At 64.4% G+C, this 49892-nt stretch carries 52 protein-coding genes, 1 other RNA gene and 1 pseudogene; 19 read left to right on the top strand and 35 right to left on the bottom strand.

Annotated elements, in window-relative coordinates:
• Both KBB36_RS12335 and arsC read right to left on the bottom strand, forming a co-directional pair.
• A pseudogene (locus KBB36_RS12335) lies at nt 1–186 on the bottom strand (hypothetical protein); the annotation flags it as partial.
• 51 nt (nt 187–237) lie between these two features.
• The gene (arsC, locus tag KBB36_RS12340; RefSeq protein WP_290981016.1) at nt 238–579 is read right to left on the bottom strand and encodes an arsenate reductase (glutaredoxin); all 342 of its coding nucleotides are present in this window, start codon (nt 577–579) and stop codon (nt 238–240) included.
• A gap of 72 nt (nt 580–651) precedes the next feature.
• Between arsC and KBB36_RS12345 the strand changes: the two genes are divergently transcribed.
• The 3 genes from KBB36_RS12345 to KBB36_RS12355 are packed head-to-tail and all read left to right on the top strand — an operon-like array spanning nt 652 to nt 2504.
• The gene (locus KBB36_RS12345) at nt 652–1473 is read left to right on the top strand and encodes a ferritin-like domain-containing protein (protein WP_290981019.1); all 822 of its coding nucleotides are present in this window, start codon (nt 652–654) and stop codon (nt 1471–1473) included.
• 47 nt (nt 1474–1520) lie between these two features.
• Complete coding sequence (locus KBB36_RS12350; RefSeq protein WP_290981023.1) at nt 1521–2015, top strand: PAS domain-containing protein; 495 nt, start codon at nt 1521–1523, stop codon at nt 2013–2015.
• 15 nt (nt 2016–2030) lie between these two features.
• Nucleotides 2031–2504, top strand: coding sequence for a PAS domain-containing protein (locus KBB36_RS12355; protein WP_290981026.1), 474 nt, complete (start codon nt 2031–2033; stop codon nt 2502–2504).
• Between the two features lie 6 nt (nt 2505–2510).
• Here the strand turns inward: KBB36_RS12355 and KBB36_RS12360 are convergent, their stop codons facing one another.
• The 15 genes from KBB36_RS12360 to pdxH all read right to left on the bottom strand — a co-directional run bounded on the left by KBB36_RS12360 (nt 2511) and on the right by pdxH (nt 16568).
• On the bottom strand, nt 2511–3299 hold the full coding sequence (locus KBB36_RS12360; RefSeq protein ID WP_290981029.1) for an alpha/beta fold hydrolase: 789 nt from the start codon (nt 3297–3299) through the stop codon (nt 2511–2513).
• A 24-nt stretch (nt 3300–3323) separates the two neighbouring features.
• Nucleotides 3324–3803 carry an RNA pyrophosphohydrolase gene (locus KBB36_RS12365; protein ID WP_290981032.1) on the bottom strand — a complete coding sequence of 160 codons (480 nt, stop codon included), beginning with the start codon at nt 3801–3803 and terminating at the stop codon, nt 3324–3326.
• Between the two features lie 7 nt (nt 3804–3810).
• Nucleotides 3811–5169, bottom strand: a complete 1359-nt coding sequence (locus tag KBB36_RS12370; RefSeq protein WP_290981035.1) for a divergent polysaccharide deacetylase family protein — start codon at nt 5167–5169, stop codon at nt 3811–3813.
• Nucleotides 5166–6512 carry a S41 family peptidase gene (locus KBB36_RS12375; protein WP_290981038.1) on the bottom strand — a complete coding sequence of 449 codons (1347 nt, stop codon included), beginning with the start codon at nt 6510–6512 and terminating at the stop codon, nt 5166–5168. Before KBB36_RS12375 ends, KBB36_RS12370 begins: the two co-directional genes overlap by 4 nt.
• A gap of 1 nt (nt 6513) precedes the next feature.
• Nucleotides 6514–7779, bottom strand: a complete 1266-nt coding sequence (locus tag KBB36_RS12380; protein WP_290981041.1) for a peptidoglycan DD-metalloendopeptidase family protein — start codon at nt 7777–7779, stop codon at nt 6514–6516.
• Nucleotides 7772–9349 carry a 2,3-bisphosphoglycerate-independent phosphoglycerate mutase gene (gene gpmI, locus KBB36_RS12385; protein WP_290981044.1) on the bottom strand — a complete coding sequence of 526 codons (1578 nt, stop codon included), beginning with the start codon at nt 9347–9349 and terminating at the stop codon, nt 7772–7774. The genes KBB36_RS12380 and gpmI overlap by 8 nt, the downstream gene beginning before the upstream one ends.
• Nucleotides 9350–9363: 14 nt before the next feature.
• A complete protein-coding gene (locus KBB36_RS12390; protein ID WP_290981047.1) occupies nt 9364–9834 on the bottom strand; it encodes a 23S rRNA (pseudouridine(1915)-N(3))-methyltransferase RlmH in 471 nt (156 codons plus the stop codon).
• 1 nt (nt 9835) lies between these two features.
• Nucleotides 9836–10582 (bottom strand): ribosome silencing factor, encoded by a 747-nt coding sequence (gene rsfS / locus KBB36_RS20990; protein WP_366933187.1) that lies wholly within the window; start codon nt 10580–10582, stop codon nt 9836–9838.
• 121 nt (nt 10583–10703) lie between these two features.
• Nucleotides 10704–11240: a hypothetical protein gene (locus tag KBB36_RS12400; RefSeq protein WP_290981049.1), complete on the bottom strand. Its 537-nt coding sequence runs from the start codon at nt 11238–11240 to the stop codon at nt 10704–10706.
• A 77-nt stretch (nt 11241–11317) separates the two neighbouring features.
• Entirely contained in the window at nt 11318–12733 is a 1416-nt protein-coding gene (locus KBB36_RS12405) for a sodium:proton antiporter (RefSeq protein WP_290981052.1), read from the bottom strand.
• 99 nt (nt 12734–12832) lie between these two features.
• Nucleotides 12833–14251, bottom strand: a complete 1419-nt coding sequence (locus KBB36_RS12410) for a sodium:proton antiporter (RefSeq protein WP_290981055.1) — start codon at nt 14249–14251, stop codon at nt 12833–12835.
• Between the two features lie 71 nt (nt 14252–14322).
• Nucleotides 14323–14742: a putative toxin-antitoxin system toxin component, PIN family gene (locus tag KBB36_RS12415; protein ID WP_290981058.1), complete on the bottom strand. Its 420-nt coding sequence runs from the start codon at nt 14740–14742 to the stop codon at nt 14323–14325.
• 3 nt (nt 14743–14745) lie between these two features.
• On the bottom strand, nt 14746–14994 hold the full coding sequence (locus KBB36_RS12420) for a ribbon-helix-helix domain-containing protein (RefSeq protein ID WP_290981061.1): 249 nt from the start codon (nt 14992–14994) through the stop codon (nt 14746–14748).
• An 84-nt stretch (nt 14995–15078) separates the two neighbouring features.
• The gene (locus KBB36_RS12425; protein WP_290981064.1) at nt 15079–15981 is read right to left on the bottom strand and encodes a cation diffusion facilitator family transporter; all 903 of its coding nucleotides are present in this window, start codon (nt 15979–15981) and stop codon (nt 15079–15081) included.
• Nucleotides 15978–16568 carry a pyridoxamine 5'-phosphate oxidase gene (pdxH, locus tag KBB36_RS12430; protein WP_290981165.1) on the bottom strand — a complete coding sequence of 197 codons (591 nt, stop codon included), beginning with the start codon at nt 16566–16568 and terminating at the stop codon, nt 15978–15980. Before pdxH ends, KBB36_RS12425 begins: the two co-directional genes overlap by 4 nt.
• A 161-nt stretch (nt 16569–16729) precedes the next feature.
• Between pdxH and KBB36_RS12435 the strand changes: the two genes are divergently transcribed.
• The 3 genes from KBB36_RS12435 to KBB36_RS12445 all read left to right on the top strand — a co-directional run bounded on the left by KBB36_RS12435 (nt 16730) and on the right by KBB36_RS12445 (nt 18812).
• Entirely contained in the window at nt 16730–17269 is a 540-nt protein-coding gene (locus KBB36_RS12435) for an RT0821/Lpp0805 family surface protein (protein ID WP_290981068.1), read from the top strand.
• 224 nt (nt 17270–17493) lie between these two features.
• The gene (locus KBB36_RS12440) at nt 17494–18315 is read left to right on the top strand and encodes a hypothetical protein (protein ID WP_290981071.1); all 822 of its coding nucleotides are present in this window, start codon (nt 17494–17496) and stop codon (nt 18313–18315) included.
• A 41-nt stretch (nt 18316–18356) separates the two neighbouring features.
• Nucleotides 18357–18812, top strand: a complete 456-nt coding sequence (locus KBB36_RS12445; protein WP_290981074.1) for a DUF3237 domain-containing protein — start codon at nt 18357–18359, stop codon at nt 18810–18812.
• 3 nt (nt 18813–18815) lie between these two features.
• Here KBB36_RS12445 and KBB36_RS12450 read toward each other — a convergent pair whose 3' ends face one another.
• Both KBB36_RS12450 and nudC read right to left on the bottom strand, forming a co-directional pair.
• A complete protein-coding gene (locus tag KBB36_RS12450) occupies nt 18816–19916 on the bottom strand; it encodes a hypothetical protein (protein ID WP_290981077.1) in 1101 nt (366 codons plus the stop codon).
• A gap of 121 nt (nt 19917–20037) precedes the next feature.
• A complete protein-coding gene (nudC, locus tag KBB36_RS12455) occupies nt 20038–20964 on the bottom strand; it encodes an NAD(+) diphosphatase (RefSeq protein ID WP_290981080.1) in 927 nt (308 codons plus the stop codon).
• 118 nt (nt 20965–21082) lie between these two features.
• On the opposite strand from nudC, the gene ffs reads away from it, so the two are divergent.
• The 5 genes from ffs to KBB36_RS12480 all read left to right on the top strand — a co-directional run bounded on the left by ffs (nt 21083) and on the right by KBB36_RS12480 (nt 24960).
• An RNA gene (gene ffs, locus KBB36_RS12460) (signal recognition particle sRNA small type) lies at nt 21083–21181 on the top strand.
• Nucleotides 21182–21218: 37 nt separating this feature from the next.
• Nucleotides 21219–22982 (top strand): DNA polymerase III subunit gamma/tau, encoded by a 1764-nt coding sequence (locus KBB36_RS12465; protein ID WP_290981083.1) that lies wholly within the window; start codon nt 21219–21221, stop codon nt 22980–22982.
• Nucleotides 22983–22991: 9 nt separating this feature from the next.
• Nucleotides 22992–23315, top strand: coding sequence for a YbaB/EbfC family nucleoid-associated protein (locus KBB36_RS12470; RefSeq protein WP_290981086.1), 324 nt, complete (start codon nt 22992–22994; stop codon nt 23313–23315).
• 13 nt (nt 23316–23328) lie between these two features.
• A complete protein-coding gene (gene recR / locus KBB36_RS12475) occupies nt 23329–23925 on the top strand; it encodes a recombination mediator RecR (protein WP_290981089.1) in 597 nt (198 codons plus the stop codon).
• Between the two features lie 270 nt (nt 23926–24195).
• On the top strand, nt 24196–24960 hold the full coding sequence (locus KBB36_RS12480) for a hypothetical protein (RefSeq protein ID WP_290981092.1): 765 nt from the start codon (nt 24196–24198) through the stop codon (nt 24958–24960).
• Between the two features lie 2 nt (nt 24961–24962).
• On the opposite strand, the gene gloB is transcribed toward KBB36_RS12480, so the two are convergent.
• A complete protein-coding gene (gene gloB / locus KBB36_RS12485; RefSeq protein ID WP_290981095.1) occupies nt 24963–25736 on the bottom strand; it encodes a hydroxyacylglutathione hydrolase in 774 nt (257 codons plus the stop codon).
• Nucleotides 25737–25780: 44 nt separating this feature from the next.
• Between gloB and KBB36_RS12490 the strand changes: the two genes are divergently transcribed.
• A complete protein-coding gene (locus KBB36_RS12490) occupies nt 25781–26545 on the top strand; it encodes a methyltransferase domain-containing protein (RefSeq protein WP_290981098.1) in 765 nt (254 codons plus the stop codon).
• Here KBB36_RS12490 and KBB36_RS12495 read toward each other — a convergent pair.
• From KBB36_RS12495 to KBB36_RS12505, 3 genes are read right to left on the bottom strand one after another with little or no spacing between them, the layout of a single operon-like run.
• On the bottom strand, nt 26531–27769 hold the full coding sequence (locus KBB36_RS12495) for a 50S ribosomal protein L11 methyltransferase (protein ID WP_290981101.1): 1239 nt from the start codon (nt 27767–27769) through the stop codon (nt 26531–26533). The two genes, KBB36_RS12490 and KBB36_RS12495, sit on opposite strands and share 15 nt — an antisense overlap.
• Nucleotides 27766–28413, bottom strand: a complete 648-nt coding sequence (metW, locus tag KBB36_RS12500; RefSeq protein ID WP_290981103.1) for a methionine biosynthesis protein MetW — start codon at nt 28411–28413, stop codon at nt 27766–27768. The genes KBB36_RS12495 and metW overlap by 4 nt, the downstream gene beginning before the upstream one ends.
• Nucleotides 28410–29582, bottom strand: a complete 1173-nt coding sequence (locus KBB36_RS12505) for a homoserine O-acetyltransferase (protein WP_290981106.1) — start codon at nt 29580–29582, stop codon at nt 28410–28412. The genes metW and KBB36_RS12505 overlap by 4 nt, the downstream gene beginning before the upstream one ends.
• Before the next feature lie 156 nt (nt 29583–29738).
• Here KBB36_RS12505 and KBB36_RS12510 point away from each other — a divergent pair, with 156 nt between their 5' ends.
• From KBB36_RS12510 to KBB36_RS12520, 3 genes are read left to right on the top strand one after another with little or no spacing between them, the layout of a single operon-like run.
• Entirely contained in the window at nt 29739–30602 is an 864-nt protein-coding gene (locus KBB36_RS12510; RefSeq protein WP_290981108.1) for a chorismate mutase, read from the top strand.
• A 24-nt stretch (nt 30603–30626) separates the two neighbouring features.
• Complete coding sequence (hisC, locus tag KBB36_RS12515) at nt 30627–31712, top strand: histidinol-phosphate transaminase (RefSeq protein ID WP_290981111.1); 1086 nt, start codon at nt 30627–30629, stop codon at nt 31710–31712.
• On the top strand, nt 31709–32641 hold the full coding sequence (locus tag KBB36_RS12520) for a prephenate/arogenate dehydrogenase family protein (RefSeq protein ID WP_290981114.1): 933 nt from the start codon (nt 31709–31711) through the stop codon (nt 32639–32641). The genes hisC and KBB36_RS12520 overlap by 4 nt, the downstream gene beginning before the upstream one ends.
• Here KBB36_RS12520 and KBB36_RS12525 read toward each other — a convergent pair whose 3' ends face one another.
• Nucleotides 32642–33658, bottom strand: a complete 1017-nt coding sequence (locus KBB36_RS12525; RefSeq protein WP_290981117.1) for a DUF2125 domain-containing protein — start codon at nt 33656–33658, stop codon at nt 32642–32644.
• Nucleotides 33659–33798: 140 nt separating this feature from the next.
• Between KBB36_RS12525 and KBB36_RS12530 the strand changes: the two genes are divergently transcribed.
• Genes KBB36_RS12530 through KBB36_RS12540 form a run of 3 tightly spaced genes read left to right on the top strand, consistent with a single transcriptional unit; the run spans nt 33799 to nt 36335 of the window.
• Complete coding sequence (locus tag KBB36_RS12530; RefSeq protein ID WP_290981120.1) at nt 33799–34680, top strand: DMT family transporter; 882 nt, start codon at nt 33799–33801, stop codon at nt 34678–34680.
• Nucleotides 34681–35304 (top strand): gamma-glutamylcyclotransferase, encoded by a 624-nt coding sequence (locus tag KBB36_RS12535; RefSeq protein WP_290981123.1) that lies wholly within the window; start codon nt 34681–34683, stop codon nt 35302–35304.
• A gap of 50 nt (nt 35305–35354) precedes the next feature.
• Nucleotides 35355–36335, top strand: coding sequence for an aldo/keto reductase (locus KBB36_RS12540; RefSeq protein WP_290981126.1), 981 nt, complete (start codon nt 35355–35357; stop codon nt 36333–36335).
• Between the two features lie 4 nt (nt 36336–36339).
• On the opposite strand, the gene KBB36_RS12545 is transcribed toward KBB36_RS12540, so the two are convergent.
• The 11 genes from KBB36_RS12545 to ftsE all read right to left on the bottom strand — a co-directional run bounded on the left by KBB36_RS12545 (nt 36340) and on the right by ftsE (nt 49578).
• Nucleotides 36340–37170 carry a putative DNA-binding domain-containing protein gene (locus KBB36_RS12545; protein ID WP_290981129.1) on the bottom strand — a complete coding sequence of 277 codons (831 nt, stop codon included), beginning with the start codon at nt 37168–37170 and terminating at the stop codon, nt 36340–36342.
• Nucleotides 37164–37982, bottom strand: a complete 819-nt coding sequence (locus KBB36_RS12550) for a DUF692 domain-containing protein (protein WP_290981132.1) — start codon at nt 37980–37982, stop codon at nt 37164–37166. Before KBB36_RS12550 ends, KBB36_RS12545 begins: the two co-directional genes overlap by 7 nt.
• Nucleotides 37983–37986: 4 nt before the next feature.
• Entirely contained in the window at nt 37987–40068 is a 2082-nt protein-coding gene (locus KBB36_RS12555; protein ID WP_290981135.1) for a ferritin-like domain-containing protein, read from the bottom strand.
• 175 nt (nt 40069–40243) lie between these two features.
• Nucleotides 40244–41785, bottom strand: coding sequence for a class I adenylate-forming enzyme family protein (locus KBB36_RS12560; RefSeq protein WP_290981138.1), 1542 nt, complete (start codon nt 41783–41785; stop codon nt 40244–40246).
• Nucleotides 41782–42435, bottom strand: a complete 654-nt coding sequence (locus KBB36_RS12565; protein ID WP_290981141.1) for an HAD-IA family hydrolase — start codon at nt 42433–42435, stop codon at nt 41782–41784. Before KBB36_RS12565 ends, KBB36_RS12560 begins: the two co-directional genes overlap by 4 nt.
• Nucleotides 42436–42483: 48 nt before the next feature.
• Nucleotides 42484–46023 carry an LAGLIDADG family homing endonuclease gene (locus KBB36_RS12570; protein WP_290981144.1) on the bottom strand — a complete coding sequence of 1180 codons (3540 nt, stop codon included), beginning with the start codon at nt 46021–46023 and terminating at the stop codon, nt 42484–42486.
• Nucleotides 46024–46069: 46 nt separating this feature from the next.
• Nucleotides 46070–46807, bottom strand: a complete 738-nt coding sequence (locus KBB36_RS12575) for a 1-acyl-sn-glycerol-3-phosphate acyltransferase (protein ID WP_290981147.1) — start codon at nt 46805–46807, stop codon at nt 46070–46072.
• 2 nt (nt 46808–46809) lie between these two features.
• Nucleotides 46810–47466 carry a YdcF family protein gene (locus KBB36_RS12580; protein ID WP_290981150.1) on the bottom strand — a complete coding sequence of 219 codons (657 nt, stop codon included), beginning with the start codon at nt 47464–47466 and terminating at the stop codon, nt 46810–46812.
• A complete protein-coding gene (locus KBB36_RS12585; RefSeq protein WP_290981153.1) occupies nt 47463–48023 on the bottom strand; it encodes an HAD-IIIA family hydrolase in 561 nt (186 codons plus the stop codon). Before KBB36_RS12585 ends, KBB36_RS12580 begins: the two co-directional genes overlap by 4 nt.
• A 2-nt stretch (nt 48024–48025) precedes the next feature.
• Nucleotides 48026–48919: a cell division protein gene (locus tag KBB36_RS12590; RefSeq protein ID WP_290981156.1), complete on the bottom strand. Its 894-nt coding sequence runs from the start codon at nt 48917–48919 to the stop codon at nt 48026–48028.
• A complete protein-coding gene (gene ftsE / locus KBB36_RS12595; protein ID WP_290981159.1) occupies nt 48916–49578 on the bottom strand; it encodes a cell division ATP-binding protein FtsE in 663 nt (220 codons plus the stop codon). The genes KBB36_RS12590 and ftsE overlap by 4 nt, the downstream gene beginning before the upstream one ends.
• 143 nt (nt 49579–49721) lie before the next feature.
• Here ftsE and KBB36_RS20995 point away from each other — a divergent pair.
• Nucleotides 49722–49892: zinc-ribbon domain-containing protein (locus KBB36_RS20995; protein ID WP_366933188.1), on the top strand; the 171-nt coding region annotated here is incomplete at its 3' end.

Below are 49892 nucleotides of genomic sequence, written 5' to 3' on the forward strand. Positions count from 1 at the left end.
GAACAGGCCGATGGCGCCGCCGCCCAGGCAGAAGGTGCGGAAGGTGAAAACCGGAATTTCGTTCAGCGCCAGCTTCATGATCGGCCAGTTCAGGCCCCAGAACAGCGTCAGCAGCGCCAGCAGGATCAGCGACGAGGTGGATAACGTGGCGCGCAGCGGGGCTGCTTTGGCGGCAGAATTGGTCATGAGGCGTGCGGCATTTCGTTATAATTGTTTGCACACACTCTATCGCCAATCCTACAGGATGGCGAGCACTGCCTCCGGTGGCCGGCCCAGGGCGGCTTTGGCGCCATGCACAAAAAGCGGCCGTTCAAGCGCCGCCGGATGCGCCGCCAGCGCCTGCAGCAGCGCAGCATCATCCAGCGTTGCCGGATCAATGCCGGCTTCGCGGGCTTCCTTGCTGCGCACGATATCGCGCAGCGGCCGGCCCAGTTTTTTCACGATGGTGGCCAGGTCGGCGGCGCTGGGCGGCTGGCGCAGATACTCGATCACCTGCGGGCTGACGCCCTGTTCGGCCAGCAAAGCCAGTGCCTGGCGTGATTTTGAACAACGCGGATTGTGGTAGAATTGCGACGGCATGCCGGTTTCCGGGGAATTATTCAGGTGGCCAGAATGATTGCATTTTCATGACCCCGGTTTAAATAGCAAGCCATGGCGCGGCATTGGACCCTCGACGATATCCCCTGGCAGCTCTTCGATCCCTCAAAAGTGGATGCGGATCTGCTGCGTGCGGTGAAGGCTGCCACCCTGGTGGAGCATAACGCCGAGGATTACGTCACCTATCTGTGCAACGTGTTTGGCGACGATCCGGCCTTTCAGGCGGCGGCGCGGCAATGGGGCATTGAGGAAGAGCAGCATGGCCGCGCCCTGGCGCGTTGGTGCCAGCTGGCCGATCCGAGCTTTGATCCGGCCCAGGCAATGGCGGATTTCCAGGCGCATTACCGCCTGCCGCTGGATGTGACCAATTCCGTGCGCGGCAGCCTGAATGGCGAATTGGTGGCGCGCTGCGTGGTGGAATGCGGCACCTCCAGCTTTTACAGCGCGATCCGCGATGCCACCCAGGAACCGGTGCTGAAACTGGTGGCGGCGAAGATTGCCGGCGATGAATTCCGCCATTTCAAGCTGTTTCTGGATCATCTCCAGCGCTATCAGGCCAGCCAGCCGATGAGCCGGCTGGCGCGGCTGCGCATCGCGCTGGGCCGCATCAACGAAACCTCGGATGACGAACTGGCCATGGCCTATTGGTGCGGCAATGGCCGCCAGGGTGGCTATGACCGCGCCCGCGAAAGTGCCGCCTATGCCTGGCGCGCCAGCCGGCTTTACCGCTTCGGCCATATCCAGCGCGGCCTCGGCATGGCGCTGAAAGCCTGCGGCTTTGATCCGCAGGGCCGGTTCAGCCAGCTTTTTGCCGCTTTGGGCTGGCGCCTGCTGCAATGGCGCACAAGGCGGCTGGCAATTCAACTAGCAGAATAGATAAGATTTCCACTGATCTACTTGCAGGCCTATGCGTATAATGGCCCATGCCGCGCCATTTCACTGTCATCACAGAAGCTGAAGCTGATCCCCGCCTGCGCCGCCTGCTGGCTTTCTGGCGCCAATCGGCCGGCACACGCAGCTATCCCGGCCGCGCCGCGGTTGATCCGCTGCAATTGAAGGAGCTGCTCGGCCGGCTGGTGCTGGTGGATGCGGTGGATCAGGGCCCGCCCTCTGCCGATCCAGGTCGCCCGGTGCGGTTCCGTTACCGCCTGTTCGGCACCGGCTACACATTTTATCATAACCGCGACATGACCGGAAAATGGGTCGATGAAGTGGCCGAGCCGACTTTCCGCGACGATCTGCTGGAGGTTTATGCCCTGGCGGTAACGCAAGGGAAACCCGGCTTCTATGCCTATGATTATATCGTCGACAGCTACCGGCATCGTTTCCAGGCTGCGCTACTGCCGCTGGCCGAGGATGGCAGCAAGGTGGATATGGTGCTGACCTGCGCCGTGCCGCTCGATTCGGAATCGCCTTAGCGCTACTCTGTGGCGATGGAAACGCCAAAGCATATCCAGTCCGTTCCGGCGCTGGAGCTGGAGCCGCAACTGACCAATCTGGTGCAGTATTGGCGCGGCAAGGGGCGCGATGGGCGGCTGCCGGCGCGTGCCGACATTGATCCGCTGGATTTCCGCAATCTGCTCGGCCGCGTGTTATTGGTGGATGTGCTGCGCGAGAGCGGCGCGCTGCGCTATCGCTATCGCCTGTTCGGCACCGAATTCTATTTCTACCATGGCGCCGACCTGACCGGGCGTTATCTGGATGCCATCGCCAATGCCGAATTCCGCGCCGAATTGCTGGCGCAATATGATGCGGCGGTGGCAACGCGGCAGCCGCAATACATGACCTATGATTACATCGTGGAAGCCGAACGGCATCGTTTCCACGCCGTGCTGCTGCCGCTGGCCAATGACGGCGAAACCGTGGATATGGTGCTGGGCTGCGGCGTGCGCGTCGCCGTGTTGTAGCCTGCTCTATTCCGCCGGCGGCAAGTCCGCCAGCCAGTCGGCGCAAGCCTGGAACAAAGCCGCTTCACGCGGTTCGCCGAACAGGAAATGACTCATGCCCGGCATTTCGCGAAACACCGCGCGGCCGGGATATTTGCCGGCAATGGCGCGGCCTGTGGCGGCCGGCGTCACCTGATCGTCGCTGCCGGTCAGCACCAGCAGCGGGCAGCGCACCCGATGGAAACTGACATGGCTGGCGGCATGCCAGTCAAGCCACCACAGCATCGCCTCGAAGATGGCGCGGCCGGATTCCGGCACCAGCCGGGTGCAGGCATCGCGCTGCAAGGCCGGCGGCAGTTTGTCCATGGAATATTGCACCGCCAGCGCCGCATCGGGCGGCAGCGGTTTGCGCCAGATGGCACCGCCCTGTAGCAGCATGTTCACCCCGGTGCCCACTTCATGCAGGCTGCCGGGCAGCACACCCCAGGGCGCTACCGGGGCCAGCAGGATGGCGGCACGACACAGGTCACGGGCGGCCAGTTGCTGCGCCAGCAGGCCGCCCAGCGAATGGCCGATCAGCACCGGCTTCTGTGGCAGGCGGGCGATTTCGGCTTCCAGGGCTTCGCGATATTCCGCCAGGCCGTGCCGCGCCAGATCGGCATCCGGGCTGGCGCCGGCCTGTTCCGGGCCATGCAGCGGCAGGTCGGGGGCATGGGTGCGCCAGCCGAGATGGCTGAGCTGGGCGCGCAGCCGCTCAAACACCCAGCCGCCAACAAAGGCGCCGTGCAGCAGCAGAATGTCGCCGCGCTGGCTCATGCTATGGGGCTCATGCTATGGGGCTCACGTTTTCACATAGCCTTTGAATTCGGCCAGGATGGCTTGGTAGATCGGGCGTTTGAACGGCACGATCAGGTCGGGCAGGTCGGAGAAGCGCGCCCATTTCCAGGCATCGAATTCGGGATGTGCGGTCTGGATGTTGATCACATCCTCGTCGCCGATCAGGCGGCAGAGATACCATTTCTGCTTCTGGCCACGATACTGGCCTTTCCATACCTTGGCGGCCAGGTCGGGCGGCAGGTCGTAGCTCAGCCAGTCGCGGCTTTCGGCAATGATCGCGGTGCGTGCCGGCGGCACGCCGATTTCCTCCTCCAGCTCACGCAACGCGGTCTGGCGCGGGTCTTCGCCCGGATCGATGCCGCCCTGCGGCATCTGCCAGGCTTCGGCGGTCTGATCGATGCGGCGGCCAACAAACACCATGTCGGCTTCATTCAGCAGCGCAATGCCAACGCCGAGGCGATAGGGACGGACAGGCTCGCTCATGGCTATTTCACTCCGGTGTCTGGCGGTTGACGATGGCCGAAACCGGGGCAAGCGCAATACTCTTGCTGCCGATGGTTTTGCTCCAGGCCAGCAGGCGGTCCAGCGTGATCGGATAGGGCTGGGCAAAACCCAGCGCCACGCCGGTGCCACGCGCCAGCCGCTCCAGTTCCTCCAGCCGTGATTCGATCACCGGCCCGGTCGGCTGCTGGTCGATCTGGCGGTTGCCGATGGCATACACACCGCCGGCCTCGCGCACGCTGCGCGCCGCCACCGAACGCGGCGCGGTGCGCGCATCCACAAACAGCAGGCCACGATTTTTCAGGGTCTGCGCCACATAACGCATATGTTCCGGGCTGGAGGTGTATTTCGCGCCCATGAAATTGGTGAAGCCGATATAGCCCGGCACCCGCGCCAGCGACCAATCCAGCCGGCGCATATTCTCGCCTTCGGTCAAGGTGGTGAGCAGGGTATATGGCCCCGGATCGTTGGCCGGATAGTCAAATGGTTCCATCGGCAATTGCAGCAGCACTTCATGGCCGCGACTGCGGGCATATTCCACCTGCTGCGCCAGGTTCGGCGCATGCGGATTGAAAGCAAAGCTGATCGCCGGCGGCAGCAATTCGGCGGCCTTGGTGGTCAGGGTCTGGTTCAGGCCCAGATCGCCCAGCACAATCGCCAGGCGCGGCCGGTCAGCCGGTTCGTCATAGGGCCGCGCATAGGCGCGCCAGGGCTGGCGGCCGTCACTGCCGATTTTCGGCACCTGCCCGGCTGGCGTGGCTTCCACCAGCAACGGGTCGGGTGCCACCAGCAGGCCGCTGGGCAGGTAATTGGCGCTGTCGGCCGCCGGTTTACTTTGGCCCTCGCCGGCTTTCTGCTCCGGCGCCAGTTTGGCCTCTGGCGGCAGGGTCAGGCGCGACACGCCGATCACCACTTCCGAGCCGGGCAGCGATACCAGCGACTGGCTGCTCACCGCCAGCCATACAATCAGGCTGATAAAGCCGCCGAGAAACAGCGTCCAGGCCAGCACCAGCAGGCGGCGATTCACGGTCGGCAGGTCGCCGCGCAGGAAACTCGGCCACAGCACCAGGCCGATCAGGCTGAAAACCCGGCCCAGCTTGTGCTTGAAGCCCTCGCGGCGCGGCGGCGGGGCCATCGGTTCGCCATAACCGCCCAGATCGCCCATATCGGCATCGGGATCCAGGCCGGCACCGGCATCCTGCTGGTGCAGCATGTCGGCAAAATTATCCTCCGCCGGCTGCTGGCGGCGCCGCTTGAACGGTGCCAGCAGGCGCCCGAGCAGGCCGGCCCGGCCCGGCTCGCCCGCCGGCGGCAGGGCGCGGTCTTCCGGGTCGGCCTGAAGCGTCACTTCTTGGCGGTCGATTTCGGCGGCGCGCGCAGCAATTCCAGCGCCGCCTGCAACACCACGTCCTGGGCGCCCTCTTCCGGCTTCATGCTGGTGGCCGGCGCGGTCGGCGTGGCCGGATTGCCGGCATCGCCCGGTTTGCCAGTTTCGGCCGGCTTGGCCGCCGGTGCCTCATCCTCGGTCTCGCGATGGCCGTTCAATTCCCGCCGCGCCTTCAGCGCTGCGGCAATCTGGCGGTCGCGGTCACTCCACACTTCCACATCCGGCGCAATGCCGGTCTTGTCGATGGAGCGGCCCGAAGGCGTGAAATAGCCGGCTGTGGTCAGCTTCATGCCGCCAAATTCGCCCAGCGGGATCATGGTTTGCACCAGGCCCTTGCCGAAGGTGGTGTTGCCCACCAGCACGGCCCGATGATGATCCTGCAAGGCGCCGGCAACAATTTCCGAAGCCGAGGCCGAGCCGCCATTGATCAGCACCGCAATCGGCTTGCCATCGGTAACGTCGCCGCGCTTGGCATTGACGCGCTGGCCCTCATCGGCATTCGGCCTGAGCGAACGGGTCGAGACGATTTCACCCTGATTGAGGAAACTGTCGGAAACCGAAATGGCCTGATCCAGCAGGCCGCCCGGATTGTCGCGCAGATCGATGACATAGCCCTTGAGATTGGGGCCGATTTCCTGCTTCAGCCGTTCAATCGCCGCCACCATGTCCTGGGTGGTATGCTCGTTGAAGGAAGACAGGCGCAGATAGGCCACGTCATCCTCGCGCCGGCTGCGCACCACGCGGGTTTTGATCACGGCGCGGATCACCGATACATCCAGCGGCTTGGCGCTGGCATCCGAGCCGCGCCGCACCGTCAGCACAATCTTGCTGTTGGGCGCGCCGCGCATCTTCTCGATGGCTTCCTGCAAGGTCTTGCCCAGCACCGGATCGCCATCCAGATGGGTGATGATGTCGCCCGGCAGCATGCCGGCGCGCTGCGCCGGGGTGTCGTCAATCGGCGACACCACCTTGACCAAGCCATTCTCCATGGTCACTTCCAGGCCCAGGCCGCCGAATTCGCCACGGGTCTGCACGCGGGCTTCCTGGAAGCTGCGCGGCGGCATGTAGATCGAATACGGGTCGAGCGAGGTGAGCATGCCGTTGATGGCATTCTCCATAAGCTGCTCGTCCTTGGTTTCCTTGTAATAGTCGTTGCGCACGCGCTCAAAAATCTCGCCGAAGAGATTGAGCTGCTTGTAGGTGTCGCTGCTTTGCAGGCCACCCACCTTGTTCGGCGCCGCAAAAAGCGCCACCGAACCCATCAGCGCAAAAGCGCAGACGCCGCCGAGGAGGAAATTGCGCATGTCAGCCGCTCACCTTTCTGTCGCCTGCGGCCAGCCAGGGCAGAGGGTTGACTGGTTCACCCTTGCGCCGCAATTCAAGATATAGAACCGGCTTGTCGTCATGCCCAGAGGCATCCTTGGGAATATCCCTCGGATTATCCCTGGCACCGTCGCCGCCCATGCGGCCTACCGGCTCGCCGGCCAGTACCGACTGGCCCACGGCGCGGTCAATGCGCCCGAAACCAGCCAGCAATGAATGATATCCACCGCCATGCGCGATTATCAATAGCTGTCCATAGCCCCGGAAGGGTCCGGCGAACATCACTTTGCCGTCAGCCGGCGCCACCACCTGGCCGCCGCCGCGGGTTTCGATGCGGATGCCGCGCAGCACCACGCCGCTGCCATCCTGCTCGCCATAACGCCCCACCACGCGGCCGCGCGCCGGCAGGGCGGCGCTGCCTTCCAGCGCGGCGTAATTGTCGTTTGGTCCCGCGCCAGGGTTGGTTCCGGGGCGCCTGCCCCGGTTTTCCGCCTCTTTTGCGGCGCGGGCGCGGGCTTCGGCCTCGCGCTTTTCCTGTTCCAGCAGGCGATCCACCAGGGCGCGCAGGTCCTTGGCCTGTCCTGCCAGGCGGCTGGCGCGCTCACGTTCGGCGCTGCGTTCTTCCTGGGTCTGGGCCACTTCGGCGGCGGTTTCGGCCTGCAACTGCTCCAGCTCGCGCCGCTCGGCATCCAGTTTGGCGATGGCGCCGCCAAGCTGGCGTTGTTCGGCGGCAATGCCGCTGCGCAGCCGGCCAAGCCGCTCCAGCTCGGTTTTCAGGCTGGCGGCGCGGCTTTCAATCTCCGGCACCAGGGCGGCGATAAGCTGGCTCGCCCGCACCATGTCCAGCGCCGAACCCGGCGCCAGCACCATGGCTTCCGGCGGCTGCCGGCTCAGCCGCGCCAGACTGGACAGGGTCTGGGCCAGTTCCTCGCGCCGGCTGTCAAAATCCGCCGCCGCCCGGGCTTCCTCGGCCAGCAGCAGGGCCAGCTGCTCCTCGCTGCGTGAAACCGCGTCTTCCTGGGCTTGCAGCTTGCGCGCCGCCAGCACCAGCCGGCGGCGCAATTCCTGCGCCTTCTGCGCCAGCTTGGCACCCTCGCGGTCCAGTTCGCGCTGGCGTTCGCGGCTTTCCCTCAGCTGCTTCTGCACTTCCTCAAGCTGCTGCTGCGGCCGCGCCGGATCGGGCGCGGCGAGCGCTTGGCCATTCCAGGCCAGCAGGCCCGATAGCAGCAGGATCAGGCGCTTAGGCACGGCGTTGTTGTATCTCCGCAGCAGTGGCTGTGTTGCCGGGCACAGCCAGGCTATGGCCGGTCATCTCGGGCGGCAGCGCCAGGCCAAGGAAATGCAGCAGGGTCGGCGCGATGTCGCACAGCCGGCCATCCTGCAAGGCATAGCCCTCGCGGCCCACCAGCAGCAGCGGCACCAGATTGGTGGTGTGCTGGGTATGCGCCTGGCCCGAGGCCGGATCGCGCATTTCCTCCAGATTGCCATGATCGGCTGTGATCAGCAGCACGCCGCCAGCGGCCAGCACCGCCGCTTCCAGTCGCGTCAGGCAGGCATCGATGGTTTCCGCCGCCTTGATCGCTGCCGGCAGCGAGCCGGTATGGCCCACCATGTCGGGATTGGCGTAATTCACGATGATCTGGTCATAAGCGCCGCCCTGGATCGCCGCCACCAGCTTGTCGGTCAATTCCGCTGCCGACATTTCCGGCTGCAAATCATAGGTCGCCACTTTTGGCGATGGCACCAGGATGCGGTCCTCGCCCGGGAACGGGGTTTCCTCGCCGCCATTCATGAAGAAGGTGACATGGGCGTATTTCTCGGTTTCGGCGATGCGCAACTGCTTGCGCCCGGCCTTGGCAAGCCATTCGCCCAGCGTGTTGGGATAACGCATCGGCGGGAAGGCCGTGGTCAGGTAGTCGTTAAGCTGGGTGGAATATTCCGTCAGCCCCATGGCAGCGGCAAAGGCCGGGCGTTGCGGGCGCGGGAAGGCATCAAAATGCGGCTCCAGCAGGGTTTGCAGGATTTCACGCGCGCGGTCGGCGCGGAAATTCGCCATGATCAGGCCGTCACCATCGCGCATGCCGGCATAATCGCCGATCACGCTGGGCAGGATGAATTCGTCGCTCAAGTCGGCGGCATAGCCCTGCTCAACCGCCGCTTCGGCGCTGGCGGCGCGCGGCCCCTCGGCCAGCGCCAGGGCGCCATAGGCCAGGGCCACACGGTCCCAGCGCTTGTCGCGGTCCATGGCGTAGAAGCGGCCAGACAGGGTGGCAAAATCCACCGCCGCGCCGGCCAGGCTGGCGCGGAAATCACGCAGGTATTCCAAAGCACTGCGCGGCGGCGTGTCGCGCCCGTCGGTGAAGGCATGCAGCCACACTTTCAGGCCGGCGGTTATGCCGATACGCGCCAGCGCGGCGATGTGATCCTGATGCGAATGCACGCCGCCGGGCGAGAGCAGGCCCAGGATATGCAGCGCGCCGCCGCTCGCCTTCAGCTTGGCCAGCAGGTCGGTTATCGCCGGCACATTGCCCAGGCTGCCATCGGCCACCGCATTATCGATGCGGCCCAGATCCGGCACGGCGATGCGGCCGGCGCCGATATTCATATGCCCCACCTCGGAATTGCCCATCTGGCCATCCGGCAGGCCAACATCGCGGCCCGATGTGCCAACCCGGGCAAAAGGCCGGGTCTGCATCAGCCGGCGCCAGGTCGGCAGGGTGGCCTGGGCAATGGCATTGTCGGTCGGGTCGTCGCGCAGCCCCCAGCCATCCAGGATGCAAAGAACAACAGGGCGGGCATTGTTGGCTTGGTCGGTCATGGTGGCGTTATGCTCTAGTCACGGTGATACGGGTGGTTGTTAAGCAGGCTCCAGGCGCGATAAAGCTGTTCCAGCAGCAATACCCTGGCCAGCAAATGCGGCCAAGTCATGGCGCCAAACGCGATTTTCAGCCGCACCCGGTCCAGCAGCGCGCCATCCAGGCCGTCGGCGCCGCCGATCAGGAAGGCAATCTCGGCCTCGCCGCCATCGCGCCAGCGGCCAAGCTGGGCGGCGAAATCGCGGCTTGGCAGGTTTTTGCCATGTTCGTCCAAAGCCACCAGCACGGCGCCTTTGGGGCAGGCCGCCAGCAGCAGCTCGGCCTCGCGTTGTTTGCGCTCGCCCAGGCTGCCGCCGGCTTTTTTGTCTTCCACCTCGCGGATCGTCACCGGCCAGGGCAGACGCTCGCGATAGCCTTCGATCAGCGCCTGGGCGGCATCATGCTTGGCCCGCGCGGCGCGGCCGATACAGGCAATGGTGATCTTCACCTCAGCCCGCGTCTTGCTCCATATCCGGCCCCATCACATTGGCCGGCTCGGGGATATCCACGCCCCACATCTTTTCCAGCCGGTAGAAGCCACGCACTTCGGGGCGGAAGATATGCACCACGATGTCGCCGGCATCCAGCAGCACCCAGTCGCCCACGCCCTTGCCCTCGATGCGGGCCTTATGGCCGGTGGCTTCCAGGATGCGCTGCGCCAGATGTTCGGCAATGGCGCCAACCTGGCGCGACGAGCGGCCGGAAGCCACCACGATGTAATCCGCCACCGAAGATTTGCCGGCCAGCGGGATCGAAACCACTTCCTCGGCCTTGTCATCGTCGAGCGATTTCAGGATCAGCTTGTGCAGCTTTTCCACCGCCGCTGTCGGCTTGTGCGGATCGGCAGCGGCCTTGGCCGGCGCCTTGGCCTTGGCGGCCGCTTTGGGCTTGGCAGCGTCCTTGGATTTAACGGCGGCTTTGGGTTTCACGGCCGCCTTGGGCTTGGCCGGCGCCTTGGGCGCTGTTGTTTTTTTCACCGCCGGGGCTTTTTTCGCCGCCGGGGCTTTTTTGACGGCCGGGGCCTGCTTGGCCGCAGCCGGCTTTTTCACAGCGGTTTTCGCCGCCGCCTTGGGCGCGGCACTGGCTTTTGCCGCTGCCTTGGGCGCGGCGGTGGCTTTCGCGGCCGGCTTGGTCATGTCGGCGGCTTTTGGCTTCTTGGTCGTGGCTATGGCTCGGCCCTCCTGCGGCTGGGTCAATCGTATCCTGCCGGTTCAATACTACCGGCTGAAGCCGTGATCCAGAGCGGGCGCCGATTCGGCATCGCCCCGAATCGGCCAAATCCTAGCGCGAATCGGGGCAATCAACAATGTAGGCTGCTCAGCCGCGTCCAGCAAAATGCTGCTGCAAGGCCGGCAGCATGCGTTCCCAGATGCGATCCATACTCTGCCGTGTCGGCAGCGAATGGGCGGCATTCTCAAGTGACACGCGCCGTTGCATCGCACTATCTGGGTTCTGGATCACGCTATGGTAGACGTTGATCATCACGCTGTTGGGCTTGCCCGCCACCGGCTCGACAAAGCCATGAATTTCGTAGATCGGCTGGCCGTCAATCAAGGTATTTTGAGCTTCGCCACTCAGCGAGAAGCGGGTTTCATCCAGCAGCACGGTCTTGCCCTTGCCCACTTTCTGGCCGTCGCCGCTCAAGATTTTTAGCCAGGTATCATGCGTGGTGCGCACCACGGCGGCGCTGTTACCGCTGGGGATTTCACCACTATAAAGCTTGGCGCCGAGGCGCACCGCTTCAGCCCGGCTTGCCTCGGGTGTGGCCACAGGCCCGCCGCCAGCACAGCCGGCCAGCAGCAGCAGGCAAAGAAAAAAGTTGGCAAGCCGGCGGCGCGAAAGAAAGTGAAGCACTTATTCCCTCCCAAGAGATAGTCATGGGGAAAACATATCTACTTTGAGGGGAATAAAGCAATCTCCAAAGGGTGTAGTCAGAGGAACCACAGCCAGGTGATGAGCAGGAAGGGCAGCAGCAGCAAAGGCACGCTCCAGGCCAGATAGCCGAAAAAGCTCGGCATCCTGATGCCGGCCTGCTCGGCGATGGCCTTGACCATGAAATTCGGCGCATTGCCGATATAGCTGACGGCGCCGAAAAACACCGCGCCAGCCGAGATTGCCAGCAACGTATTGGCCATCGGCCCCATCAGCGCCTGGGCATCGCCACCGGCCATGTTGAAAAACACCAGATAGGTCGGCGCATTGTCGAGGAAGGCCGAAAGGATGCCGGTGAGCCAGAAATACATCGCATTGTTGGGCGTGCCATCGGGATTGGAGGCAAGCTGGATCACCGCCTTGAGCGCCCCGGCCTCGCCGGCACGCAGGATGGCGATCACCGGCACGATGGTGAGGAAAATGCCGGCAAACAGCTTGGCCACTTCGCGGATCGGCTCCCAGTCAAAGCCGTTGGCCTGCCGCGATTCGGCCCGTGTCAGTTTCAGCGACAGGCCGGCCAGGGCCAGCAGGCCGAGATCACGCGCCAGATTGGGCAGCGCAACGCTGACGCCAAACACTGACAGCGATTGTTCCGGCTTCCAGGTGCCAGACATCAGCACCATTGCCACTACGCCGCCGAGCAGCAGCACATTGACGCCGCCCTCGATGCCGATCGGGCTGTCCGGCGTGCGGTCGGGCTTCACCGTACCTTCCTTTTTATAGAGGTAGACATCAAGCGCATAGAACAACGCCAGCAGGATCAGGCTGAGCAGCAGCATCGGCAGCAGCATGGCCTCGGCGGTCCAGAAAAACCGCACGCCAAGCAGGAAACCCAGGAAAAGCGGCGGGTCGCCCAGCGGGGTCAGCGCGCCGCCGACATTGGCCACCAGGATGATGAAAAACACCACCACATGCACATTATGTTTGCGGTCGTCATTGGCGCGCAACAGCGGCCGGATCAGCAGCATGGCGGCGCCGGTGGTGCCCATCCAGCTTGCCAATATGGTGCCGGCGGCCAATAGCGCGGTATTCAGCCCGGGCGAGCCATGCAGGTTGCCGGTGATACGCACGCCGCCGGCAATGGTGAACAAAGCCAGCAGCAGGATGACAAAGGGGATATATTCATGCAAAGCCACTTCCAGCACGGCATGGGCAGCAGTGCCGGCGCCATGCAGCAAGGTGAAGGGCAGCAGGAAGCTAAGCGCCCAGAAGGCGGCGATCTTGCCGTAATGATGATGCCAGAAAGCCGGCGCCAGCAGCGGAAACAGCGCGATGGAAAACAGGATGCCGGCAAAGGGCAGACCCCAGACCAGGCCAAGCTGGCTGCCATCCACACTGGCCGCCTGGGCCGGCAAAGCCAGCAGCAGCGGAACAGGCAGCAAGGCGCCGACGCGCATGGTGGTGGAAATGCTCATCGGAACCCCCGGCATTAAAAAAAGTTACAGAAAATTTATAGACTTTAAATGGCGTCTCCTGTCGCTTTCGTCAACCCTGGCCCGGATACAATCCTGGTTTCAATGCAGGAAGAAGATCAGCGTCAGCAGGGCGAAAATCGGCAGCAGGATGCAGCAGCTCCAGGCCATGTAGCCAAAGAAGCTCGGCATTTTTACATCCATCTCCTCGGCCACCGCCTTGACCATGAAATTCGGCGCATTGCCGATATAACTATTGGCGCCCATGAACACCGCGCCGCAGGAAATCGCTGCCAGCGTGGCACCCAGTGGCCCCATCAGCGTGGCGGCATCGCCGCTCGCCATGTTGAAAAACACCAGATAGGTCGGCGCATTGTCGAGGAAGCTCGACAGCAGGCCGGTGAGCCAGAAATACATCAGGTTGTTCGGGCTGCCATCGGCATTGGAAGCCAGGCCGACCAGGCCGCCCAGCGCGCCATCGCTGCCGGCGCGCAGGATGGCGATGGCCGGCACGATAGTAACAAAGATGCCGGCAAACAGCTTGGCCACTTCCAGGATCGGCCCCCAGGTGAAACCGTTGCCGGAGCGGGTTTCGGCCTCGGTCAGTTTCAGCGACAGGCCGGTGATGAATAGCAGGGCCGCATCGCGCGCCAGATTCTGCAATTCCACCGCAATGCCAAACAGGTTGAAGCTGACCCCCGGCTTCCAGGTGCCAGACATCAGCACTGCCAGCACCACGGCGATCAGCAGCACCAGGTTGACACCACCCTGCATGCCAATCGGGCTGTCCGGCGTCGGGTCGGCCGGTGTGATGCCTTCCTTGCGGTAGTAATAACTGTCGATGGCATAAAACAGGCCCAGCAGGATCACCGTCGCCACCAGGGTGGGCATAAACAAATGCTGCGCGGTCCAGAAAAAACTCACGCCTTTCAGGAAACCCAGGAAAAGCGGCGGATCGCCCAGCGGGGTCAGTGAGCCGCCGATATTGGAAACCAGGAAGATGAAGAACACCACCACATGCACATTATGCTTGCGGTTGTCGTTGGCGCGGATCAGCGGCCGGATCAGCAGCATCGAGGCGCCGGTGGTGCCCATCCAGCTCGCGATCACGGTGCCAACCAGCAGCATGCCGGTATTCAGGCTGGGCGAGCCGTTGAAATTGCCGGTGATGCGCACGCCGCCGGCCACGGTGAACAAGGCCAGCAGCAGGATGATGAAGGGGATATATTCATGCAAAGCCACTTCCAGCAGCGCATGGCCGGCCGCGCCCATGCCGTCGCGCAGGCCGAATGGCAGCAGGAAACACAGCGCCCAGAAGCCGGCAATTTTGCCGTAATGGTGATGCCACAGATTGGGTGTCAGCAGCGGCAGCAGCGCGATCGACAGCAGGATGCCGGCAAAGGGCAGCACCCACAGAAAACCCAGGCTCTTGCCGTCGATGGCAGCGGCGCTGGCCGGCTCGGCCCAGCCCAGCAGCAGGATCATCACGACGGCAACAAGACGATACAGCAAAGACGGCATGCACTTTCCCCCTGGAAAACCGCCGCCACGTTAAATCTTCGGCACAGCAGGCTCAACCTTTCCCGGGCTGCTCATGGCAATCGCCCCTGTGCAGTCAGGAATTCCCGTACAGTGACGATGCGAGTGTTTTGGTAGCGGCCAAGGGCAAGCAGGTCGCGCTTATCACCGGTGACGATAAAATCCGCCTGCCCGACGGCGGCAAGGGCAAGCAGATAATTATCCCAAGGATCCGGACTCAGCGTGACAACGGGCAGATCGTGTAGCAGCCGCGCCACATCGCGCAATTCATTCACCAGCCGGCCTGCCAGAGCGGGCGAGAGGCGCTGACGGATTTTCGGGTAGCGCGTGACGCGCCGCAGCTCCTCAAGTTGTTCCTGTGCCGTCAGCAGTTCGAAGCGGCCTTCGCGCCATAGCAGCAAAAGATGCGCCGGCAGCGAATGTGCCGCCAGCAGCGCACTGACTAGAATATTGCTATCGATAACCAGCCGCAAAGCTTAGTCGGCATTTGGCTGACGTGCCGCCGCCACGGCTTCGCTCAAAAGTGCATCCAGGGCGTCGGCGGGAAGATCGGCAAATTTGTCGCGGGCTGCCGCGACAGTCTGTTCAAAAACCCGCCACCTCACCGCTTCCTCGATGAATTTGGACAGGTCGCCCTTCTTCATGCCGCGCTGGGCCAGGAAACTGCGCACCGCAATATCCGTCTCTTTCGACACGGAAACGCTCCAGCGGGTATTCTCCGACATTTGTCACTCCATAAGCACATAAGCGCTTATCAGCATAAGCACCTATATGCTTATGGCAAGCGTAAAGAAAATGACCGCATCGGCTCAACTGGCGGCAAAGGGCGGCCGTTGTTCGATTACCCCGGCCGGGTCCTGGCGCAGGATGATCTCGGCGCCGGGGAACAGCGCCTGCAATTCGGCGATGATCTCTTCCGATACACGATGCGCGGCGCGCAGGCTCATCTCGGGGTCGAGTTCAAGGTGGAACTGGATAAAGCTCTGGTTGCCGGAAGAGCGTGTGCGCAGGTCATGCAGGGCGCGCGCCTCGGGGTGGCGCAAAACCGCCGCGCGGATCCGGTCGCGCTCCGGTTCGTCCAGTTCACGATCCATCAGGTGGTTCAGCGCCTGGCGCAGGATGTCGGCAGCACCCTTGAAGATCAGCATCGCCACCAAAAGCGCGCCTACCGGATCAACCCAGTCCAGGCCGGGCTGGCTGGCCAGTAGCAGCGCCGCGATTACCGTCAGGTTGGTCAAAAGGTCGCTCAGGTAATGCAGCCGGTCGGCGCTGATCGCCAGCGAGCCGGTGCGGCGCACCACATGGCGCTGAAACAGCACCAGCGCGACGGTCAGCAGGATCGAAAACAGCATCACCGCGATGCCGGCTGTGGAATGCTCGGGCGGCTGCGGCTGGCGCAGGCTTTGCACCGCTTCGGCCACCAGAAACAGCGCCGAACCGCCGATAATCACCGCCTGGCCCAAGCCAGCCAGCGCCTCGGCCTTGCCATGGCCAAAGCGGTGTTCGCTGTCGGCCGGCACCAGGGCGGTGCGCACCGCCAGCAGGTTGAGCAGCGAGGCGAAGGCATCCAGCCCGCTATCCAGCAGGCTGGACAGCAAGGCCACCGAGCCGGATTGCTGCCAGGCCAGGTATTTCGCCGTCACCAGCACAAGCGCCACCGCAAAAGAGGCATAGGTGGCCAGGCGCAGCAGGCGGGCCGGATTGCCGGTCAAGGATAAAGCCGCTCGGTGGCCCAGCCGCTGTCAGCGCCAGTGCGGCGATAGACCAGCCGGTCATGCAGGCGGAACGGCCGGTCGGCCCAGAATTCCACCGCCACCGGGCTGAGCCGGAAGCCGGACCAATGCGGCGGCCGTGGCACCTCGCCGATGGCATATTTGGCGGTGTATTTCGCCACCGCCGCTTCCAGTTCAAAGCGGCCCTGCAAGGGCCGCGATTGTGCCGAAGCCCAGGCGCCGATGCGGCTGTCGCGCGGCCGGCTGGCGAAATAGGCATCGGCCTCGGCATCGCTCACCACACTGACCGGGCCGCGCAGCCGCACCTGGCGGCGCAGGCTTTTCCAGTGAAACAAGGCGGCGGCTTTTGGCTGCGCCAGCAATTCGCGGCCCTTGGCACTGTCAAAATTGGTGTAGAAAACCAGCCCCTCGGCATCAAAGGCTTTCATCAGCACCATGCGCAGATTGGGCAGGCCGGTTTCGTCCACGCTGGCCAGCGCCATGGCATTGGGATCACTCGGCTCGCTGGCCCGGGCTTCCGCGAACCAGGCCTCAAAATGGCGGATCGGATCGGCAAAAGCGTCCATGATGCCCTCGGAAATGGCGAAAAAGCTGGCGAGCATCCTATGTAGCGCATGCCGCAACAATTCCCAACCCCTGCCGCAATCCCGCCGTATTCGGGCGTAAATCTACTGCCATGCCCAGCGGCGATGGCTGCCGGGTCAGAACATCACAGGGGATAACCGCCATGCGCTCGATTGCGACTGGTACCGATCTGACACCCAGCCTGACCGCCCAGCCGGGCAATTCCATCCGCCGCAAGGCCGGCATTGCCGTGGCGCTTGGCCTGGTGGCCGTGCTGGCTGCCGGCTGCGCCGATCAGGGCGCCAAGCAGAATGTCGGCACGCTGCTCGGCGGCGTCGGCGGCGCGGTGGCGGGTTCACAATTCGGCAGCGGCAAGGGCCGCCTGGTCGGCGTTGCCGCCGGCACCATGCTCGGCGCCTTGCTTGGCTCGGAAGTCGGCAAGTCGCTGGATCGCGCCGATCAGCAGCATCTTGGCACAGCCAACCAGCGGGCTTTTGAAACTGCGCGCTCCGGCACTGCCGTCACCTGGCGCAATCCCGATAGCGGCAATTACGGCACCGTGGTGCCGCAGCAGGCCTATCAGAACAATAGCGGCGAATATTGCCGCGAATTCCAGCAGACCATCCATGTCGGCGGCCAGAGCCAGCAGGGTTACGGCACCGCCTGCCGGCAGCCCGACGGCACCTGGAAGGTTGTGCAGTAATACCGGTTTTCTGAGGTTTTCGCGTAACAGTTTTTCCGATTTCTCTTCCCCCAGACTAGGCGTGGTCCGGCGCTCCCGGCCACGCCATTTTTTTGTCTGGCGCAATTCTCGCTGTGCGGTAATCTATCCTTAACGCTCCGGTTGCAGACTGCCCCCGGTTGCAGACTGAGGTGCGCGATGCCAGAAGGTGCCGCGCGGTGTATCCGCCAATGATGGAGGCCAGAATGGTCATCGGCATCGGTAATGGCGTGGTTGCGGCGCAAATCCGGCCACGGGCTTTCGAAAAATCAGACAATCCGGCGCAGACTCCACATCTCGCTGCCAATCAGGCGGCGCTGGAGAAACTGCGCCAGCCGCGCCAGCGCAGCGAAGCCGAAGGCAAGCTGGAAGACGTGTTGCAGGCGATGAAAAGCGCCAGCAAATCCTCCAAGCTGGAAGCGGCGCGGCGCAAGCTTGAACAGATCAAGGCACGGGTGAAAGCCTTGGAAATGGCCGCCGCCAGCGCTGCTGCGCGTGGTGATGCCAAGGCGGCCAAGGCATTGGCGCGTGAAGTGAAACAACTGGCGCGTGACATGGCCGGCGCCTTGCGTGAAGCCGGCCAGGGCGGTGGGGCCGGCGGTCAGGTGGGCCAGGTGGCGCCGATGGTGCAGGCCGATGCCGCCGTGCAGCAGCAGAATGACAAGGCGGTTGCCGCCGCGGTTGGCGGCAGCCTGGGCGAAGGCCGTGCGGTGGATGCCACGGCGCGGGCGGCAGCGGCAATCAAGGGTGCCGATATCGGCAATCCTGAAGCTGCTGCCGATGCAGCGCAAGACAAGGCGCTGAAGCAGCAGCTTGAAGCCATCAAGACCGAGGCGCGTGATGTGCTCAAGCAGCTCAAGAAGCTGCTCACCCAGGCCCGCGCCGCGCTGTTGCATCCCAATGCCGACAAGGACGAGCAGCGCAAGGCTGACAAGGCATTCACCGAGGCCGAACAGGCCCTGGCCGATCTGACGGCCGCCAGCCTGCCGAGCGAGGCCGGCAGCGGCGGGATCGACCTTCAGGCCTGACGGCTCTTGCCGTCGGCATCTGTACTGGCCAGGATAGCGGCATGAAACCCGATGCCGAAGCGCTTTTCACCCTGGCGATTGATCTTGCCGAGCCGCAGAGTATCGGCACCCTGCCGGGTGGCGGCGAACGCCGCTGTGTGCCGATCATCGGCGGCACAGTCAGTGGCCGCTTGAATGGCCGGGTGCTGCCGGGCGGCGCCGATTGGCAATGGCTGCGCCCCGATGGCGTGGCCGATATCGATGCGCGCTACCTGCTGCACAGCGATGCCGGCGAAGGTGTTGAGGTGTGGAGCCGTGGCCTGCGCCATGGCCCGCCCGAAGTGATGGTGCGGCTGGCGGCGGGTGAGCCGGTGGACCCGGCGGATTATTATTTCCGCACGGCTTTGCGCTTTGAGAGTAATGCGCCCGGCCTGCAATGGCTGGTGCGGCTGATCGCCATCGGCCATGGCCAGCGCCTGGCACGCCAGGTGCAGCTCCAGGTTTATGCCGTTGAATGAGACTTAGCGCTGATCCCTGAGCGCGCCGCTGAGCGCCACCACGCGGCCGGTGCTGTCGCGTCGCGCGATGCCGGCCAGGCGCAGCGGGCGCCAGTTGCTCGGGCCATGCTCGCCCTGCTCATTGCCAACACGGAATTCCACCGGCGCAGCGCGGCCGGTCTGGCGCAGGTCGTCGAAGAATTTCCGCACCATGTCGCGGTCTTTCGGATGGGCGCAATCCAGCAATACCGGGATCGCAGCCGGGGCCGCAGTGGGCGCCAGATCAAGCAGGCGGAACATGTTGTCCGACCAGGTGAAATGGTCATCCTCCAGATGCCATTCCCAACTGCCGAAGCCGGCTAGCCGTTCGGCGGCATTATAGCTGCCGCCACGCGCTGCCAGCGCCTGCTCGGCGGCGATATGGGCGGCGCTGGCCTCGGCACGGGCAGTGTCGATCTCAGCCACCAATTCGGCATTACGCAGGCGCAGCGCTATGCCAATGCGCTCGTTGCGGTTGGCACCATGGGCGCGCAGGCAGAAAGCCAGGCCCAGCGCAAAACCCAGCGCCGCCATGGTATATTGCGCCACGCCGCCATCAATCAGCGCACGCAGGAAGAGCGGCAGCGACATTGTGGCAAAAAAGGCGTAATAGGCCGGCAGATGTGGCGCCCGGGTATTCATGTTGGAAAACGCCAGGCCGCTCCACATCAGGCACAGCACGGTTTGCTGGGCATAATCCTTGGTATCGGCATAAAGCCAGAAAAACAGGCCCCAGGTGGCACCGGTGATGGCTGAGCCGATGCTGAAACGCTCGGCCCAATAGGCGCTGCGCTGCTGCGCATTGTCATCCTCGGCAAAGGCAAAGCGCTGGCGGTCGAGCCACCAGGTACCCAGCGTGTAAAGCAGCGAAACGCTGACCACTTCCACCCAGGTGAGCTGGTTGCGGAAGGCCAGGAAGCCGGCGCCCAGCACCAGATAGGGCAGGTAGCGCGTCGGCCAGCTATATTGGTAAAGCCGCTCGATCAGCAGCGGCGCCAGCAGCGGCGAAGGGTTTTCCAGCAGGCTGTCGTCTTCTTCGGCAAGCCGCGCCACCAGGGCGGACGAAGACGTCTTGCTGTCGCTCACGAAAACCAATCCCCCAACACACTCATCCTCACTGACAAGCGGCGTAGTTTAATCCAGACTGGCCATAACGAAAGTAACAAATTGTGACATTGGCGAAAAATAAGCGGGTGGAGACAGCCGCTTAACTCTCCGACAGGTAGCGGCGGGCGATCTGATGCGCCAGGCTGAGTGGCGGCGGCAGGCGCAACGGCGCGCTGGTATCGGTGCTGGCGCGCAGCATGGCGGCCACCTCGTCGCGGTGGAACCAGCGCGCATCCTCCAGTTCGTGGCGATCCACCGTCACCGTATCCGAGGTGGCGGTGGCAACGCAGCCGATCATCAGCGAGGACGGAAACGGCCAGGGCTGCGAGGCGATGTAGCGCACGTCACTGGTGGCCAGGCCGGCTTCCTCGGCCAGTTCACGCCGCACGGCTTCCTCGATGGTTTCGCCCGGTTCCATGAAGCCGGCCAGGGCGGAATAGACCCCGGGCAGGAATTGCGGCTGGCGGCCCAGCAGGATCTGGTCGCCATACACCCCCAGCATGATCACCACCGGGTCGGTGCGTGGGAAATGCTGCGCCCGGCAGGCATCATTGGTGCAGCGCCGGCTGTAGCCGGCATCCTCGGCCTGGCTCGCTGCGCCGCATTGGGCGCAGAAACGATGCCGCTTATGCCAGTCGGTCATGCTGCGCGCCTGGGCCAGGATGGCGGCTTCGGCCAAGCTGAGCTGCGGCGCAATGCTGCGCACGTCGATGAATTTGTTGTTGTCATCGGCCAGTGCGTCGATGCCGGGGATATCATCCACATCCACGGCGAAATGCGCCACGCCGTCTTCCAGGCCCAGCAGCAGGTTGGGGCATTCGGCCAGCGGCGCGGCAAAACGTTGCGGAAACCAGGCCAGATGCGCGCCACCTTCCAGCGCGATCAGCGGTTTCAATTCGCGCAGCAGCAGAAAGCGGCTGGTGCTGGCATTGCGCTGGGCGTCGAGCCAGGCGGCATCGCGGCGCTGGTTGCCGGCGCGGTCAAGCGGCGAGCCGGAAAACGGGATCGTATCATAGGGCTTAAGCATAGGCGCAGCCTTGCATAACGGCCCAAATCCGGCAATTGCCGGAAGCGGATTTCCTGCCTGTTGCGTTCGCCTCGCCCCGCCTGTTGCGTTCGTAATGCCAATGCGGGATAAGGGGCGCGGGAGGTTGGCGGCGGACGGGCGCCTCGCCAACCCGGTCAGGTCCGGAAGGAAGCAGCCGCAACGAGTTCCCGCACGGGTCGTTGTCCAGCCTCCCACCCTGTTTTGTGCAGGGGTATGCTCCGTTCAGGGGAACCATGTCGAGCAATCCGGCACCCTATCGCGTGCTGGCGCGGAAATACCGCCCCAGCAACTTCGCCGAGATGATCGGCCAGGATGCCCTGGTCCGCACCCTTTCCAATGCCATCGCCACCGGGCGCATTGCCCAGGCCTTCATCCTCACCGGCGTGCGCGGCGTGGGCAAAACCACCACCGCCCGCATCATCGCCCGGGCGCTGAACTGCACCGGCCCGGATGGCCAGGGCGGCCCCACGGTGGAGCCTTGCGGCGTCTGCGACAATTGCCGCGCCATCGCCGAGGATCGCCATCCCGACATCCTGGAGATGGACGCCGCCTCGCGCACCGGCATCGGCGATATCCGCGAGATCATCGAGGCGGTGCGCTACGCCCCGGCCATGGCGCGCTACAAGGTCTACATCATCGACGAAGTGCATATGCTGTCCACGGCGGCCTTCAACGGCCTGCTCAAGACGCTGGAAGAGCCGCCGCCGCATGTGAAATTTGTCTTCGCCACCACGGAAATCCGCAAAGTGCCGGTCACCGTGCTGTCGCGCTGCCAGCGCTTTGATCTCAAGCGGGTGGAAATAGCCGTGCTGGCGGCACATTTCAGGGCCATCACGCAGAAGGAAGACGCCCGCATCACCGACGAGGCGCTGACGCTGATCGCGCGCGCCGCCGAAGGCTCGGTGCGCGATGGTCTGTCGCTGCTCGATCAGGCGATTGCGCATGGCGCCGGCGAGGCCGATGCCGCCCTGGTGCGCGACATGCTCGGCCTGGCCGATCGGGGCCAGGTATTCCAGCTGCTGGCGCATCTGCTGCATGGCCGGCTGCCCGAGGCGCTGGAGAATCTCGGTCAGCAATATGCCCTCGGCGCCGATCCGGCGGTGGTGATCCAGGATATGCTGGAACTGAGCCACTGGCTCACCCGGCTCAAGGTGGTGGGCGACGCGGCGGATGACGTGACCCTGCCGGAAGAACAGCGCCGCAGCGGCAAGGAACTGGCCGCCAAGCTGGGCATGCCGGTGCTGGCGCGCACCTGGCAGATGCTGCTCAAGGGCCTGCATGAAGTGCGCGGCGCGCCAACCCCGCTGGCTGCCGCTGAAATGGTGCTGGTACGGCTGGGTTATGCTGCCGATCTGCCCAGCCCGGGCGAATTGGTGAAAGAATGGCGCGACAAGGGCGGTGCCGGCATGGCGCCGGTGACGCGCGCGCCGGCAGGCGGCGGCGGTAATGCTGGCGGCGGCACTGCCCTGGCGGCGCAGATGCAGCCGGCGCCGGCGCTGGAAGGCCCGGTGGCCCTCGCCGATCAGGGCGTCGCGCAGGTGGCGGCGCCGCAGAATTTCGCCGCATTGGCGGCTTTGTTCTCCGAAATGCGTGAAGGCATCCTGGCCGGCGAACTGGAGAATTATGTGCATCCGGTGGCGTTTGAGCCGGGCCGCATCGAATGGCGCCAGCAGCCCGATGCAATGCGCAATCTGGCCGCGCAGGTGGCCGAGAAATTACAGGAATGGACCGGCCAGCGCTGGATGATCGCGCTGTCGAACCAGCCGGGCGAGCCGACCTTGCATGAAAAAACCCTGGCGGCCGCCTCGTCGCGCCATGCCCAGGCGGCGGCGCACCCGCTGGTGCAGGCGGTGCTGGCGGCGTTTCCCGGCGCGGAATTGAAGGTCAGCCGGGCGCAACTGGCGCCGGTTGAGACCATTGCCGAAACGGCTGGCGATGCCGATGGCCCGGCCTATATGAGCGATGACGATATCGATCCGCTCAACGAGCTTGATTGAGGGAGTGTGATGAAAAATCTTGGCCAGATGCTGAAGCAGGCGCAGGAGATGCAGGGCCGCATGGCCGAGATGCAGGCCGAACTGGAGCGCCGCGAAGTGCAGGGCAGCGCCGGCGGCGGCATGGTGTCGCTGACCTTGAACGGCAAGGGCGAATTGCGCGGCGTGAAGATTGATCCCTCACTGCTGGTGCCGGATGAAGCCGAAGTGCTGGAGGATCTGCTCAAAGCCGCCCATGCCGATGCCAAGGCGCGGGTTGAGCGCGAGACCCAGGAGCAGATGCAGAAGCTGACCGCCGGCCTGCCGCTGCCGCCGGGCTTCAAGCTGCCCTTCTGATCCAGATCAGTCGATGGCCGGTGCCGAAATCGAGCGGTTGATCCAGCTATTGGCGCGGCTGCCGGGTCTTGGCCCGCGTTCGGCGCGCCGCGCCGCGCTGCATCTCTTGAACAAACCTGATGCCCTGTTGCAGCCGCTGGCGCTGGCTTTGCGTGACGTGGCCGACAAGGTGCAGACTTGCGCCCGTTGCGGCAATCTGGATAGTCATAACCCTTGCGCCATTTGCAGCGATACGCGGCGCGACGAAACCCTGCTCTGCGTGGTGGAAAGTGTTGCCGATCTGTGGGCGCTGGAACGTTCGGGCGTGTTTCGCGGCCGCTATCATGTGCTGGGCGGCACACTCTCGGCTTTGGATGGGCGCGGCCCGGCTGATCTGAATGTGGATGGCCTGCTGGCCCGGGTTGGTGATGGCAGCCGGGTGCGTGAAGTGATCATCGCCACCAATGCCACGGTGGAAGGTCAGACCACGGCGCATTACCTGACCGACCGGCTGCTGCCGGCCGGCGTTTCGGTCACCCGGCTGGCGCATGGCGTGCCGGTGGGCGGTGAGCTGGATTACCTTGATGACGGCACCCTGGGCGCCGCGCTGAAGGCGCGCCGCCCGTTTTGATCCCCCTTACATAATCGTCATCCCCGGGCTTGACCCGGGGATCTCATTTTTGACCGTTTTATAGCAATTTTCTCAATTGGATAGAGATCCCCGGGTCAAGCCCGGGGATGACGATGACGGGGAGGCTCAAGCGGTCAGAAGTTAAACCAAGCAGCCGCGGATCAAGTCCGCGCATGACGATGGAGAGCGGGCGGGGAGGTGGGCCGGCAATTCCGTTTAAGGCGTGACCTGTCGCGCCGCCCTCGGTAAGCTGGCGGCGGAGGAAACCCGATGCGGCTGCATTTTACCCTGCTGCTGTTCTGTCTGCTGCTGTCCGGCCCGGCGGCGGCGCTGGATTTCCGCGTTACATATATCGACCGCGACGCCACGCCCTATATCACCGGTGAAGGTGTCGAGGTGCCACCTCGGCCCGGCGCGGCGGTGGATTTGGTGCGCCGGGTGGCGACCGAGCTTGGCGCCAATGTGCGCTTCGAGCGGCGGCCAGCCAAGCGGGTGATGGCTGCCCTGCATGCCGGCGAAGCCGATGCCCTGCTGGGCCGTATCTACACGCCGGAAATGGGCCGTGAACTGGCCTTTCCGCTGCGTGCCGATGGCCAGCCTGATCCCGCTGGCGGGCTGGGTGTGCTCAGTTATCGTTTCTACCGCCTGCCCGGTGCCGAGATCACCTGGGATGGCCGCAGGCTCGGCTCAACCGTGCCGCGCCCGGTGATCGGTCTCAATTCCAGCACTACGATAGCAGCCTTGTTGCAGCGGCTCGGTGCCGAACCGGCAGAGGCGTATAGCAGCTCGCAGCTTTTCGGCATGCTGATGGCAAGGCGTTTTCAGGCCGTGGCGGCGCTGGAAGTGATCGGCGACCGCTATGCTGCGCTCAAGCTGGAGCGGCTTGATCCGCCTTTGGCCAGCTTCGATTTTTATCTGCCGGTGACCAAGGCTTTTCAGGCGGCGCAGCCGGATTTTGTCGCCCGGCTGTGGCGCCGCCTGGGCGAAAGCCGCGATGCGGTTTATGACGAATTGCTGCCGCTCTATCTGAATTGAGCTCAGCCGCGGAAGCTGTCCTTGCGCTTGCGTGTTTCGGCAAACACCGCCACATCGTCGGCGCCCTCCAGGCCCAGCGTAGCGCGCAGATTTGGACTCATCGGGCGCAGGAATGGATTGGTGGCGCGCTCCTCGCCCAAAGTTGAAGGCACTGTCGACCGGCCATCGGCGCGCAAGGCCTTGATGGCTTCATGGCGCGCCAGCAGCGCGGCATTGCCGGGCTCCACGGTAACGGCGAAGCGCGCATTGCTTTCAGTATATTCATGCGCGCAATACACCCGCGTGGCATCGGGCAGGGCGGCCAGTTTGCTCAAACTGGCCCACATCTGCGCCGGACTGCCTTCAAACAGCCGGCCGCAACCGAGCGCAAACAGCGTGTCGCCGCAAAACAAAGCCTCGGCCGCACTGAACCAGTAGGCGATATGGCCGGCAGTATGGCCCGGCACGTCAAAGACCAGCGCCTTGCTGTCGCCCAGGCTGAAACTGTCGCCATCACCCAGTTGAGTGGCAATGCCGGGGATGCGCTGGGCCTCGGCACGCGGGCCGATGATGGCGCAGCCGGTGGCTTCGCGCAGCACCAGGTTGCCGCCGACATGATCCGGGTGATGATGCGTATTGAGAATGAAGTTCAGCCCCCAGCCGCGGCGCTCAATTTCCGCCAGCACCGGCTCCGGCACGGCGGGATCCACCACCGCCGTGGCGCCGCTGGCCGTATCACGCAGCAGATAAACGTAATTGTCGTTCAGGACCGGGATTTGCACGATGTCGAGCGTCATGCCGGCATTCTAGCGCGGAATGCCATTCATGCTACAGTCTTTGCATGCTGCGACCCGATGTGATCGACCTGCGTGAATTTTATGCCAGCCGGCTGGGCCAGACCGTGCGCCGCCTGCTGCGCCAGCGCCTGCGCGCCATCTGGCCGGATTTGCAGGGTTTGCGCCTGCTGGGCCTGGGTTATGCCACGCCCTATCTGCGGCTGTTCGAAGCTGAAACCGAGCGCGTGCTGGCGGCGATGCCAGGACCACAAGGGGTTGTGCGCTGGCCGCGCGGCAAGCCTGGCCGGGTCATGCTGGTGGATGAAGAGGATTTGCCGCTGCCCGATGCCAGCATTGATCGTATCCTGCTGGTGCATGCGCTGGAGAATGCCGACAATGTGCGCGCCATGCTGCGCGAGGTGTGGCGTGTGCTGACGCCGCAGGGTCGCCTGCTGGCGGTGGTGCCGAACCGGCGTGGCCTGTGGGCACATATCGATGCCACGCCCTTTGGCCATGGCCATCCCTACACGCCGCCGCAGCTCACCCGGCTGATGCGCGATGCACTATTCTCGCCACTGCAAAGCCGCCAGGCCTTGTGGTATCCGCCCTCGGAACGCGCCTTCATGCTGCGTATGGTGCCGGCCTGGGAAGCCACCGGCGAATGGCTGTGGTCGCGCTTTTCCGGCGTGCTGCTGCTGGAAGCCGAGAAGCAGGTCTTCATGCCGGCGCCGCTGAAGCGGCAGAAAACCCGCACACGGCATTTTGTCTTGCAGCCACAGCCGGCAGCCAGCATGGCTGACCCGACGCGGCTTGACTCAGACCAAGCTTAAATCAAAAAACGTATCGGCGCAGGTCCAGTCGGCGGTAATGCTGTCGCCGGCCTGCACCGGCTGGTCGCGCTTTTGCCACAGGATCGCCTGGCCCCAATGATCCATATGCGGCAAGGCCGCGTCGATATGGGCCGGCGCGGTGGAGACGGCGATTGCGTCATCCAGCCATAGCGTGAACCACAATGCAAAGGCATGCAGTTGGCCTGTCTGCTGGATCGGCAATACAACGCGGCGGCTTTGCGGCGTGGACCAATCCGGTGGCTGGCGGAAATCGATACGCTCCAGCAGCACAGGTGTCGACAAAGCCTGATGCGCCACATGCTCCAGCCGCAGGCTGCCATGGCTGGCGCGGTTGCGGAAACGGTCAAACGGCGACAGGTCGAAGCCGGCGATGCCGCGCAGCGGATTGACCTGGCGCTGCTGCGGCAATTCCAGCGCCTGCACATAGATATCGGCGGCGGCCGGCAGCACGCGGGCGCCGGGCCGCGCCAGCCGCGCCAGCGCATCGCGCAAGGTGGCCAGCACCCCCTCGCCCAGCAGCCCGGCATCCAGCACTTCGGAAACCACCAGATCAGCCTGGCCGCCCATATCGCGCGCCGCATCCAGTTCGGTGGAGCGTTTGGCGATCACCTGGATGCGCCCGGCAAAGCCGTTCAGCGCCACGATCTCGGCGGCGGTTTCGGCGATCACCGGATGCGCCTCGCAGGCCACCACGCGGCCGGCGCCGGCGCGGGCGGCAAACAGGCTGAGCAGGCCCGAGCCGGTGCCGATATCCAGCACCAGGCCGGCATTGCACGCCGCCGCCGTGATGGCCGCCTCATAAGCCTGGTTACGCGCCGTATCGGCCAGCATCGGAAAATGCCAGGCCGGGATCAGCCGGCTCAGATAAGCCGACAAAGCCTCGGCGATATCCTCGCGCCGCGGCGCCAGTTTGGCCGCTGCGCGCAAGGCGGTCATCGCGGTGCGATGATCATTGGCCTCACGGGCGCAATGGCCCAAAGCCAGCAGCGCATCGGCATCCTGCGGCTTGAGCTGCACGGCTTCGCCCAAAGCCGCCACGGCCTCGCGGAAACGATGCTGGCGATGCAGTAGGAAGCCATAATTGCGCAGGATTTCAGCCCGTTCTGCGCCGGGCTGTGCCAGCGCCTGGCGATAAGCAGACTCGGCTTCTGGCAGGCGCCCGGCCTGATGCAAGGCCAGGGCTTGCATGTAAATGCTACTCATTGCGCGCGGCGCCGCAGCAGATACACCGCCTGCGCGCCGAAGATATTGGCCGCCGGGCCGCTCAGGCGCCAGCCAGCGCGGTTGCCATGGCCGTCCACGGCAATGCGCTGCTCCACCACAATGCCGTCGCGGGCGCAGAGTTCGTCAAAGTCACGAATGGTGCAGAGATGGATATTCTGCGTCTCATACCACGGATCATCCAGCGCGGCGGTCATCGGCATGCGGCCATCCAGCAGCAATTGCAGCCGCACGCGCCAATAGGCGAAATTCGGAAATGACACGATGGCGTGTTTGCCGATCCGCAGCAATTCGCGCAAAACCTGCCGCGGATTGCGCGTTGCCTGCAGGGTCAGGCTGAGAATCGCATAGTCAAAGGCAGCATCGGGATAATCCGCCAGATCGGTATCGGCATCACCCTGGATTACCGACAGGCCGCGCGCCACGCAGGCATTGACGCCGGATTGCCGCACTTCGATGCCGCGTGAATCCACCTGTTTTTCGCGCCACAGATATTCCAGCAGCATGCCGTCGCCGCAGCCCACATCCAGCACGCGGCTTTGCGGCGCCACCATTTCGGCGATCAGCAGCAGGTCGCGGCGGATATCGCGGGTGCGTGCTTCGGGTATGGCGGGGCGGGCGGTCATGCGCGATAGCCGTTCAGGCCGCGCACTTCGGCGCAGCCATCGAGGAAACCCTTCAGGGTGCGAAACATTTCCGGCTCATCCAGCAGGAAGGCATCATGGCCCTTGTCGGTCTCGATCTCGACAAAGCTGACATTGGCCGCAGCGGCATTCAGCGCCCGCACAATGGCCTTGTTCTCGCTGGTCGGGAATAGCCAGTCGGAGGTGAAGGAGACTACGCAGAAGCGGGTTTTGCTGCCCTGATACACGGCGGCCAGATTATCGCCAGCCTGGGCGGCAAGGTCGAAATAATCCATCGCCCGGGTGATGTAGAGATAGGAATTGGCATCAAACCGCTCAACGAAGCTGGAACCCTGGTGGCGCAGGTAACTCTCAACCTGGAATTCGGCCTCGAAGCCATAAGTCAGCCGTTCGCGGTTTTGCAGGTTGCGGCCGAATTTGCGGTGCAAAGCGGCTTCCGACAGATAGGTGATATGCGCCGCCATACGCGCCACCGCCAGGCCGTTGCGCGGGATGGTGCCGTGGTTCAGGTAATCGCCGCCATGCCAGTCCGGATCGGCATAGATCGCCTGGCGGCCAACCTCGTGGAAGGCGATATTCTGCGCCGAATGGCGCGCGGCGCAGGCGATCGGAATGGCGGCGAAGCAGCGTTCCGGATAACTCGCCGCCCATTGCAGCACCTGCATGCCGCCCATCGAGCCGCCGATGACGCAGAACAGATCACGGATGCCGAGATGGTCCAGCAGCATGGCCTGGGCATTCACCATGTCGCGGATGGTGATAAGCGGAAAACGCAGGCCCCAGGGCTTGGCTGTGGCCGGGTCGAGATCGGGCGGGCCGGATGATCCCATGCAGCCGCCGATCACATTGGCGCAAACCACAAAGAAACGGTCGGTATCGATCACCTTGCCGGGGCCGACCAGGGTGAGCCACCAGCCCGGCTTGCCGGTGACCGGATGGGTATTGGCAACATGCTGGTCACCGGTCAGCGCATGGCAGATCAGGATGGCGTTGGATTTGTCGGCATTGAGCCGGCCATAGGTGGTGTAAGCCACATTGAACGGGCCGAGCTCGATACCGCAATCCAGCCTGAGCGGCAGGGTTTCGCCCAGCACCACCCGATGTCCCGGCCCGATGGGATCATAGGCTGCCGCTCGCGATGCTTCCGCCATCATGCCAATCCAACCGTTAACCTACTGGAATTAAGGGGCGTCGGATGCTTAGGAACAATGCAATGTACTGTCAATGTTTTCTTTGCATTTGCGGCAGGCAGCGAATAAGACTATGCGGCTTTTGTTCTCCCCCCTTGCAGACGTAAAATCATTTCCATGACCGAGCATATCGCCAGCCTGGCCGACCTGAGGCATGAAATCGATGTCCTGGACGACCAGATCCAGGATTTGTTGCGCCGCCGTGCCGAAGCGGTGGAAAAAGTTGCCATCACCAAGCGCGCTTCGGGCGGCGAGAATGGTTTTTTCCTGCGCTGTGGCCGCGAGGCGCAGATTCTGCGCCGCCTGCTGGCGCGGCATCACGGCCCGCTGCCGGCCGCTGCCCTTCTGCGCATCAACCGCGAACTGATCGGCGCGCTGTATGATTTGCAGGCGCCGGTGCAGGTGGCGGTGCTGGCGCCGAACAAATCCGTGGCGCGCTGGGATTTGGCCCGCGACCATTACGGCTCTGGCGTGCCGATGCTGCTCTGTGCCACCGCCACCTCCGCAATGCGCGAGATTTCCGCCAAGGCGGCCACGGTGGGGGTGATGCCGCTGCCCGAGGATGGCGAAAAGGACCCGTGGTGGCCGGTGCTGGCCAACCGCACCGTTGATACGCCGCGTGTGGTGGCCAAGCTGCCCTTCCTGACCAATCGCAAGGGCCGGCTGGCCGATGTTGGCGCCCTGGTGATTGCCCGCTGCCCGGCGGAGCCTTCCGGCGACGACCATAGCCTGGTGGTGGTGCAGGCGGCCGAGGAGGGCATGAGCCTGGCGCGGCTGGGCAGCCTGCTGGCCAAGGCCGGCCTGAGCGGCCAGGTGCTGGCACAGCACAAGCAGGGCGGCCAGGATATCCGCCTGCTGCTGGACCTGCCGGGTTTCCTGGAGGATAACGATGCCCGCCTTGCCGCCTTGCGCGCCGCCGCGCCGGAGGCGATTGTGGATGTGCTGGTGATCGGCGCCTATGCGGTGCCGGCCGGCGAATAAGCCTGTTTTCCAAGGAGTGAAGCCGTGACTGCGCCCAAGCCCAATGCCGGGATTCTTGATATCAGCCCCTACAAGGGCGGCGAAGCCGCTGTGGCCGGTGTTACCGATGTGCGCAAGCTGTCGTCCAACGAAACCCCGCTTGGCCCCAGCCCGCAGGCGATTGCCGCCTACAAGGCGCAGGCTGATGAGCTGCACCGCTATCCCGATGGTGCAGTGGACCTGCTGCGCCAGGCGATTGCGCGCCATCATGGCCTGCCGGCGGAGAATATCATCTGCTCAAATGGCTCCGACGAACTGATTTCGCTGATCTGCAATGCCTATTGCGGCCCGGGCGACGAGGTGCTGTATTCGCGCCACGGCTTCCTGATGTATCCGATTGCCGCCAAGGCGCGCGGCGCCACCCCGGTCACTGCCGAGGAAACCAATCTCACCACCAATGTGGATGCGCTGCTGGCGAAAGTCAGCCCGCGCACCCGCATCGTGTTCCTGGCCAATCCCAACAACCCGACCGGCACCTATATTTCGGCCGCCGATCTGCGCCGCCTGCGTGAAGGGCTGCCCGATGGTGTGCTGCTGGTGGTGGATGCGGCCTATGCCGAATATGTCAGCCGCAACGATTATTCGGCCGGCGAGGATCTGGTGCGCGAGCGCGATGACACGGTGATGACGCGCACCTTCTCCAAGATTCACGGCCTGGCCGCCCTGCGGCTCGGCTGGGCCTATGCGCCGGCCAATGTGATCGAGGTGCTGAACCGCGTGCGTGGCCCGTTCAATGTCAACAGCCCGGCCCAGGCCGCCGGCGTGGCGGCTTTGGCCGATGTGGCGCATACCGACAAGGCGCGTGCCCATAACGATGCCGAATTGCCGCGCCTCACCAAGGCGTTGACCGCTTTGGGCCTGGATGTGGTGCCGAGCGTGGGCAATTTCCTGCTGATGCGTTTCCCCAAAGGTGCCGAGCAGGCCCAGGCCGCCGATCATTTCCTGCGCAGCCGCGGCCTGATCCTGCGCGCCATGGCCGGCTATGGCCTGCCGGAAAGCCTGCGCCTCACCATCGGCACGGTGGCCGAGAATGACCGCGTGCTGGCGGCGCTGGCCGATTTCCTGAAATGAGCCAGCAGGCGGCGCCGTTTCGCCGGCTGGCCATTATCGGCATCGGCCTGATCGGTTCCTCGATTGCCCGCGCAGCGCGGCAATGGGGCCAGGCGGCAGAAATTGTCTGCGCCGATCTGTCGGAAAGCCATCGCCAGCAGGCGGTGGCCTTGGGCGTGGTGGATGCCGCCTATGCCGATGCTGCCGAGGCGGTGCGTGGCGCCGACCTAGTGATCCTCTGCGTGCCGCTGGGCGCCTATGGGGCCGTGGCGCAGGCGATGGCGCCCGGGCTTGGCGCCGGCACGCTGGTTTCCGATGTCGGCTCGTCGAAGCAATCAGTGTTGCGCGATGTAGCGCCGCATCTGCCGCCCGGCGTGGCCTTCATCCCGGGCCATCCGGTGGCCGGCACCGAACATTCCGGCCCCGCTGCCGGCTTTGCCACGCTGTTTCAGGGCCGCTGGTGCATCCTGACCCCGCCCGAAGGCAGTGACCCGGCACAGCTTGAACGGCTGCATGGTTTCTGGTCGGCTTTCGGCAGCAAGGTTGAGGTGATGGATGCACGGCATCACGATCTGGTGCTGGCAATCACCAGCCATGTGCCGCATCTGATTGCCTATAACATCGTCGGCACCGCCGATGATCTGCAAACCGTGACGCAATCGGAAGTGATCAAATATTCCGCCGGCGGCTTCCGCGATTTCACCCGCATCGCCGCCAGCGATCCGACGATGTGGCGCGACGTGTTCCTCAATAACAAGGAAGCGGTGCTGGATATGCTGCAACGCTTCACCGAAGACCTCACAGCGTTGCAGCGCGCCATCCGCTGGGATGACGGCGAGACATTGTTCAAGCTGTTCAGCCGCACCCGGGCGATCCGCCGCGCCATCATCGATGCCGGCCAGGAAACCGCCGCGCCGGATTTTGGCCGCACCGGCGACGGCAAACAGTAATTACGGCTTCGGCGTCAGCAATGGCGCCAGGGTGAAGAGCGGCACATTGGCGATGCTCAGCAGGCCATTCTGCGCGGTCAGCGGCAGCGGGAGCACGGTTTCGCCCTTGTCATCGGTTTTATGCAGCTTGGCCAGGGTTGCCTTGGCAGCCACCGCCTCGGCCGGTTTCATCCGCCCGGCCGCCACCAGGGCATCGATGCCCGCCGCCGCGCCGAGCAGCCGGCCGCCCATGGCGCCGAGCGGGCGGAATTGTTTATCCACGGTCAGCGAGCCATCGCCGCTCAGATGCACCGCGCCCCAATGCAGCAGGATGTTGCTGAATTCAACGATGCCGCCGGCATCGCGCCAGGCAGCCAGTGCCGCCTGCGGGCTGGCGCCAAGCCATGGCCCGGTCTGCTTGCCGATCAGGTTCAACTCGGCGATGCGGCGGCCCAGCGGGCCATCCAGCGCCGCCGGCAGGTCCAGATCGGTGATCTGCACGGCCACATCCAAGGCCGGTGGCACATTGCCGGCCTGGCGCAGATGCAGTTGCAGCCGGCCGGCCTCATAACCCGCCAGGGCTTGGCCGAAGCGCACGCCCTGCAAATCGGCGGCGATCCGCAGCCAGCGGTCGGCGCCATCCAGCACCAGGCTGGCCCGGCCACGTTCCGGCGTGGCGCTGAACTTGTGCTCGGTGCCGCCATCGCGCCAGGCCAGGCTCTGGGCGCCAAACAGCTCAAACACAATATGCTGGCTGCTCCATAATTGCTGATGCGCCACCAGGGTTTCGGATTCGATTTTCCAGCCGGCGCCGCGCGGCTCGCTCCAGCTCACCCCGTCCAGCCGCAGGCTGAGCCGGTAGGGAAAGCCACCGCGCTGCCAGCCGCGATAGCTGAAGCTGCGGCCCTGAAGCTGCTGTTGCGCCTGGAAGGCCAGCAAACCGGCCTCCACCCGCCCCATAAGGTGGCTCCACAGGGCATAATAGCCGAGCAATCCGCCCAGGATGGCGCCGGCCAGGAAAACAAATCGCAATCGCATGGTGCCAGTATAGCGCCGCCGCGCCCCCGGCTCCATGGCCGCTGCCTGCCGTTATCGCCGCAGCCGGGCAGTGCGGCCATGGGTTGCCGTAACGGCGGCAAGCAGCAATAGTTGTCGCCGAAAAAAAGAAAGTGTCCCCGATGTCGTCCCGTCCCCATGCCGCCTTTGCGGCCATCGCCCTGCCCGGATTGTTTGTGCTGTTATGGTCCACCGGCTTTATCGGCGCCAAGCTTGGCCTGCCCTATGCCGAGCCGACCACCTTCCTGATCGTGCGTTTTGCCATCATCACAATGCTGCTGGCCGGTTTCGCCGGGCTGACCCGGGCGCCCTGGCCGACAAGCTGGCGGGAAACCGGCCATATCGTGGTGGCCGGGATACTGATGCAGGCGGTGTATCTGGGTGGCACTTTCAGCGCCATCTATCACGGCGTGCCGGCCGGCATCGCGGCGCTGATCGTCGGCATCCAGCCTTTGCTGGTGGCGGCGGTGGCCGGCCCGGTGCTGAACGAACAGGTGACGATGCGGCAATGGGCCGGGCTGGCGCTCGGCCTCGGCGGTGTGCTGCTGGTGGTGTGGACCAAGCTTGATCTCGGCATCGGCTCCATGCTGGGTTATGGCCTGGCCGGGCTGGCGCTGCTCGGCATCACGGTCGGCACGGTCTACCAGAAGAAATTTTGCCCGCAGATTGATCTGCGCAGCGGCAATGCCATCCAATATGCTGCCGCCGTGGTGGTGCTGGCGCCGTTTGCCTTGCTGTTCGAGGATCGTGTGATCGAATGGAGCGGCGAATTCATCTTTGCGCTTGGCTGGCTCTGCATCGTGTTGTCGCTTGGCGCCATTTCGCTGCTGTTCAGCCTGATCCGGCGCGGCGGTGCCGCCCAGGTCTCCAGCCTGTTCTTCCTGGTGCCGCCCTGCACGGCTTTGGTGGCGTATTTTCTGTTTGGCGAAACCCTCAACCTGTTGGCCCTGCTCGGCATGGCGGCTACCATGGTGGGTGTCGCCCTGGTGAACCAGAAACGCTAGATGCCCAAAACAGTCATCCCCTTTGATGCCGAACCGCCTTTGCCGGGCGAGACGCCGCCGGCCTTCCCGAAGGTGACAGTGCCGAAGGGCGAGGCATTGTGGGTGTTTGGCTATGGTTCGCTGATGTGGGATCCCGGCTTTCCGTATCTGGAACAGGCCACGGCGCGGCTCTGGGGCTATCACCGCGCCTTCTGCGTCTGGTCGCACCGTTATCGCGGCACACCGGAAGCCCCCGGCCTGGTGCTGGGCTTGAAGCCGGGCGGCTCCTGCCTGGGCCGTGCCTTCCGTGTGCGCAAGGCCGATGAAGCCGCCGTGATCGACTATCTCTATCGCCGCGAGATGCTCACCGGGGTGTATCGGCCCGGCTTCCATACCGCACAATTGGGCGCCGAGCGCCGCCGCGTGCTGGCCTTCGTGGCCGATCATAAACATGTGCAATATGCCGGCCGGCTCAGCGAACCGGAAGCAGCGCAGGTGATTGCGCAATCCTCAGGCCAGCGCGGCCCGAATCTGGATTACCTGAGCAACACCGTGGCGCATCTCGATGCGCTGGGCATCAATGACGGGCCATTGCACAAGCTGCTGGCGGATGCGCAGCAGCTTTGCGCTGCAAAGCGCGCGTGAAGTGGGGCGGCTGTGCCGGTGAAGCAAAAAGACGTAGGGGAGAGCGAAACATGCAGATGATCCGCCTGGGCCAGACCGGCACAATGGTTTCCAAACTCTGCCTTGGCTGCATGACCTATGGCGACCCGGCCTGGCGCTCCTGGGTGTTGACCGAGGAACAGAGCGAACCGTTTTTCCGCCAGGCGGTGGAAGCCGGGATCAATTTTTTTGATACGGCCAACATGTATTCGCTCGGCGCCTCCGAAACCGTCACCGGGCGCATGTTGAAGAAATACGCCCGGCGCGACGAGATTGTGGTGGCCACCAAGGTCTACAATCCTATGGGCCCGGGGCCGAACCAGCGCGGCCTGTCGCGCAAGCATATCCTGCAGGCGATTGACGACAGCTTGCAGCGGCTCGGCATGGATTATGTCGATCTCTACCAGATTCACCGCTATGACCGGCATACCCCGATCGAGGAAACCCTGGAGGCGCTGAATGATGTGGTGCGCGCCGGCAAGGCGCGTTATATCGGCGCCTCGTCAATGTTCGCCTGGCAATTCGCCGATGCGCTGCACCGCCAGCGCGCCAATGGCTGGGCGCGCTTCGTCACCATGCAGAATCACTATAACCTGGTCTACCGCGAGGAGGAGCGCGAGATGCTGCCGCTCTGTCAGGCGATGGGCATCGGCGTGATCCCGTGGTCGCCGCTGGCGCGTGGTTTCCTGGCCGGCAACCGGCTGAAACAGGGCTGGGGCGATACCGAACGGGCCAAAACCGACGATATCGCCCAGCGCATGTATTACCAGGCGGGCGATTTCAGCATCGCCGAGCGGGTGGCCGAATTGGGCCAGAAACGCGGCGTGGCGCCGGCGCAGGTCGCCATGGCCTGGCTGCTCGGCAAAAGCAGCGTCACCGCGCCGATCATTGGCGCCAGCAAGCCGCAGCATCTCAGCGATGCGCTGGCGGCGCTTGATCTCAAGCTCGATGCGGCGGAAATGGCCTATCTGGAAGAACCCTACACGCCGCATCCGGTGCTGGGGCATAGCTGATACTTCAGGCTTCCAGCATCAGCCATTGCGCCTGCTGTGCCAGCGGCGCCCAGAGCAGCAGCTTGGCCAGAATAGGCGCCGGCTCGTCGCCCAGGCGGCGGGCGCTGTAGCGGGCGCAGTCTAACAGCGTGCGCGGCCCGGCCAGCGCCGCGCGCAGGCTGAAATACATCCAGTCGTCGATTTCCCGCACAATCAGCGCATAATCGCGCCTTGCCAGCAGGATGTAATGCGGCCGGTTTGCCGTCGCCACGGGCGCGGCTTGATCACCATGGATCAACGCTTGCAGGCTGGCTAAAGCATGGCGCAGCAATAAGGGCCGCGTTGTTGCCGGCAGCATCAGCCGGCTTTCCGGCTGCGGCAACATTGGCCCCGGGCCGGATTTCTCTAATCCTGCTGCGCGGCTGGTCTCGATCCAGCCGCGCTCGAAGCGCGCCAGATCAAGCGCCAGCCGCAAAGCCGGCTGCCTTGCCTGGCCTTGCTGAGCCAGACTTTGCTGAGTCTGGCGCAGAAAACTTGGAAAGCCGGCGCCGAGATCATAGAGCGACGCGCTGCGCGGCGGCCGGCTGCGGATATAACCCTCGGCCAGCAGGCCAAACAGGTCATCGCCCAATAGCCGCAGCAGGCCGGGATAATCGGCTTTCAGGCAATCGATCAGCCGCTGCCGATAGGCGTCGATATAAATCTGCAACCGGGGTCCGGCGGCATTGGGCGGCGTGGCCAGGATAGCGGCATCGTTGGGTGCCACCGCCAGATCGGGCCGCGCCAGCCGGGTCAGCAGCCAGTATTGCGCCTGCCGCAGATCAGGCCCCGATTTCAGCGCTGGCGTCGTCAACATCGGCGCGCCTTGTCCAGTTCGGCCAGCAGGCCGGCATAAGCTGGCAGCCGGGCATCCCATTCCAGCAGCACCGAAACACCGCCGGTCAGGCTTTGCGCCAGCCGGTAAAGCGGCCATACCGCTTCGGCCACCGGATGGTCATGGGTATCGATCAGGTAATCGCCATGATCCGTCGCGCCGGCCAGATGCAGTTGCGCGATACGCGCCGGCGGCAGGGCGCGGATATAGGCTTCGGCATCAAAGCCATGGTTGCGGCTGCTGACATAGACGTTGTTCACATCCAGCAGGATGCCGCAATCGGCGCTTTCCGTCAGGCGGGCGAGGAATTCCGCTTCCGACATGCTGTCATGGCGGAATTGCACATAACTGCTGGGATTTTCCAGCAGGATACGCTGCTCCAGGCGGTCCTGCACCTCGCGCACCCGGGCGCAGACATGCTTGAGCGTGGCTTCGGTAAAGGGCAGCGGCAGCAGGTCATGGCTGTTATGGCCGCCCAGGCTGGTCCAGCACAGATGGTCAGACAGCCAGGGCGCCCGCACCTGCCGCGCCAGCGCCTTCAGCTCGGCCAGATAGGCGGCATCAAACGGATCGCTGCCGCCGATGGACAGCGACACGCCATGCAGCACAATCGGCATGGTTTCGGCCAGTTGCTGCACGGCATGGCGCAGATAGCCGTGATGGCCGATCAGGTTTTCGCTGATCACCTCAAACCAGTCGACCCGGGCTCCCCCGGCCATGATGGCCGGGAGATGCTCCATACGCAGGCCAACGCCGAAACCAAGATCGGGCAGGCCAAGACGGGGTGTTGCCATCGTCTCAGGTCGAAGGCGGCAACGCCAGACGCAGCGTTGACGGCACCGGCTTGCCTGGCAGCGGCGACACGCCCTGATTCTGCAAGGCGGCGATATAGGCATTCCAGGCAATGTCATACACCGCATCGCCGACATTGAACGGGATGGTGCCAATCGGCTGCGGCGTGCCGGAAAACAGGTTGTAGACCTGCATATTGCCGGCTTCGGGGAAAAGCTGCGACGCCGAGATCGGCACCGCGCAGCCGCCAAGCTGCGAACACTTGTTGTCGCCCGGCGCGGAATACAAGGCGCTTGGGGTTGGCGGTGTTGGCCCGCCGCATAGATTGGTGGCGGTGGCGGTCATGCGCGGCTTGCGGCTGCGCTTCGCCGCCGTCACCGTGCCGCATTGAGTAGTGCCGCATTGGCCGCCGCCGCCGCTGATCGGCTGGGCAAAGCCGCAGCCGCCCTGGCCGGTGCAGGCATTGGTGCCGCGGCAGGAATGAAACACCGAAACCGTGGCGCAGCCGCGGATGCTGGTCGGCTGTTCGTAATTCAGGCCCTGGCAGGCGCTGGGGGCGCGGCCCGGGCTTGGCACCGGGGTCAGCCCGCCGGAAATATCCGGGCTGCTGCCGGCGGCCCAGCATAGCGTCATGCGGTCGCCGGCCCCCACCATGGCCGGATAGGGGAAGGTGGCATTCTGCTTCTGCCAGAAGCCGTTCAGGCCGCTGGTGACGCCGGCAATCGAACCGGTGACCACGGTGTTGAGCAAGGCCGCTTCGCCGCTCAAGGCGTTGAGCGCATCGGCCACCTGTTGCGGGCTCGGGATATTGCTTGGCGGGCTGGGATTGGGCGGCTGGCTGGTCAGCAGCGCGGCGGTCCAATTATTGCCGCCGGCAAACCAGGTCGGGAAGGTGACGATGCCGCCGGCATCAATCATGCCCTGCACGGCGGTGAAGGCGGCATAATGCGATTGCCCGCCCCAATTGCTGCGCGCCGTGGCATCGGCAGAATTCGCGGCCTGGCTGCCATCGGAATTGTAGGACGGGTAATCCGCCTGCAACGCCGTGTAGCTCGGCTGGAATACCGGATCAACATTGCCGATTTCCAGCGGCGGCTGGATTTTCATTGCCGCCCGCGCGGCGGCCGGCAACAAGTGGCGCAAGCCGCTGCCCTGGCTGCCGGCGCCTTCGCCCTGATCGGTGATGCCCAGGATCATGTCCACCACCTGGGCCAATGCCAGCACCGGGTTGGTGGCCGTCACCGTGGCCGACATGCCGGGATATTCCGGCATCGGGTGGCTGCTGCCGCTGCCGCCGGCCCAGTTGAACATGTCCTGCTGCACGCTGCCGGATTGAAACAGCTTCTGATACAGCGTCTGGCCATCGGTGTAGACCATGGTGAGATACTGCATGTAGCAGTAATACATCCAGCCGATGGTGCCGAAGAGCGGCAGATTCTGCTCGGTCATCTGCGGCGTCCAGCCGGCAAACGGCGCCACGGGGAAGTATTTCGACAGCGCGCCGGGCTGGATATTCGCCACAGCCGTGGCGTGATCCTGCTCGATCACCTGGAATAGCTGGATCTGCGCCGTGGTCACCGCGCCCAGATTGACCTCCAGGCCGTTATAGGGCGCCACCATGTCGGTCAGATTGATGATATGCGGGATGGTGGTGAGGGTCGGGCCATAGCAGGTCCAGCCCTGATCGGCATTCTGCAAGGCCGCGCTGGTGAAGCTGGGCGTGAAGCCCATGCTGGTGCTGATATTGGCCGCCAGTTGCAGATGCAGCATCTCCTCGATGAACACGGCGAAGATGGCGTTGTAAGCCTTCTGGTTCGGGCTGGCCGGATTGGCGGCGGTGTTCAGGCCGGGCCAGGCGCGGCCCTCGTAATAGGAAATGCCGCTGGCATTGATTTCATGCGTGCCTTGCAGCGAGGTCATCGCCGCCATGTAAAGCGGAATGGTGAACAATTCCACATTGATCGCGGCCTGGGCCATGGCCCGGATCGCTGCCGTATCGGCCGGCAGGTAGGACAGGTTGCGGCCGGTGATCGGGGTGGGAACCGGCGGCAAGACGCCAAGGCCGGCTGTGCTGGCAAGATTGCTCATGGGGCGCTCCGGATTTCGGTTGCAGGGCGGAAAATGCTGACTGGTACAGAAAATCGAGTGCAACCAAATAATGCCAGTATAGATAGAAAATGAAAGCTGAATAACGCGGGCGCGCACGGAAAAGTCGCGCCATATGGCTATGGCGCTGAATTAAAACAGCTTTTAAGTGTCTTTGTTAGGAGATGGCCTGCTTGAAACTGTCGCGCAATTCGCGTTTCAGCACCTTGCCGATGGCGCTGCGCGGCAGGCTGGGCAGGATTTCCACCGCAGCCAGGCGCTGGGTTTTGCCCAGCTTGTCATTGGCAAAAGCCAGCAATTCGGCCGGGCTGGCATCGATGCCCGGCTGCAACACCACAAAGGCCACCGGGGTTTCGCCCCAGCGTTCCGACGGCATGCCCACCACCGCCGCCTCGGCCACGGCGGCATGGCCGCGCAGCACCATTTCCAGGTCGCTCGGATAGACGTTGAAGCCGCCCGAGATGATCATGTCCTTCTTGCGGTCGAGCAGGGTGAGGAAACCCTCGGCGTCAAAGCGGCCCAGATCGCCGGTGCGGATGAAGCGGCGGCCTTGCGCGTCATACCATTCGGCTTCGGCGGTTTTGCCCGGCTGCTTGTGATAGCCCAGCATCACGGTGCCGGAATGGCCCACCACTTCGCCGGTTTCGCCCGCGGCCACTTCCTGGCCCTGTTCGTCGATCAGCCGGATGTCATGCCCCGGCGCCGGCTGGCCCACGGTATGCAGTTTGTCGGGATGCTCATGCGCCAGCAGGATGCAGGTGCCGCCGCCCTCGGTCATGCCGTAATATTCGATCAGCTTGCCCGGCCAGCGTTTCAGGATGTCGGCCTTGAGCGCGGCGCCGAATGGCGCGCTGGTGCAGAATTTGGCCTCGAAGCTGGACAGGTCATAGCGGTCAAAATCCGGATGCTGCATGATGCGGCTATATTGCACCGGCACCAGCATGGTGTGGGTGACGCGATGGCGCTGCGCCAGTTCCAGATAGCCGGCAACGTCAAATTTCGGCATCAGCACCACACTGCCGCCCCAGCCCAAAGTGGGGAAAAACACCACCAGCGTGGTGTTGGAATAAAGCGGCGTGGAGAGCAGCGCGATGCAATCGGCGCGATAGCCGTTGATCGCGGCACGCTGCACATGCGACCAGCGCATGCTATGCGGCTGCACGATGCCCTTGGGCGTGCCGGTGGTGCCAGAGGAATAGATGATGTTGAACGGCGCATCCGGCGCCACCTGCACCGGCGCCGGCCGGGTGCCCTCGGGCGCCAGCCAGGCGGTGAATTCAGCCGTATCCAGGCGGATCGGGTGTGCGCTCACGGTCGCCAGCACCGGCGCCATCGCGGCGGCATTGGCGCCATCCAGAAACAGCAGCCCGGCATCGGCATCATTGCTCATCACCGCCAGGCTTTCCGGCGTGGATGACGGCGCCAGCGGCGCCACTGCCAGGCCGGCGCGCAGGGCGCCCAGGAACACGGCGGCATATTCGATTGAGGCATTGGCCACGATGGCGATGGCGTCGCCGTTGCCAAAACCGTCACGCTGTAGCGCAGCGGCGATGCGGTCCATCAGCGCATCCAGCCCGGCATAATCCAGCGTTGTCTCGCCCAGGATCAGGGCGGCATGGCCGGGCCGGGTGGCGGCATGGCCACGAATCAGGTCGGAGAGGGTGCCAAAGTCGTGGGTCAGCAATTCCTGCGGTGTCACGCGAACTCCATCCCTATGATTTGTGCCAATTCCTGCAAGGCCAGATCGGGATCGCCCACCTTGATGGTGCGCATGCCCATGGCGGCAGCCGGTTTCAGGTTGATGCCCAGATCGTCCAGGAACACGGCCTGTTCGGGCGTGATGCCAAGCATATCGCAGGCTTTGAGATAGAAACCCGGTTCCGGCTTGCGGATGCCGATCTTGCTCGATTCCACCACGGCATCAAACAGTGTCATCACCTCGGCGATGGCGGCGGCGCGATCCGCCTGCAAGGCCATGCCGGGGCCATGGCCCAAAGGCATGTTGTTGGTCAGGCAGGCGATCTTGAAGCGGCTTTTCACCTGGCGCAGAGCCGCCACCATACGCGGCCGCAATGTGCCCGAGATCAGCGGCAGGATTTCGCGGCCATGCAGCGCATGGCCCAAAGCCGTGCTCTCGGCCAGGAACAGGTCGTCGAAGGCGTCGGCATCAATCTCGCCGCGCTCAAAGCGCGCCCAGGCATTGCCATGCGGGTTGCGGCTGTTGACGCCACGGATAAAATCCGCCGGCAGGCCTTTTTCGCTCTCATAGCGCCGGAAAGCCTCAAAGGGCGAAGTCAGAATCACGCCGCCAAAATCCCACAACACGGCCTTGATGGCTGCGGATGACATACCCCAACTCCCTGCGTTTCGACTCCCTATGCGGCTATAATACCCAGCTCAGCCGCACTTGCTATAGCCGCAGGCGGTGCAGCTATCGCAGCCTTCCTGGCGCAGCAGGGCAGCCTGGCCGCATTTTGGGCATTGCCGCAGATTTGGCCTGGCTGGCGGTGCCGCCGCCTCGGGTCGCGCTGTTGCTTCGGCCCTAGATGCTTCCGGGCGGGCTGCCACCTCGATCAGCAATCGCTCACTGCTTTCCGCTGCCAGCGCGCCGCCGCCCTCGCCGATAAAGCCGATATCGATCAGGTGGCGCTCGATCACTTCACCGATGGCGGCCAGCAGCGACGGGATGTAGCGCCCACCCATCCATTGCCCGCCGCGTGGATCAAACACCGCCTTCAGCTCGTCCACCACAAAGCTGACATCGCCGCCGCGCCGGAACACCGCCGAGATCATGCGTGTCAGCGCCACGGTCCAGGCATAATGCTCGGTATTCTTCGAATTGATGAACATCTCAAACGGCCGGCGCCGGCCATCCTGCACAATGTCGTTCACCGTGATGTACATGGCGTGTTCGGAATCCGGCCAGGTGATCTTGTAGGTTTTGCCGGGCAAAGCCTCAGGGCGATCCAGCGGACGGGTCATGTAGACCACGCCGCCGGCCGAAGCCGCTGCCGGCGGCGTGCTGGCGGCGGCGCGTTTCGACAAGGGGCTGCGCGCCGGCGCCAGTGGCAATTCGGCTTGCTCGGCCTTGCGCGGCGCGGCTTTTTTCACGCTCAGCACGGCGCCGGTCACGTCATTCGGCCGGTAGGTTGTGCAGCCCTTGCAGCCGAGCTGGTAGGCCAGGGCATAAACATCCTTGAAGGCCTCGAAATCGATATCCTCGGGCAGATTGATGGTTTTGGAAATCGAACTGTCGATATATTTCTGCACCACGGCCTGCACCCGCACATGGTCCTCGGGCGCCAGCGATTGCGCATCAACAAAAGCCTCGCCCAAAGCCGCATCCTCGCCCTTGAGCCGGCGATACAGCCGCAAAGCATAATCGCTCACTTCCTCCTCGCGCCGGCTGCCATCCGGCATCAGCACATTGCGGCTGTAGCTGAAGGCAAAAACCGGCTCCAGGCCGGAGGAGATGTTGTCGGCTAACAGCGAGATCGTGCCGGTGGGCGCAATCGAGGTCAGCAAGGCATTGCGGATGCCATGGCTGGCAATATCGGCGCGAATATCCGCGGGCAGTTCGGCGATGCCCTCACCGGCCAGATAAGCCGCTGCCTCAAACAGCGGAAACGCCCCCTTCTCGCGCGCCAAGGCCACCGAGGCGCGATAGGCGGCATCGCGCAAGGTGCAGAGCCAGGTCTCGATCAGCGCCAGCGATTGCGGCGAGCCATAGCGCGCACCACACAGGATCAGCGCATCGGCCAGCCCGGTAACGCCCAGGCCGATGCGGCGTTTCAGCCGCGCTTCCTCGGCCTGCTGCGGCAGCGGAAAATTCGATACATCGATGGTGTTGTCCATCATGCGCACGGCGGTTTCGGTCAGCCGCTGCAATGCCGCCAGATCAAGCGCCGCCTCTGCCTCAAAAGGCTTTTGCACCAGCTGCGCCAGATTGATCGACCCCAGCAGGCAGGCGCCGTAAGGCGGCAAGGGCTGCTCGCCGCAATTATGCACATATAGGCCATTGGCATCGAAGGCATGCGGCCCCGGCACCTGAACATCATACACTGTCTCGTTGCCATCGGCTTCCAGCCCCGCCACGGTGGCAATGAAATGCTCGCGGTTCGGCTGCCGCCGATAAGCCCGCAGTAAATCTTGCAGGCGGGCCGCCTTGGCATTGTCGCTGAAGCCGATCAAAGCCGCATAGCGGCCGATATTTTCGCCGGCAATCACCAGTTCATGCTGCGCCACACACTCATATTGTCGCTGGCCGCCGCGCCCATCGGGCAGCAGCCGGGCCTGGGCCGGGCGGCGCTCACGATACAGCACGGCATGGATGCCGAAACGCAGCAGCAGGCGCTGCGTGGTTTGCAGCAAACCGGCATCGCTCTGGCTCAGCCGCAGGCTGACGCCTTTGGCTTGGCTGCCCTGCACCGAACCATCGGTATCGAACAGGCCGCGCAGCAAGCCGCGCTGGAAAGCCGCCGAGGCGCGCTCCATCGCCGGGGTGATGGCTTTCGGCTGCCCGGGTGTCAGCCCCAGCCGTGCCGCAAGCTGGGTCAGCGCCGCCAGCGACAGGCGCCATTCGTCGCGCCCGGAAACCGGCCGCCAGCCCTGGAAATCGGCGCGATGCGGCAGGCTTGTCGCCGCCGCCAATGCGGCGGCCATGATGCCTTCGGCGCCATCCGGCCCGGCTGGCTGGTCATGCGTGCCAGTGGCCTGGCGGCGCTGCCGCCACACGCTCAGCACGGCTTTCTCCTGGGTCAATGTGCCATCGCCCAGCAACAGCCCGATCAGATAACCTTCCGCTTCGCTATAGGCACCATTCCAAGCCGCTGCCCGGCGCTGGTCATGCAGCATGATACGGTCGCCCGGGCGCAAATCGCCGGCCTTGCGCCAGGCGGTTTCATGCCTGAAACGGGTGTGTTGTATCACCGCCAGCACCGGATGATCGGCGGTCAGGCGCAGGCTATGGCCTTCCTGCGTGGTCAGGCGCCATACCGGCTTCTGCCCGGTGGCGAAAAAGCCTTGCGGGCCGCTGGCATGCGGCTGGCCGTCCACCAGGGCCGTGAAGGGCTGCCCGACCAGCTCATGCACCTGGCGCGGCCCTGCGGTGGTGCTCACCCAGGTCTCACCCGTGACACAGGGATTGGTGGCGCTGATGGTTTCGCAGTAATGCAGGTTGTTGCGCCGGTTGATGCGGTCGATGAAGATCACGCCCGGTTCGGCATAGGCATAGGTGGCGCGCATGATGCGCTCCCACAGCTCACGCGCCTGTAGCGTCTTGTAGGTGGTGCCGTCGAAACGTAATTCCCAAGGCTGGTTATCCTGCACGGCCTGCATGAAGGCATCGGTTATCAGCACCGACAGATTGAACATGCGCAGCCGGCCCGGCTCCTGCTTGGCGGCGATGAAGGCTTCGATATCCGGATGGTCGCAGCGCAGGGTGGCCATCATGGCGCCGCGGCGATGCCCGGCCGACATGATGGTGCGGCACATCGCATCCCACACATCCATGAAGCTGAGCGGCCCCGAGGCATCGGCGCCCACGCCGCGCACCAGGGCGCCGCGCGGCCGCAATGTGGAAAAATCATAGCCGATGCCGCCGCCCTGCTGCATGGTCAGCGCGGCTTGCTTGAGATGCTCGAAAATGCCGCCCATATCGTCCGGGATGCTGCCCATGACAAAGCAGTTGAACAGCGTCACCTTGCGGCCGCTGCCGGCCCCGGCCACGATACGGCCGGCCGGCAGGAAGCGGAAATCCTGCAAGGCGGCATAAAATTCGGCTTCGCGGCCGGCCGGATCGGCCTCCTGCACCGCCAGGCTGCGCGCAATGCGGCGCCAAGTATCCTCGATGGTGTGATCCAGCGGATACCCGTCCGGCCCTTTCAGGCGGTATTTCATATCCCAGATCTGCTGGGAGATCGGTGTGCTTGGCGACATGGGTTGACTCTATCGCCCCGAGGCGGCGAGTCAACAAAATGTTCGCTTAACGTTTCTGTAATGACTCGCGAGTTTCCGCTTCCAGCTTGGCATTGGCGGTTTCAATGCGGCTTTCCAGCTCGGCCATGAAGGCTTCGCGCTTGAGGCCGGGCGGGATCACCGGCAGGAATTGCAGGCGGATCAGCCCGGGCGGCCGGCGCCAATCATGTTTGGGCCAGAAAAACCCGGAATTCAGCGCCACCGGCACCACAGGCAGCTTGGTTTCGCGATAGATCGCCACCACCCCGGGCTGGTAAGGCGCCACTTCGCCGGGCAGGGTGCGGGTGCCTTGCGGGAAAATGATCAGGCTGCGGCCCTGTTCGGCGGCGTTGCGGCAGGCGCGCAGCATCTTTTTCAGCGCCGCGCCGCCGCCATCCCGATCCACTGGCACCATGCCCAGCACGCGGGTGAACCAGCCATAGATCGGGATACGCAGCAATTCCTGCTTGATGACGATGCAAGGATTGTCGAACAATGCGAGCACCACCGAGGTATCCCACAGCGATTGATGCTTGGCAGCGAGGATGAACGGCCCCGGCGGCAGATGCTCGCGGCCCTCGATGCGATAATCGATGCCGGCGCAGAGCCGCAGCAGCAGGTTGACCGCATGCGCCCAGAAGCGGCTGACCGGGCGGACAACGCCTTGCCATTGCAGCGCCAGCGCCGGCAGGGTGAGAATGGCAATCACACTGGTGCAGAGCAGAAAGGCGGCCTGGAATAGCAGCGAGCGGATAAGCAGCAGCATGTTCAGCCTTCCAGCCAGCCGTTGATATGGTCTTCGATGCGGGCGCGAATCAGCGCGGCGACATATTTGGCATATTCACCAAACAGGAACAGGCCATCGGCGCGATCCCGCCACCAATCTTCCACGCGCAGGAAATCCGGCCGCACCGGATGCGGCACAATCTCGATATCGCCAAGCTGGCGGCGAAATTCGGCCAGGGCGCGCGGCATGTGATAATTCGCCGTCACCAGCCGCAGCGAGCGATAACCGCGGCCTTGCGCCCAGGCCTTGGTTTCCACCGCATTGCCGGCGGTGTCGATGGCTTCGAAGCCCAGATCAATGCAGCAATCCATCAGCATCACCACATCCAGGCCGGCGCGGTCAGGCCGCGCCAGCAGGCTTTCCGGCAGGCTCTGGTGCAATGCCTGGGCCAGTGAAGCCTTGCTGGCGCCGGCACTGACGCCGGAAATCAGCAGCCGCTCGGCGCTTTCCTGGTCCAGCAGGCGGATCGCCGCATTCAGCCGGCCGGTGCCGCCGGTCAGCACCACGATGCCATCGGTGCGGCGATCGGCCGCCGGTTCGGGCAGCCGCGCCACGCCATCCACAAAGGCCAGCAGCCCGCCGCCAAAGAGCAGCGCCGGCAGCAGCAGGATGAGGCCCAGGCGGTGCAGGCTTTTCATAGCGGCGCGGCCTCCGGCCCATCGCTTAACAAACGCGCCACGGCGGCGGCCAGATCGTCGAATATCGCCACCGGCTGGGTTTCCGGGCTCAAGCCTTTGGCCAGGGTGGCGCGGCCCTTGCCGCTGCGCACCAGGATGCGGCGGCAGCCGGCCTTGGCCGCTGCCTGCATGTCGGTATCGGTATCGCCGATGAACACGGTATCGGCCGGGGCATGGCGAAACAGCGCCATCGCCTCGCGCGGCATGCCGGGGCCGGGCTTGCGGCGCTCGGTCTGCGCCCAGGGCGGATCGGGCGCAAACAGAATGTGATCAAGATGGGCGCCATCCTTGGCGATATGGTCGCGCAAGGTGTCGTGAATCCGGTCCAGCATCGCCACGTCGATGATGCCCTTGCCGATACAGGCCTGGTTGGTGCACAGCACCACCGGCCAGCGGCGCGCATTCAGCGCTGCGATGGCAGCGCCGATACCGGGGATCGGCACAAATTCGGCCGGGGATTTCACGTAATCGGCGCGGTCTTCATTCAGCACGCCATCGCGGTCGAGCAATACCAGCATGGTCACAACATCCGTTTCAATTCGCCCAGCACGGTGAGCCGGGCGGTCAGCACTGCCAGGATCAAGCCGGCCAGCGGCAGCAGCAGCAGCAAAAGCCAATGCCACCAGAACAGCGCAAAGCCGGGCAGCAGGCCCTGGCCGACATTGCTGGCCAGCCACTGGATGGCCAGCAGGATCAGCACTGCCGCCAGCCAGCCGCCGCTACCGCCGTAAAATGCCAGGCGCGACACATGGCGCTGGAATTGTCGCGCCACATAGGCATCCTCGGCGCCGATCAGGTGCAGCACCTCGATGGTGCCGCGCCGCGCCGCCAGCCCGGCCCGGGTGGCGAAGATCACCAGGGCCGCCATCGCCATCCCCACCAGCAGCACGATGCCAAGCCCCAGGCTTTGCAGCAAGCGCGCCAGCCGCACCAACTGGTCGAGCCAGGGTTTCGGATCATCCAGCCGGGCGCCGGGCACAGTCTGCTCCAATTGCGCCGCCAATGCCGCCACCGACAGCGCCTGGCCTGGCGCCAGTTCCACATCGATCACGCCGGGCAGCGGCAGGCCGCCGCTGGCCCCAGCCAGGCCGGCATCGCCGAGCCAGGGTTTGAGCAAAGCCTCCACCGCGCTGCGCTCCAGCGCCTCGGCGCGTTGCACGCCGGGCACGGCACGCAACTGCGCCAGCGCCGCTTCCAGCCGTTGCTGCATCGGCGGGCCGCCCGGGCGGTCGGCCAATTGCACGGTCAGGCGGCTGGACACACCCTGGCGCCAGGCTGCCACGGTGCCGTCCAGTGCCAGCGCCCCGGCCAAGGCCAGCGCCGCCAGAAACACCATCACCGCTAGCGCCCAGGGCAGGAAACGCACCGAAGCGTCGGATTCAAGCTGCAAATCGGATGGCTGCCGGGCGTTCATGCCGCCATCACCTCGATCTGGCCGCCGCGCAGCCGCAGGGTGGGAAAGCGGAATCGCTCCAGCAGGTGAATGTCATGCGTAGCCAGCACCACGGCGGTGCCGCTCTTGTTCAACTCAACAAACAGATACATCAGGCGCTGCGCCATTTCGGGATCAACATTGCCGGTCGGCTCGTCGGCCAGCAGCAGTGAAGGCCGTGCAATCACCGCACGGGCAATTGCCACGCGCTGTTTCTCGCCGCCCGAGAGTGTGGCCGGCCGCGCTTCCAGCCGGTCGCCCAGGCCAACCCAGGCGAGCAATTCCGAGCAATGATCCACCACGCGGTTTTCGGCCACCCCGGCGATACGCAACGGCAAGGCCACATTATCCAGCGCGCTGAGATGATCCAGCAGGCGAAAATCCTGGAAAACCACGCCAATTCGGCGGCGCAGCAGCGGCAGGGTGGCGCGATCGGCGGCGGCCACTTCCTGCCCGAACATGGTGATCACCCCCCGGCTCGGCCGATGCGCCAGATACATCAGCTTGAGCAGCGAGGTCTTGCCGGCGCCGGAAGGGCCGGTCAGGAAGTGGAACGAGCCCGGCGCCAGGTCGAAGCTGACATCGCGCAGCACTTCCGGCCCCGGCCCATACCGCATCCCGACATTCTGAAACCGCACCACAGCGTCGCCACCTCCGAAAAGCCTCGACCAGCCTTGAGCTTGCCAGCCCCTAAGCTTGCCAGCCTAGACCTGTCCGTCCTATAAGGGAAAATAGCAAAACGCAAAAGGGCAACGGCACTGCACGTAGCGGCCAGGTCTCCGGCATGATTCTCTCCTGCCCCAACTGCGCCACGCGGTTCAGCGTCGATGCGAGCATATTCCGTGACGGGCCGGTGAAGGTCCGCTGCACTGTCTGCCGTCATATCTGGCGTCAGGAGCCGGTGGCCGAACCGCCGCCACCGGCTCCTGACGCCAGATATGACGGCAGACAGTGC

The sequence above is a fragment of the Ferrovibrio sp. genome, from assembly GCF_017994015.1.
In the GTDB taxonomy this organism is placed as follows: domain Bacteria; phylum Pseudomonadota; class Alphaproteobacteria; order Ferrovibrionales; family Ferrovibrionaceae; genus Ferrovibrio.

Excerpts from the sequence above, each read along its gene's own strand:
- gloB (WP_290981095.1), bottom strand. The coding sequence starts at position 25,736 with ATGACGCTCGACATCGTGCAAATCCCGGTCCTGAACGACAATTACGTT.
- KBB36_RS12360 (WP_290981029.1), bottom strand. The coding sequence starts at position 3,299 with ATGAGCCAGCGCGGCGACATTCTGCTGCTGCACGGCGCCTTTGTTGGC.
- KBB36_RS12410 (WP_290981055.1), bottom strand. The coding sequence starts at position 14,251 with ATGCCGTCTTTGCTGTATCGTCTTGTTGCCGTCGTGATGATCCTGCTG.
- KBB36_RS12545 (WP_290981129.1), bottom strand. The coding sequence starts at position 37,170 with ATGTTGACGACGCCAGCGCTGAAATCGGGGCCTGATCTGCGGCAGGCG.
- KBB36_RS12405 (WP_290981052.1), bottom strand. The coding sequence starts at position 12,733 with ATGAGCATTTCCACCACCATGCGCGTCGGCGCCTTGCTGCCTGTTCCG.
- nudC (WP_290981080.1), bottom strand. The coding sequence starts at position 20,964 with ATGCTTAAGCCCTATGATACGATCCCGTTTTCCGGCTCGCCGCTTGAC.
- KBB36_RS12550 (WP_290981132.1), bottom strand. The coding sequence starts at position 37,982 with ATGGCAACACCCCGTCTTGGCCTGCCCGATCTTGGTTTCGGCGTTGGC.
- KBB36_RS12580 (WP_290981150.1), bottom strand. The coding sequence starts at position 47,466 with ATGAAAAGCCTGCACCGCCTGGGCCTCATCCTGCTGCTGCCGGCGCTG.
- KBB36_RS12345 (WP_290981019.1), top strand. The coding sequence starts at position 652 with ATGGCGCGGCATTGGACCCTCGACGATATCCCCTGGCAGCTCTTCGAT.
- KBB36_RS12480 (WP_290981092.1), top strand. The coding sequence starts at position 24,196 with ATGCGGCTGCATTTTACCCTGCTGCTGTTCTGTCTGCTGCTGTCCGGC.
- KBB36_RS12490 (WP_290981098.1), top strand. The coding sequence starts at position 25,781 with ATGCTGCGACCCGATGTGATCGACCTGCGTGAATTTTATGCCAGCCGG.
- KBB36_RS12565 (WP_290981141.1), bottom strand. The coding sequence starts at position 42,435 with ATGTCATCCGCAGCCATCAAGGCCGTGTTGTGGGATTTTGGCGGCGTG.
- pdxH (WP_290981165.1), bottom strand. The coding sequence starts at position 16,568 with ATGGACGCTTTTGCCGATCCGATCCGCCATTTTGAGGCCTGGTTCGCG.
- KBB36_RS12470 (WP_290981086.1), top strand. The coding sequence starts at position 22,992 with ATGAAAAATCTTGGCCAGATGCTGAAGCAGGCGCAGGAGATGCAGGGC.
- KBB36_RS12530 (WP_290981120.1), top strand. The coding sequence starts at position 33,799 with ATGTCGTCCCGTCCCCATGCCGCCTTTGCGGCCATCGCCCTGCCCGGA.
- KBB36_RS12585 (WP_290981153.1), bottom strand. The coding sequence starts at position 48,023 with ATGCTGGTATTGCTCGACCGCGATGGCGTGCTGAATGAAGACCGCGCC.
- KBB36_RS12420 (WP_290981061.1), bottom strand. The coding sequence starts at position 14,994 with ATGTCGGAGAATACCCGCTGGAGCGTTTCCGTGTCGAAAGAGACGGAT.
- KBB36_RS12350 (WP_290981023.1), top strand. The coding sequence starts at position 1,521 with ATGCCGCGCCATTTCACTGTCATCACAGAAGCTGAAGCTGATCCCCGC.
- KBB36_RS12465 (WP_290981083.1), top strand. The coding sequence starts at position 21,219 with ATGTCGAGCAATCCGGCACCCTATCGCGTGCTGGCGCGGAAATACCGC.
- metW (WP_290981103.1), bottom strand. The coding sequence starts at position 28,413 with ATGACCGCCCGCCCCGCCATACCCGAAGCACGCACCCGCGATATCCGC.
- KBB36_RS12590 (WP_290981156.1), bottom strand. The coding sequence starts at position 48,919 with ATGAACGCCCGGCAGCCATCCGATTTGCAGCTTGAATCCGACGCTTCG.
- KBB36_RS12355 (WP_290981026.1), top strand. The coding sequence starts at position 2,031 with ATGGAAACGCCAAAGCATATCCAGTCCGTTCCGGCGCTGGAGCTGGAG.
- KBB36_RS12510 (WP_290981108.1), top strand. The coding sequence starts at position 29,739 with ATGACCGAGCATATCGCCAGCCTGGCCGACCTGAGGCATGAAATCGAT.
- KBB36_RS12535 (WP_290981123.1), top strand. The coding sequence starts at position 34,681 with ATGCCCAAAACAGTCATCCCCTTTGATGCCGAACCGCCTTTGCCGGGC.
- KBB36_RS12570 (WP_290981144.1), bottom strand. The coding sequence starts at position 46,023 with ATGTCGCCAAGCACACCGATCTCCCAGCAGATCTGGGATATGAAATAC.
- KBB36_RS12440 (WP_290981071.1), top strand. The coding sequence starts at position 17,494 with ATGGTCATCGGCATCGGTAATGGCGTGGTTGCGGCGCAAATCCGGCCA.
- KBB36_RS12525 (WP_290981117.1), bottom strand. The coding sequence starts at position 33,658 with ATGCGATTGCGATTTGTTTTCCTGGCCGGCGCCATCCTGGGCGGATTG.
- recR (WP_290981089.1), top strand. The coding sequence starts at position 23,329 with ATGGCCGGTGCCGAAATCGAGCGGTTGATCCAGCTATTGGCGCGGCTG.
- KBB36_RS12375 (WP_290981038.1), bottom strand. The coding sequence starts at position 6,512 with ATGCGCAATTTCCTCCTCGGCGGCGTCTGCGCTTTTGCGCTGATGGGT.
- KBB36_RS12520 (WP_290981114.1), top strand. The coding sequence starts at position 31,709 with ATGAGCCAGCAGGCGGCGCCGTTTCGCCGGCTGGCCATTATCGGCATC.
- KBB36_RS12445 (WP_290981074.1), top strand. The coding sequence starts at position 18,357 with ATGAAACCCGATGCCGAAGCGCTTTTCACCCTGGCGATTGATCTTGCC.
- gpmI (WP_290981044.1), bottom strand. The coding sequence starts at position 9,349 with ATGACCGACCAAGCCAACAATGCCCGCCCTGTTGTTCTTTGCATCCTG.
- KBB36_RS12365 (WP_290981032.1), bottom strand. The coding sequence starts at position 3,803 with ATGAGCGAGCCTGTCCGTCCCTATCGCCTCGGCGTTGGCATTGCGCTG.
- KBB36_RS12575 (WP_290981147.1), bottom strand. The coding sequence starts at position 46,807 with ATGCTGCTGCTTATCCGCTCGCTGCTATTCCAGGCCGCCTTTCTGCTC.
- KBB36_RS12555 (WP_290981135.1), bottom strand. The coding sequence starts at position 40,068 with ATGAGCAATCTTGCCAGCACAGCCGGCCTTGGCGTCTTGCCGCCGGTT.
- KBB36_RS12495 (WP_290981101.1), bottom strand. The coding sequence starts at position 27,769 with ATGAGTAGCATTTACATGCAAGCCCTGGCCTTGCATCAGGCCGGGCGC.
- KBB36_RS12505 (WP_290981106.1), bottom strand. The coding sequence starts at position 29,582 with ATGGCGGAAGCATCGCGAGCGGCAGCCTATGATCCCATCGGGCCGGGA.
- arsC (WP_290981016.1), bottom strand. The coding sequence starts at position 579 with ATGCCGTCGCAATTCTACCACAATCCGCGTTGTTCAAAATCACGCCAG.
- KBB36_RS12540 (WP_290981126.1), top strand. The coding sequence starts at position 35,355 with ATGCAGATGATCCGCCTGGGCCAGACCGGCACAATGGTTTCCAAACTC.
- KBB36_RS12435 (WP_290981068.1), top strand. The coding sequence starts at position 16,730 with ATGCGCTCGATTGCGACTGGTACCGATCTGACACCCAGCCTGACCGCC.